Source organism: Sulfuricurvum sp., assembly GCF_028710345.1.
GTDB lineage: Bacteria > Campylobacterota > Campylobacteria > Campylobacterales > Sulfurimonadaceae > Sulfuricurvum.
The window spans coordinates 115343-173013 of record NZ_JAQTUH010000005.1 but is presented as its reverse complement, the minus strand read 5'-3'; the positions used below and the strand labels follow the sequence as shown (position 1 = coordinate 173013).

At 39.9% G+C, this 57671-nt stretch carries 61 protein-coding genes and 1 other RNA gene (2 of these 62 running past the window's edge); 16 read left to right on the top strand and 46 right to left on the bottom strand.

Annotation, left to right across the window (positions count from 1 at the left end):
* From PHC76_RS08420 to PHC76_RS08385, 8 genes are all read right to left on the bottom strand, one after another.
* Positions 1–1498: the 5' portion of a hypothetical protein gene (locus PHC76_RS08420; RefSeq protein ID WP_299971783.1), read on the bottom strand. Its footprint begins 884 nt before the window's first position; 1498 of the gene's 2382 nt are visible here — the first part of the coding sequence; its start codon is at positions 1496–1498; the stop codon falls past the left edge of the window.
* A gap of 298 nt (positions 1499–1796) precedes the next feature.
* Positions 1797–2210 (bottom strand): hypothetical protein, encoded by a 414-nt coding sequence (locus PHC76_RS08415; RefSeq protein WP_299971781.1) that lies wholly within the window; start codon positions 2208–2210, stop codon positions 1797–1799.
* A 3-nt stretch (positions 2211–2213) separates the two neighbouring features.
* On the bottom strand, positions 2214–5768 hold the full coding sequence (gene dnaE / locus PHC76_RS08410; protein ID WP_300209940.1) for a DNA polymerase III subunit alpha: 3555 nt from the start codon (positions 5766–5768) through the stop codon (positions 2214–2216).
* A gap of 88 nt (positions 5769–5856) precedes the next feature.
* Positions 5857–7161, bottom strand: coding sequence for a TolC family protein (locus PHC76_RS08405; RefSeq protein ID WP_299974206.1), 1305 nt, complete (start codon positions 7159–7161; stop codon positions 5857–5859).
* Positions 7151–8494 carry an HlyD family type I secretion periplasmic adaptor subunit gene (locus PHC76_RS08400; RefSeq protein WP_299974209.1) on the bottom strand — a complete coding sequence of 448 codons (1344 nt, stop codon included), beginning with the start codon at positions 8492–8494 and terminating at the stop codon, positions 7151–7153. The genes PHC76_RS08405 and PHC76_RS08400 overlap by 11 nt, the downstream gene beginning before the upstream one ends.
* Positions 8491–10206, bottom strand: coding sequence for a type I secretion system permease/ATPase (locus PHC76_RS08395; protein ID WP_299974211.1), 1716 nt, complete (start codon positions 10204–10206; stop codon positions 8491–8493). The genes PHC76_RS08400 and PHC76_RS08395 overlap by 4 nt, the downstream gene beginning before the upstream one ends.
* Before the next feature lie 66 nt (positions 10207–10272).
* Complete coding sequence (locus tag PHC76_RS08390; RefSeq protein WP_299974214.1) at positions 10273–10722, bottom strand: hypothetical protein; 450 nt, start codon at positions 10720–10722, stop codon at positions 10273–10275.
* A 12-nt stretch (positions 10723–10734) separates the two neighbouring features.
* A complete protein-coding gene (locus PHC76_RS08385; RefSeq protein ID WP_299974217.1) occupies positions 10735–11187 on the bottom strand; it encodes a YaiI/YqxD family protein in 453 nt (150 codons plus the stop codon).
* A gap of 123 nt (positions 11188–11310) precedes the next feature.
* Between PHC76_RS08385 and PHC76_RS08380 the strand changes: the two genes are divergently transcribed.
* Positions 11311–11703, top strand: coding sequence for a class II SORL domain-containing protein (locus PHC76_RS08380; protein ID WP_299974220.1), 393 nt, complete (start codon positions 11311–11313; stop codon positions 11701–11703).
* A 70-nt stretch (positions 11704–11773) separates the two neighbouring features.
* On the opposite strand, the gene PHC76_RS08375 is transcribed toward PHC76_RS08380, so the two are convergent.
* Complete coding sequence (locus PHC76_RS08375; protein ID WP_299974223.1) at positions 11774–13042, bottom strand: citrate synthase; 1269 nt, start codon at positions 13040–13042, stop codon at positions 11774–11776.
* Between the two features lie 144 nt (positions 13043–13186).
* Here PHC76_RS08375 and PHC76_RS08370 point away from each other — a divergent pair, with 144 nt between their 5' ends.
* A complete protein-coding gene (locus PHC76_RS08370; RefSeq protein ID WP_299974226.1) occupies positions 13187–13432 on the top strand; it encodes a type II toxin-antitoxin system Phd/YefM family antitoxin in 246 nt (81 codons plus the stop codon).
* Between the two features lie 171 nt (positions 13433–13603).
* Positions 13604–14764, top strand: a complete 1161-nt coding sequence (locus tag PHC76_RS08365) for a hypothetical protein (RefSeq protein ID WP_299974229.1) — start codon at positions 13604–13606, stop codon at positions 14762–14764.
* A gap of 107 nt (positions 14765–14871) precedes the next feature.
* On the opposite strand, the gene rnpB is transcribed toward PHC76_RS08365, so the two are convergent.
* The 12 genes from rnpB to mltG all read right to left on the bottom strand — a co-directional run bounded on the left by rnpB (position 14872) and on the right by mltG (position 26229).
* An RNA gene (rnpB, locus tag PHC76_RS08360) (RNase P RNA component class A) lies at positions 14872–15209 on the bottom strand.
* Between the two features lie 83 nt (positions 15210–15292).
* The gene (locus tag PHC76_RS08355) at positions 15293–15856 is read right to left on the bottom strand and encodes a 2-oxoacid:acceptor oxidoreductase family protein (RefSeq protein WP_299974233.1); all 564 of its coding nucleotides are present in this window, start codon (positions 15854–15856) and stop codon (positions 15293–15295) included.
* A 9-nt stretch (positions 15857–15865) separates the two neighbouring features.
* On the bottom strand, positions 15866–16720 hold the full coding sequence (locus tag PHC76_RS08350; protein ID WP_299974236.1) for a 2-oxoglutarate ferredoxin oxidoreductase subunit beta: 855 nt from the start codon (positions 16718–16720) through the stop codon (positions 15866–15868).
* The gene (locus tag PHC76_RS08345; RefSeq protein ID WP_299974239.1) at positions 16720–17871 is read right to left on the bottom strand and encodes a 2-oxoglutarate synthase subunit alpha; all 1152 of its coding nucleotides are present in this window, start codon (positions 17869–17871) and stop codon (positions 16720–16722) included. Before PHC76_RS08345 ends, PHC76_RS08350 begins: the two co-directional genes overlap by 1 nt.
* On the bottom strand, positions 17871–18200 hold the full coding sequence (locus PHC76_RS08340) for a 4Fe-4S dicluster domain-containing protein (protein WP_299974242.1): 330 nt from the start codon (positions 18198–18200) through the stop codon (positions 17871–17873). Before PHC76_RS08340 ends, PHC76_RS08345 begins: the two co-directional genes overlap by 1 nt.
* 23 nt (positions 18201–18223) lie before the next feature.
* Entirely contained in the window at positions 18224–18511 is a 288-nt protein-coding gene (locus PHC76_RS08335) for a heavy metal-associated domain-containing protein (protein WP_299974245.1), read from the bottom strand.
* Positions 18508–19383, bottom strand: a complete 876-nt coding sequence (gene sucD, locus PHC76_RS08330; RefSeq protein ID WP_299974248.1) for a succinate--CoA ligase subunit alpha — start codon at positions 19381–19383, stop codon at positions 18508–18510. The genes PHC76_RS08335 and sucD overlap by 4 nt, the downstream gene beginning before the upstream one ends.
* A gap of 3 nt (positions 19384–19386) precedes the next feature.
* A complete protein-coding gene (sucC, locus tag PHC76_RS08325; protein ID WP_299974251.1) occupies positions 19387–20556 on the bottom strand; it encodes an ADP-forming succinate--CoA ligase subunit beta in 1170 nt (389 codons plus the stop codon).
* Positions 20557–20577: 21 nt separating this feature from the next.
* Entirely contained in the window at positions 20578–21969 is a 1392-nt protein-coding gene (fumC, locus tag PHC76_RS08320) for a class II fumarate hydratase (RefSeq protein WP_299974254.1), read from the bottom strand.
* Between the two features lie 2 nt (positions 21970–21971).
* Entirely contained in the window at positions 21972–22928 is a 957-nt protein-coding gene (gene mdh, locus PHC76_RS08315; protein WP_299974257.1) for a malate dehydrogenase, read from the bottom strand.
* Between the two features lie 139 nt (positions 22929–23067).
* Positions 23068–25263: an NADP-dependent isocitrate dehydrogenase gene (locus tag PHC76_RS08310; protein ID WP_300209938.1), complete on the bottom strand. Its 2196-nt coding sequence runs from the start codon at positions 25261–25263 to the stop codon at positions 23068–23070.
* 102 nt (positions 25264–25365) lie between these two features.
* Positions 25366–26229: an endolytic transglycosylase MltG gene (gene mltG / locus PHC76_RS08305; protein ID WP_299975290.1), complete on the bottom strand. Its 864-nt coding sequence runs from the start codon at positions 26227–26229 to the stop codon at positions 25366–25368.
* A gap of 10 nt (positions 26230–26239) precedes the next feature.
* On the opposite strand from mltG, the gene PHC76_RS08300 reads away from it, so the two are divergent.
* A complete protein-coding gene (locus PHC76_RS08300) occupies positions 26240–29404 on the top strand; it encodes an AsmA-like C-terminal domain-containing protein (RefSeq protein ID WP_300209936.1) in 3165 nt (1054 codons plus the stop codon).
* A 9-nt stretch (positions 29405–29413) separates the two neighbouring features.
* Here PHC76_RS08300 and PHC76_RS08295 read toward each other — a convergent pair whose 3' ends face one another.
* From PHC76_RS08295 to secA, 11 genes are all read right to left on the bottom strand, one after another.
* On the bottom strand, positions 29414–30127 hold the full coding sequence (locus PHC76_RS08295) for a hypothetical protein (RefSeq protein WP_299973653.1): 714 nt from the start codon (positions 30125–30127) through the stop codon (positions 29414–29416).
* A gap of 23 nt (positions 30128–30150) precedes the next feature.
* Complete coding sequence (locus PHC76_RS08290; RefSeq protein ID WP_299973655.1) at positions 30151–31353, bottom strand: ArsS family sensor histidine kinase; 1203 nt, start codon at positions 31351–31353, stop codon at positions 30151–30153.
* Between the two features lie 3 nt (positions 31354–31356).
* On the bottom strand, positions 31357–32028 hold the full coding sequence (locus PHC76_RS08285) for a response regulator transcription factor (protein ID WP_299973658.1): 672 nt from the start codon (positions 32026–32028) through the stop codon (positions 31357–31359).
* On the bottom strand, positions 32021–32395 hold the full coding sequence (locus tag PHC76_RS08280) for a periplasmic heavy metal sensor (protein ID WP_299973660.1): 375 nt from the start codon (positions 32393–32395) through the stop codon (positions 32021–32023). Before PHC76_RS08280 ends, PHC76_RS08285 begins: the two co-directional genes overlap by 8 nt.
* Positions 32396–32404: 9 nt before the next feature.
* The gene (locus tag PHC76_RS08275; protein WP_299973663.1) at positions 32405–33508 is read right to left on the bottom strand and encodes a cytochrome b/b6 domain-containing protein; all 1104 of its coding nucleotides are present in this window, start codon (positions 33506–33508) and stop codon (positions 32405–32407) included.
* 82 nt (positions 33509–33590) lie between these two features.
* Positions 33591–34130: a diheme cytochrome c gene (locus PHC76_RS08270; RefSeq protein WP_300209934.1), complete on the bottom strand. Its 540-nt coding sequence runs from the start codon at positions 34128–34130 to the stop codon at positions 33591–33593.
* Between the two features lie 15 nt (positions 34131–34145).
* On the bottom strand, positions 34146–34553 hold the full coding sequence (locus tag PHC76_RS08265; protein ID WP_299973669.1) for a DUF1924 domain-containing protein: 408 nt from the start codon (positions 34551–34553) through the stop codon (positions 34146–34148).
* A gap of 110 nt (positions 34554–34663) precedes the next feature.
* The gene (locus PHC76_RS08260) at positions 34664–35224 is read right to left on the bottom strand and encodes a hypothetical protein (RefSeq protein ID WP_299973672.1); all 561 of its coding nucleotides are present in this window, start codon (positions 35222–35224) and stop codon (positions 34664–34666) included.
* A 14-nt stretch (positions 35225–35238) separates the two neighbouring features.
* A complete protein-coding gene (locus tag PHC76_RS08255; protein WP_299973674.1) occupies positions 35239–35373 on the bottom strand; it encodes a hypothetical protein in 135 nt (44 codons plus the stop codon).
* Positions 35374–35734: 361 nt separating this feature from the next.
* Entirely contained in the window at positions 35735–36931 is a 1197-nt protein-coding gene (locus PHC76_RS08250; protein ID WP_300209933.1) for an ABC transporter permease, read from the bottom strand.
* Positions 36928–39495 carry a preprotein translocase subunit SecA gene (secA, locus tag PHC76_RS08245; protein WP_299973679.1) on the bottom strand — a complete coding sequence of 856 codons (2568 nt, stop codon included), beginning with the start codon at positions 39493–39495 and terminating at the stop codon, positions 36928–36930. The genes PHC76_RS08250 and secA overlap by 4 nt, the downstream gene beginning before the upstream one ends.
* Before the next feature lie 112 nt (positions 39496–39607).
* Here secA and lolA point away from each other — a divergent pair, with 112 nt between their 5' ends.
* From lolA to PHC76_RS08220, 5 genes are all read left to right on the top strand, one after another.
* Positions 39608–40120 (top strand): LolA-like outer membrane lipoprotein chaperone, encoded by a 513-nt coding sequence (lolA, locus tag PHC76_RS08240; protein WP_299973681.1) that lies wholly within the window; start codon positions 39608–39610, stop codon positions 40118–40120.
* Positions 40121–40209: 89 nt separating this feature from the next.
* Positions 40210–40884: an EF-hand domain-containing protein gene (locus PHC76_RS08235; RefSeq protein WP_299973684.1), complete on the top strand. Its 675-nt coding sequence runs from the start codon at positions 40210–40212 to the stop codon at positions 40882–40884.
* A 62-nt stretch (positions 40885–40946) separates the two neighbouring features.
* On the top strand, positions 40947–41615 hold the full coding sequence (locus PHC76_RS08230; protein WP_299973687.1) for a response regulator transcription factor: 669 nt from the start codon (positions 40947–40949) through the stop codon (positions 41613–41615).
* A complete protein-coding gene (locus tag PHC76_RS08225; protein ID WP_299973689.1) occupies positions 41602–42669 on the top strand; it encodes an ArsS family sensor histidine kinase in 1068 nt (355 codons plus the stop codon). The genes PHC76_RS08230 and PHC76_RS08225 overlap by 14 nt, the downstream gene beginning before the upstream one ends.
* 36 nt (positions 42670–42705) lie before the next feature.
* Positions 42706–43479, top strand: a complete 774-nt coding sequence (locus PHC76_RS08220; protein WP_299973692.1) for a hypothetical protein — start codon at positions 42706–42708, stop codon at positions 43477–43479.
* Between the two features lie 13 nt (positions 43480–43492).
* Here the strand turns inward: PHC76_RS08220 and PHC76_RS08215 are convergent, their stop codons facing one another.
* The gene (locus tag PHC76_RS08215; protein ID WP_299973695.1) at positions 43493–44368 is read right to left on the bottom strand and encodes a DMT family transporter; all 876 of its coding nucleotides are present in this window, start codon (positions 44366–44368) and stop codon (positions 43493–43495) included.
* A complete protein-coding gene (locus PHC76_RS08210; RefSeq protein ID WP_299973698.1) occupies positions 44365–44946 on the bottom strand; it encodes a TetR/AcrR family transcriptional regulator in 582 nt (193 codons plus the stop codon). Before PHC76_RS08210 ends, PHC76_RS08215 begins: the two co-directional genes overlap by 4 nt.
* Before the next feature lie 211 nt (positions 44947–45157).
* Between PHC76_RS08210 and PHC76_RS08205 the strand changes: the two genes are divergently transcribed.
* Positions 45158–45688, top strand: coding sequence for a hypothetical protein (locus tag PHC76_RS08205; RefSeq protein WP_299973701.1), 531 nt, complete (start codon positions 45158–45160; stop codon positions 45686–45688).
* A 68-nt stretch (positions 45689–45756) separates the two neighbouring features.
* On the opposite strand, the gene PHC76_RS08200 is transcribed toward PHC76_RS08205, so the two are convergent.
* Complete coding sequence (locus PHC76_RS08200) at positions 45757–47472, bottom strand: hypothetical protein (RefSeq protein ID WP_299973704.1); 1716 nt, start codon at positions 47470–47472, stop codon at positions 45757–45759.
* A gap of 204 nt (positions 47473–47676) precedes the next feature.
* Positions 47677–47886: a DUF6500 family protein gene (locus PHC76_RS08195; protein ID WP_299973707.1), complete on the bottom strand. Its 210-nt coding sequence runs from the start codon at positions 47884–47886 to the stop codon at positions 47677–47679.
* A gap of 75 nt (positions 47887–47961) precedes the next feature.
* Between PHC76_RS08195 and PHC76_RS08190 the strand changes: the two genes are divergently transcribed.
* Together PHC76_RS08190 and PHC76_RS08185 are read left to right on the top strand one after the other, a co-directional pair.
* On the top strand, positions 47962–48444 hold the full coding sequence (locus PHC76_RS08190; protein ID WP_299973710.1) for an N-acetyltransferase: 483 nt from the start codon (positions 47962–47964) through the stop codon (positions 48442–48444).
* An 88-nt stretch (positions 48445–48532) separates the two neighbouring features.
* Entirely contained in the window at positions 48533–48994 is a 462-nt protein-coding gene (locus PHC76_RS08185) for a phosphate-starvation-inducible PsiE family protein (protein ID WP_299973713.1), read from the top strand.
* 75 nt (positions 48995–49069) lie between these two features.
* Here PHC76_RS08185 and PHC76_RS08180 read toward each other — a convergent pair whose 3' ends face one another.
* The 7 genes from PHC76_RS08180 to PHC76_RS08150 all read right to left on the bottom strand — a co-directional run bounded on the left by PHC76_RS08180 (position 49070) and on the right by PHC76_RS08150 (position 53720).
* Positions 49070–50680 (bottom strand): methyl-accepting chemotaxis protein, encoded by a 1611-nt coding sequence (locus PHC76_RS08180; RefSeq protein WP_299973716.1) that lies wholly within the window; start codon positions 50678–50680, stop codon positions 49070–49072.
* 169 nt (positions 50681–50849) lie between these two features.
* Positions 50850–51197, bottom strand: a complete 348-nt coding sequence (locus tag PHC76_RS08175) for a hypothetical protein (RefSeq protein ID WP_299973719.1) — start codon at positions 51195–51197, stop codon at positions 50850–50852.
* Positions 51197–51592 carry a 4Fe-4S dicluster domain-containing protein gene (locus PHC76_RS08170; RefSeq protein ID WP_299973721.1) on the bottom strand — a complete coding sequence of 132 codons (396 nt, stop codon included), beginning with the start codon at positions 51590–51592 and terminating at the stop codon, positions 51197–51199. The genes PHC76_RS08175 and PHC76_RS08170 overlap by 1 nt, the downstream gene beginning before the upstream one ends.
* 3 nt (positions 51593–51595) lie before the next feature.
* Complete coding sequence (locus PHC76_RS08165) at positions 51596–51976, bottom strand: NifB/NifX family molybdenum-iron cluster-binding protein (RefSeq protein ID WP_299973724.1); 381 nt, start codon at positions 51974–51976, stop codon at positions 51596–51598.
* 10 nt (positions 51977–51986) lie between these two features.
* Positions 51987–52361 carry a 4Fe-4S dicluster domain-containing protein gene (locus PHC76_RS08160; RefSeq protein WP_299973727.1) on the bottom strand — a complete coding sequence of 125 codons (375 nt, stop codon included), beginning with the start codon at positions 52359–52361 and terminating at the stop codon, positions 51987–51989.
* Between the two features lie 11 nt (positions 52362–52372).
* Entirely contained in the window at positions 52373–52819 is a 447-nt protein-coding gene (locus PHC76_RS08155) for a TOBE domain-containing protein (RefSeq protein WP_299973730.1), read from the bottom strand.
* A 10-nt stretch (positions 52820–52829) separates the two neighbouring features.
* Complete coding sequence (locus tag PHC76_RS08150; RefSeq protein ID WP_299973733.1) at positions 52830–53720, bottom strand: NifU family protein; 891 nt, start codon at positions 53718–53720, stop codon at positions 52830–52832.
* Positions 53721–53813: 93 nt separating this feature from the next.
* On the opposite strand from PHC76_RS08150, the gene PHC76_RS08145 reads away from it, so the two are divergent.
* From PHC76_RS08145 to PHC76_RS08130, 4 genes are read left to right on the top strand one after another with little or no spacing between them, the layout of a single operon-like run.
* Positions 53814–54044, top strand: coding sequence for a hypothetical protein (locus tag PHC76_RS08145; protein WP_299973736.1), 231 nt, complete (start codon positions 53814–53816; stop codon positions 54042–54044).
* A complete protein-coding gene (locus tag PHC76_RS08140) occupies positions 54041–54640 on the top strand; it encodes a hypothetical protein (RefSeq protein WP_299974479.1) in 600 nt (199 codons plus the stop codon). Before PHC76_RS08145 ends, PHC76_RS08140 begins: the two co-directional genes overlap by 4 nt.
* A gap of 17 nt (positions 54641–54657) precedes the next feature.
* The gene (locus PHC76_RS08135) at positions 54658–55140 is read left to right on the top strand and encodes a hypothetical protein (protein WP_299974476.1); all 483 of its coding nucleotides are present in this window, start codon (positions 54658–54660) and stop codon (positions 55138–55140) included.
* Positions 55140–55367: a hypothetical protein gene (locus PHC76_RS08130; protein ID WP_299974473.1), complete on the top strand. Its 228-nt coding sequence runs from the start codon at positions 55140–55142 to the stop codon at positions 55365–55367. Before PHC76_RS08135 ends, PHC76_RS08130 begins: the two co-directional genes overlap by 1 nt.
* Here the strand turns inward: PHC76_RS08130 and PHC76_RS08125 are convergent.
* The 3 genes in view from PHC76_RS08125 to PHC76_RS08115 are tightly spaced (at most 16 nt apart) and all read right to left on the bottom strand, a layout consistent with a single transcriptional unit that may run on beyond the window.
* Positions 55364–55663, bottom strand: coding sequence for a hypothetical protein (locus PHC76_RS08125; RefSeq protein ID WP_299974470.1), 300 nt, complete (start codon positions 55661–55663; stop codon positions 55364–55366). The genes PHC76_RS08130 and PHC76_RS08125 overlap by 4 nt on opposite strands.
* Positions 55664–55679: 16 nt before the next feature.
* Positions 55680–56831 carry a VWA-like domain-containing protein gene (locus tag PHC76_RS08120; RefSeq protein ID WP_299974467.1) on the bottom strand — a complete coding sequence of 384 codons (1152 nt, stop codon included), beginning with the start codon at positions 56829–56831 and terminating at the stop codon, positions 55680–55682.
* On the bottom strand, positions 56831–57671 hold the 3' portion of the coding sequence (locus tag PHC76_RS08115; RefSeq protein ID WP_299974464.1) for a MoxR family ATPase. 155 nt of this gene lie beyond the right edge of the window; the window shows 841 of its 996 coding nt (coding positions 156–996); its start codon lies off the right edge, out of view — the gene reads right to left on this strand; the stop codon is at positions 56831–56833. The genes PHC76_RS08120 and PHC76_RS08115 overlap by 1 nt, the downstream gene beginning before the upstream one ends.

The following is a 57671-nucleotide window of genomic DNA, read 5'->3' as shown; positions in this document are numbered from 1 at the left end:
TTGTAAGAGGCGTTCTAGCCATTTCGTCTAGTGTCTTGATAATATTTTTATTGACGATGCTCCAAACCTGAGTTACACCACCTATAGTTTCTATTATTTGCTGAGTAGCTTTTCCGGCATCCGAGACTATAGCTGATATATCATATTCTTTTAGCCATTGGTTTATAGCAACTGTGCCATTTTCTAATCTCCAATGCTCATTATTGTCTTTATATTCAGGGAAGATAATCAAACCTTCAGTAGTAGACAATAAATGTTTATTAAAAATTCCAAATTTTGGAAATATTGGATTTCTGTAGTTAGTCGGGAAAACGGTTGTTATTTTATTTTCAGAACTCCAATCTTCAATATTTATAACGTTTGCCCAACGAACTTTATTGCCATATTTTTCTGAGAAGTCAGGTGCTAATATATCAAAAGATATTCGACTATCTTCTTCATTCAATAAATTAACTTCTTTACTGTCTTGTTGATAAGTTAAAATAGGCCGACGCAATCCATGAATCTGATTAGATCGCTCTAGCTTGATATTTGGATACCAAAGTTGTATATGGTTTGCTCCTAATGTATCAATTTGAATATATTGACTATAGATATTTTTCGCTTCATCATCTGATATAGAACGAGAAAACATAGTAGTAGAATTCAACATGTAGTCTGGTTGCCAAGGAGAGGGACGATGATGTTTTAAAATAAACTCTTTACAAAAAGGAGAAAGTTCCTTTATCCATTGTTTTGGTATTGCTATAACTTCTCGATAAATAATTCTTAGATTCCAAAAATCTATCAAATCTTTAGTTTCTTCGAGATCAAAAATAAAAAGTCTAGGTTCAGGCATTTTTTCGAAAAAATTTATATCTATTCGTGTATGTCCAATATCTATAGGTGCAAAATATTGGGACGAGTAAAGTTCCAAGAGCGATTTAGCATCTAACTCTATGCTAGCAGGTTCAAAAATATCTATGTAATTCTTTTCAAGATAAGAAAAGTCTTCATCTTCTGGAAAAGAACCAAAAGTACAAGAAATAAAATTCTTTAAAGATTTTTCTTTTGATATAACATTTACTATGTCTACTTTATGTCTTCTTTCAAATTGATATTTTTTTTCATATAAATGAATATACAAATCATTTACATTTAAGCCATATTCATCAAGACTTCTATATTCATCTTTATGCAACATATTATCTAATGATAATATTCTATCTTTATCAAAATCAATATTGTCTGCAAGTCCTTTTTCTGCCTCGACAATAAAATCTGGCTCAAAAAAATCCAAATAATCATTTATAATCTGTTGTGCATTATATTTTAGATGATCATGTTTAGACCACCATTTTGGGACTTGTTTAAAAAATGGAATAATAGGATTGAATTTCCCACCCCATAAAAAAGTGTTAATTTGAAAGATTTTAAGAATATTTTTTTTGTCATTAGGCTTTACAAGAAAAACAAATCTTATGGGTCTTAATTTTATATCGACTTTAACATTACTCATTCTACTATCCTAATATTTTGACTATTTTATGCTGTATTGCTTAAAATAGTATTTTTTCACCCAATTTCATGAAAATTCTATTTTCCTACCTTCTTAGAAATGCTTGACGTATAACATACACCTCTTCAACTCTCATTAACCACTATTGACATCATCGTTAATAAGGCGTATAATTTTAGTCAACAGATAGCCTCTGTCAACGTTAAAGACCATCGGAGTTCGTTTAGGACGTAAGGCAAAGGATAGCTTCGGCTAGGCACTAGCTAACAACCGTAAAATCGTAGCAGTTTTTGGTCTGCTACACCACTTCAAAAAGCGTTTTTAATCTTAAAATCTTCTCTCTGCTCAGATTTGTTTTTACCATTTTGACACTATTATTCTCATTTCGTTTGATAAAAATCAAAGATATTACAGGTTTGCCCGTTTTTTTATCGGATACAATATTCCGTTCCAATTTTACGAACTTTTCAAGATAATAGGGAATTTTACAGATGAGATAGACATCATCATGGTGCTCATTTTTGATATGTCGGATTTCATCACTGTGTATAACGCATGTATAATCTCGAATATCGATGAAAAAATGTTTCCATGCTTTATCTATGGTTTTTTCGGATAATAAAAAAGAAACTTGATCGCAATACGTTTTATCGGAAAGTGATAATTCTACGAGATTGCAAATCTCGGCTTCAAGTTTCTCAAGCTCTCTCATGGATCAAATCACATCCACATCTTCTAAAACACTTAACTCTTCAATCACCTTGTTATCCACCCGTATCGCCGAATCGATGATGACGTCGGCGAGTTTCGAGACGATGGTGAGTTTAATCTCACGGCGTCCAGGATGACGGCGCACTAAGGTGTAGAGTTTCTCTAACATCTCAAGCTTATCGCTGAGGCGGAGTCGTAGTTGTAACGGCTCTTGAGGTGGGAGATTTTCGACGATTTTGGTTTCTACTTTTTTTGCCTCTTTTTTCGCTTCGGCGAGGGTCATGATTTTGGTGACGCTGATGCGGGTGAACATCTCGGTGTGAGTAACTTTTACTTTGAACGCTATCGGCTCATCTCGATCCATTTCTTTTAATTGCTCTAATTTATCACTAAAGAGCATCATCTCAATATTGCCGTGGAAATCCATTAGACTCACAAGACCAAAAGCTGACCCTTTTTTCGACATTTTTTCAGTAATCGTTTCGACTTTACCGATGAAGATGGCAGTGGAACCGTCCTCGATGTTTTCCACTTCGGATGATAGGGTATAGTTGATCGCGTCGATCTGCTCGCGGAAGTTATCGAGCGGATGACCGGAGACGTAGAAACCAAGGGTGTCTTTTTCAAAATCGAGGAGAGTTTTAAGATCGAACTCCTCCATATTTTTGAGATTTAACTCAACAGCCGTCACCTCTTCATCATCCCCAAAAAGGCTAAATTGGGCATCTTTTTTAAGAGATGAACCTTTTTTTGCTGTTTCTACGAGGGTTTCGACTTGTTCTAACAATGCACGACGGGAATAGCCAAAATGATCCAGCCCCCCTGCTTTGATGATACACTCGATCACTTTTTTGTTCACTTTTTGGGGTTCTATTCGGTTGATAAAGTCTTGAATATCTTTGAACTCACCCTCTGCTCTGGCTTCGAGAATAGACTCGACCGCCGCTTCACCGACCCCTTTAATCGCCCCTAGACCAAAGAGGATTTGATCTTGGTCATCTTTATTGATTGCGGAAAATTCGAGCTGTGAGTGGTTGATGTCGGGAGCACCGAGGAAGATTTTCATCCGTTTGGCTTCATCGATGTATTTGACTACTTTGTCGGTGTTGTCTTTTTCTGACGTCAAAAGTGCCGCCATGAACTCTTGCGGGTAGTAGGTTTTGAGCCATGCGGTTTGGAATGTGACCATCGCGTACGCCGCCGAGTGGGATTTGTTGAACCCGTATCCGGCGAATTTTTCAATCAGATCGAAGAGTTCGGAGGCTTTTTGGTAGTCTAGCCCTTGTTTTTGTGCCCCTTCACTAAACTCACGATTATATTTCTGCATCTCTTCGAGCTTTTTCTTACCCATCGCACGACGAACGATGTCCGCACCGCCGAGACTCATCCCCCCGATAGTTTGAACAATCTGCATAACCTGCTCTTGATAAACAATCATCCCATACGTTGGTTCCAAGGTATCTTTGAGCGCATCAAAGCTCACCTCTTCAAACGGATAAAATATCTTTTTACGTCCGTGTTTACGTTCAATAAAGTCATCCAACATCCCCGATTCCATCGGTCCCGGTCGATAGAGGGCGAGTACCGCAATCAAGTCTTCAAAAGAGGAAGGTTTCAGCCGTTTGTTCAAATCCTGCATCCCCGAACTCTCGATTTGGAACATACCAATCGTGTCACCGCTTTGGATAATCTCGTACACTTTTGGATCATTCTCATCGATGGTGTGCCAGTTGACCACAACGTCGTACCGTTTTTTAATCAGTTTGATTGCGTTGTCGATAACGTCAAGGGTTTTAAGTCCCAAGAAGTCGAATTTAATCAGGTCGATATCTTCGAGGTAGTTGAGGGAGTATTGGGTGACAAAAGTCTCCTCGCCTGAGGGTTTGTAGATCGGAGTTTTCTTCCAAAGCGGTTCGTTGGAGATAACGACTCCCGCCGCGTGCATCCCCGCATTGCGTTTGAGCCCTTCGAGTTTTTTGGCAAATTCCCACACGCGCGCTGCATTTGCATCACTCTCCACCAACTCTTTGATCTTCGGTTCTTTTTGGAATGCACCATCTTCGGTTTTACCCCCTTTGGTTTTTCCATTCAGCGTGATTCCTAACTCATCGGGAATCAGTTTTGCCATCATATCGGCTTGTGATAGAGGCATCTCCAAAACACGGGCTACGTCACGGATAACCCCTTTTGCGAGGAGCGAACCAAAAGTAATGATTTGAGCAACCTGCTCCCGCCCGTATTTACGAACGACGTAATCGATAATCTCACCACGACGTGCTTGCATAAAGTCCATATCGATATCGGGCATCGATACCCGCTCAGGATTGAGAAAACGCTCAAATAGCAAATCGTATTTCATCGGATCAATGTCGGTAATCTCCAAAGAAAAAGCGACGAGACTTCCCGCCGCCGATCCCCGTCCCGGTCCTACGGCAATTCCCATTTTTTTAGCTTCTCTTACGAAATCCCAAACGATGAGCATGTAGCCTGGGAATTTCATCTGATTAATCACTTGCATCTCAAACTCAAGCCGTTCACGATACTCAGTATGACGCTCTTCTGGGACGTGTTCGAGTCGCATTTCCAAACCGATTCGGCAACGGTGGATAAAATACTCCGAATCCTCCGCTATTTCTAGCCCCTCTTCGAGAGCATATTCGGTGGTAAATTTAAAATTCGGTGGTGTCGGGTTTCCGAGTTTGAGCTCTAACTGGCATTTATCCACAATCTCTTGAGTGTTGTAGAGTGCTTCGGGGATATCGGCAAACAGCTGTGCCATCTGCTCAGGTGATTTGATGTAAAACTCATGGACAGAGTGACGCATCCGTTTGGGATCATCGTAGAGTTTATTCATCCCGATACACATAAACGCTTCGTGATACTGAGCATCACCCGCATAGGTGTAGTGGGTGTCGTTGGTGGCAATGAGTTTAATATCTGTCTCTTGGGAGATTTTAATCACTTGTTCATCGATAAAGAGTTGATCACTTATGCCGTGGCGCATGATCTCCATGTAAAAATCATCTCCGAAGATCTCTTTGTACTCCAAAGCTACCCTCACAGCTTCATCATACCCCCCTGCCCCATTTTTTATATTACGTTCATTGATGGTGTTGAGATGCCAATTCACCTCCCCTTGTAAACACGCCGAGGTACAAATAATCCCCTCACAGTTTTCACGTAATAGTTGTTTGTTGATACGGGGGTAATAATAAAAGCCGTTAATATAGGCTTGAGACGAGAGATACATGAGGTTTTTATAACCTGCTTCATTTTTGGCAAACAAACAGACGTGAAAACGTTGACGAATCGTTTTGTCACCCAAATCCTCACCGTTATGGATATAGGCTTCCATTCCGATGATCGGCTTAATCCCCTCTTTGCGCATTTGCTGATAAAAATCTATCGCTCCGAACATATTGCCATGATCGCTCATCGCTACCGAAGTCATCCCCAGCTCTTTGACCCGTGCGGCTAATGCTGAAATCTTATTTGCCCCATCGAGAAGAGAGTATTCAGTATGAAGGTGTAAATGGGTAAATGGGGGGATTGTGCTCATAAAAAAATGCCTTGAAAAAATGTAAAAAGATTATAATCTACAGAGGGTAAAGAGGAGCTTTTAGGAATGAATTGTGAAAGATGAAATCTTAGTTTATAAGATTTTCATACTCTCCGATAGTCTCTACATTCAGTTCACCGGTAATGTCTAATAATGTCAAATGGTTATTAATAAGTTCATATCCGGCATCGATCAGGTCGCGTTTGATTGTATAGAGTTTTGCTCGTGCTTCAAGAACATCGACGATACTTTTTAAACCAGCTGAATAGGCTTTTTCATTTGATTCCAAAAAAAGTGCTGCTGATATTTCTGATTCTTTGATTGTTTTGAAATTTTCAAGTGTATATTGGCGCTCTTCCCATGTCTCTTCAAAACGAGCTTGAGTATCTTTTAGATAATAATCTCGTTCTTTTTTTGCAGAGTCGAGTTGCAACATCCCCTCTTTGACTTTTGATTGGGTATAGCCACCTGTGTAAATAGGGAGATTTAATCGTAATACTGCTTGATTATCGTAAGTGTGGGCAATCGTGTCGTTAGTATTGGTCTCTTTGCGGGTCAAACTAAAATCGACTTTTGGATAGTGGTCATATTCACGAATAGCTACTTCATCTTCTGCAACTTGAACATTATAGTGTGCTGCTTGTAGTGATGGAGAGTGCTGAATTTTCAGTTCCCATCCTGTTCGATCCAATTCAAGTTTTGCCGTATTTATTTTTGCAAAATCAAATGGTTTTAACTCTTCAACTTTTTCACCGATTAAATTTTCCAAACGAAGTTTGGCTACATGGGCACGTTTTTGTTCAATCAACCATGCTGATGTTGATTTATCTTTTTCAATTTTCGTATCCAATAGATCAATTCGGTTGGTCAAGCCAAAATTTAACATTTCGACTTGCTGTTTGTATTTTTGTTCGTAATACTCTTTTTGTGACAATGTGAGCTCGACTGTTTTATTCTCACGTAACAGTAAAAAATAGGCTTTTGTTAAATCAAGCCCAAGTTTTTGAGCCTCTGCATTGTATTGTTGTTCCATCGATTTTTGTCTTGTTTTTGCTTGATCGATACCGCGCCAAACTTCAGGGTGATAGATAGCTTGAGAAGCTGACAGAGAATAATCGGTGTAATTCTCTTTTACAGCACCTTTTGCCAAATATTCAGCATTGTATTCGTATCTCCCCCAAGAAAGAGTTCCTTGTACTTGCGGATAATAACGGGCTTTTATTTGATCAACTGATTGAGCATTTGCCAAAACTTTATAATTGTACGATTGAAGTTTTGGTTCATTTTTGAGTGCAAGTTCATAAGCGTGACTCAAACTTAATGGTTCTGATGCAGAAAGAATTGTTTGTGTTAACAATAAACTACATAAGAATGGGAGAGATTTATTGTTCATTAAATGCTCTTCGTGCAATATTTGTAATCGGTTCGATCAAATAATCGGCAAATGTACGGCTTTTGACAATAATCATTACATCAGCAGGCATCCCTGCTTGTATTAGAAGATGATTTTTTTGAAGCTCTTTTTTACCATTTTCCGTAACTTTTACTTTAACCGGATAAAAAAGCATTTGACTCTTTTCATCTTGAACTGCATCAGGGGCTACAAAAACAACTTCTCCTTCTACAATATCGAGTGATTTAATATGGGCAAAGCTCGGGAATCGAATCTCCGCTTTTAAATGATCATATACATTGATTGCATCACTCGCTACTATTTTACCTTCAATAATAAGCGGTTCATTATTAGGGACAATTTCCATAACTGGGCGTCCTTGCGGTATAACTCCCCCTATGGTATGTACTGCTAAATTGGTAACAATCCCATCAAGTGGCGCACGCAATGTGGTACGTGCTAAGGTATCTTTTAATGCAGATATTCGTGCCCGTAAATCCCCTAATTTGGTTTGTGTATCACGTAACTCTGCTACGACATCTTTATAAAATGTTTGATGCTGATTGAGTATTTGGGCATTGTTTTCGGCAATCTGAGCACGAAAACGAGCAATATCAGATTTGGCATTGGAAATATCTCCATCGATACTCAATTTTTGACGTTGAATATCGCGAAGCTTCATTTTATCAATGAGTTGTTGTTTATAAAGGACTTCCCATTCAGCAATCTCATCGTTATACGAACGAGAAAGATCACTTTTGCTGGCAATAACTGCTTCTAAGCCGGTTATTTGATTTTTCAGCTGTTCAATACGTTGCAAAAAGATATTTTTCTCTTCAGTGAGTTGATTTTTCCGTGCTGTAAATTCTCTTTTTTGTCCTTCAGCGATCATTGTTTTGGTTGCTTGGTTTTCCATCGATAACAAATCACTTGGAAATACGATAGTAGAACCATTATCCCTCTCAGCAATAAGACGAGCTTCAAGAGCTACTTCTTCATAGTATTGGGATAAAGAGATATCGAGCTGTGCACGCGATTGGGTAGTATCGAGTTCTATAAGAGGTTGATTCGCCTTTACACTGTCTCCATCACTCACCAAAATATTTTTAATAATTCCACCTTCAAGATGTTGTATCTCTTGATTTTTGGATGCAACAATGACTTTACCCGGTGCAGGAATCGAACTACTAAGGGGTGCGAATGATGCCCAAATGCCGAAAATACCGACAAAAAAACCTAATACAATCCATCCTAATCGTCGGTAAGTACGATCATCGGTTTGTGGTGACGGTAGTTGCTCCGGAGTTACGAGTTGTGTTTGTGGTGTATTCATGCTTCGTTTCCTTGTGTACTTACCGCTGGTTTCGGTGCTAATGCTGCCATCACTTCATCACGTGTACCAAAAAGTTGAAGTTGTCCTTCTCGAAGCAGTGCTATTTTATCGGCTATCCCTAAAATAGATGGTCTATGGGTGATGAGCAGAACGGTAATGTTACGTTTTTTCATTTCACTCACCGCTTGAACCAAGGCTCGTTCTCCAGCATCATCGAGATTGGAATTCGGTTCATCCAAGACTACGATTTTAGGATAACCATAGAGGGCTCGTGCTAATCCGATACGTTGACGTTGCCCACCTGAGAGTGCTACACCACCTGGTCCTATTGGGGTATCGTATCCTTTTGGGAGTTGTAAAATCATCTCATGTACCCCTGCAACCATGGCCGCTTCAACCACCATTTCAGGTTTTGGATCTTCATAACGGGCAATATTTTCGGTAATCGTACCATCAAAAAGTTCGATATCCTGAGGTAGATAGCCGATAAATGAACCGAGTATTCCTCTATCATAATGACCGATTTCGGCTCCATCGATCCGAACTTTGCCCGAATATAGAGGCCATACGCCTAAAACTGCTCGTGCAAGAGAGGATTTGCCCGCAGCACTCGGTCCGATAATTCCTACTATCTCTCCTGCTTTAATGGAGAGGGATATCCCTTTGAGTGAAGGGACTTTTGACTCAGGGGGGAGAACGACAATCGATTCGAGATCGATAAATCCTTTTGGATCCGGCAAGGGTGTAGGTTTAGCAGCTTCTGGAAATTCATCCAAGAGTTTATTGAGCCGTGCATACGCACTGCGTGCTCCGCTAAATTGTTTCCATGTACTTGTCATCAAATCAATCGGCGCCAAAGCACGTCCCATCAAAATCGAGCCGGCAATCATCATCCCCGGAGACATTTCACCAACAATCGCCAAATAGCCACCGAGCCCCAAGACCAATGATTGCATTAGCATACGGGTTGTTTTTGAAAGATTGGACCATAACCCTGCTTCATCACTTGCGCGCGATTGTTCATTCAAAAATGCAATATAGCGCTTATACCAACGGTTACGGACGTTTGCATGCATCCCCATTGCCTCAATAATTTCTGAGTTGCGTAAACTGGTTTGTATAAAGCTTTGCGATTGTTGAAAATAGCGATTTGATTCTTCAAGACTCTTTTTAGTCCGTTTTTCATTGATAATTGTCAAAGCAAATGCAATAATAGCCGCAAAAATTGCAAACCATCCGAGCCAATAATGGAACATAAACATAATAGCGATGTAGATAGGTATCCATGGGGCATCAAAAAAAGCAAACAGTGGTGTTCCGGTTAGAAATTGACGTATTTGTGTCAAATCACTGAGTGGCTGAGAGGTTGATTTACCGGGGGTTTTATTGGCCAATGCAAACATCGTGTTAAAAAGACGCGTAGACATTTTAGAATCGATTGTATTACCCACACGGATGAGAATGCGTGAGCGGACAAATTCCAATGTCCCCATAACCCCAAACATGACAACAACGATGAGTGTTAACATCAATAATGTCTCTTGTGAACGGCTCGCCAAAACACGATCATAGAGTTGAAGCATATAAAGAGATGGAACCAACATGAGGAGGTTGATGAATAGACTCACTAAACCTGCAAAATAAAAAGCGTGTTTGGAAGTTTTAATAACCTCTAAAAGTTCAGAGGATTGGGGATTTTTGAGTTTAGTCATACGCTATTAATACCTTGGTTGTATAATTAAAATAGTTTATATAAAAATAGATTCTACCATAAAAAGTTAACGAATTAACTGCGAAGAGATCCCCCAAGAGATGAGTGGCATTGAATTAAAAATAGATTTTAAAACTGTTTTGAGAAGTAATTCATTTAATGTAGAAATGACATGAGCTTCATCTGTTTTAAAAACAATTTCAAATGTATTATTGGTCGGCTTAAACGTTAAATCGACGCTATATACTAAATGCCCTTTTTTTTCAGTAATACTGAGGGTAGAGGAATCTGTTTTTGTTTCCACATTTGCATTGCTTTGTTGCAGTTGCACTAACTCTGCACCAGTACCATATTGGTCAAGACACTCTTCGATAGTTGGAAGGAGTTTGAGTAAAAAAGCGCGTGTTAGCCATAAATCGAATCGATTTTCATAATCGGCATAATTGACAACCAATCGAATACGATCTTCAGATTCTGAGTAAAATGGTGTAAATGTTTTTGCGAGAATAGTATTCATGGTTAAAACTTTCTAATTTTTGATTTGTTTTGAGAGTATTTTATTCAGCCCATCGGCGAATTCTCTCACACTCTTAGCCCCTATCGCCGAAGGTCCTCCGGTAATTTCTCCGCTGTTGCGGAGTTCTTCCATCAGATTACGCATCGCAAGAAGATGTTTGATGTTGTTCTCATCGTAAATCGTCCCACGAGGATCTAACCCTACACCACCTTTGGTCACGATACGATCAGCCAGAGGAATATCAGCCGTTATTACCAAATCACCTGCTTCACATACTTCTGCGATACGGTGATCTGCCTCATCGGGTCCTTGGGCAACTATTTTCATCGAAACATAGTGCGCATCAGGGATACTAATCCGCTTGTTGGCAATAAAAATGGTAGTTATTTGACGTTTGAGAACGGCACGAAGGAGAATCTCTTTAAGAACATTTGGAAAGGCATCAGCATCGACCAGTATTTTCATGACGTAATGATACCATTCTTTGGAAAAAATTAATTAAGAGATAAAGTATCCTATTTAGGTTTTGTTAAAAGTTTTGGAGAGTACAATATCTCCATTCATAATCAAAATTAAGAAGGAATAACCATGCCAACAATCAATCGTTATGTCGATATCGACACAGTAGAACGCGAATCACGAAAAGATTACATCGACCGACACTCACCGTTTATCCACTGTGATACTACTGCAAAAGCAGGTGAAGTTTTAGCTGTAACTGTAAAAATGGGTAACGAATATTCTCATCCGGATGATTTCGATCACTACATCGCAAATATGTCATTGTACAACGGTGAAACGCTCATCGCTCGTGCTGATTTCATCGCAGGTATGCTCGGCGGTCAAGGGATGAAAGGTCATGCTACCGTAACATTCAATATCGTTGCTAGCGGTAAAAAAATGAAACTTGTAGCCCAAAGCTACTGTACAAAACATGGTGTTTGGGAATCAACACCTGTCGAAGTTGACGTAGCAGAATAAATTCAATAATGCCCTTTTAAAGGGCGTTAGTAAATATGTTTAGCTCCCCTTACACACTAAAATAACACTCCTATATCCCTTTTTTTACTTCACCGATGTAGCGTTGTCGTGGACGTGCTATCTTCATCTCAGGGTCTTTTTTTAGCTCTATCCATTGGGTAATCCATCCCACAGAACGTCCGATGACAAAGATAATCGTAAACATCGTTTTGGGAATTTTTAAAGCAGTCAAAATCAATCCTGAGTAAAAATCGATATTTGGGTAGAGTTTTCTTTTGATAAAATACTCATCATTTAAGGCAATTTGTTCAATCTTTTCGGCGATTTTGAGAAGTTCGTTATTGACACCCAATTCATCTTTGAGCTGATCAAGGAGCGCTTTAAGAATTTTAGCGCGCGGATCGAAATTCTTATAAACTCGATGCCCGAATCCCATCAGTTTAAACTCATCATTTGGATCTTTCGCACGCTCGATAAAAGCATCCACATTATCGATATGCCCGATAAATTCGAGTTGGGCTATTACTGATTCATTGGCACCCCCATGCGCCCTCCCCCACAGTGCATTTATACCTGCTGAAAGTGCCGCATAAGGGTGTGCTCCCGTCGATGCTACGGCACGCACCGTCGAGGTAGAGGCATTTTGCTCATGATCCGCATGGAGCGTTAAAATAGTATCGAGAGCTTTAATCTCCACATCCCGTATCTCCAAATTTTCACCCGGATAAGCGCGTAACATGTAGAGAAAATTTTCTGTAAACGGTCTTTCAATATCGGGGTAAACATAAGGGATTCCAAACATTCGACGATGAGTAAAAGCCGCCAACGTCGGAATCTTGGCGATAATACGACGCGCCATAATCTGAGCCTCTTCATCGTTATCAACACTTAAATGCTCGAAATAAAAGGTAGAGAGAGCCGAAACCGCCGAAGACATCATTGCCATTGGATGGGCTTTATCCGGAAAAGCATCAAAAAGACGCTTTAACCCCTCATGGATAAACGATCGTTTACGCAACTCAATATCAAACTCTGCCCGCTCTTTTTCATTCGGAAGTTTTCCTGTTAATAACAAATACGCAACATCCAAATAACTCTTTTTCGTAGCAAGATCACTGATATCATAGCCTCGATACCGTAATTCACCCTTTTCACCATCGATATAGGTAATCGCTGAACTGCAACTCGCAGTTGATGTAAAACCGGGATCATAGGTAAAAAATCCCGTATCTTTGTAAAGTGTACGGACATCAATAACATCAGCACCTAAAGTTGAAGGTAAGATTGAAAACTCATAACTTTTGCCAGTACGATTGTCGGTGAGAGTAACGGTATCCATAGGAAAATCTCCTAAAAAAGTATCCTATTACTATATCCAAATATCAACTAAAAAACTCACTATTATTTTGTTCTAATTCTGATATACAACTTGACGTCTTTTTAAATTAGTGTTATGATGATTCTAAATAGAAAGGTCAATACTATGCAAACGATAGAAGCAGAGAAATTTAAAAATAATTTTTTCAATATTTTGCATTTGGTTCAAAAAGAGGGAAAAAGCTTTATCATTTCACATGGAAAAAACCATAAAAAAGTAGCAATGATAATCCCTTGCAACCCCTATATTGAGAATCAAGAAGAGCGTAAATTTGGTTTGTACAAAAACAAAGGTAGCTTCCGTTTCAATAATGATTTTTGTATGTGCGAAGAGGAACTTTTAGCCATATGAGATTGTCATTCGACTGATTATTTGGGAGTGTATACAGCAGGGATACACGTTTTAGGATGACACTAAATTCAAGTAATATGAGGATGTAGGACTCAAAATAAGCAAACATAAAAGTGAAGATTGATTAGCTCGTATTCTTCTAATAAAACATAAAGTCAAAAAGGATGTCTCATGAGTAACGCAAACGTAGATGATGAAATATTTACATTACGACAACTCAAATGGAAAACAAACTTATCTAGGAATATAGAAAAATTTTCTGAGATAATTAATGATGAAAAAGTCTTCAATAAATATTTTGGTGAACAATATGTTGATAAATTGACACAAAAATCAAAAGAGCTATTACGAAACATCATAAAACTTGGGTTAATATATACAGTATTGATGCTATCTTTATTTGCTTCACAAAATATTAGTAACTCTGAATTCGAAGTCTTTGGTTTTGGTTTTAAAAACTTAGGAAATTACAAAGAGTTTTTATTATTTTTAGCCGCAGTGATATCTCCTATTTCAGCCATTTTAGTTGCATATCAAAAATATATAAATGCACTAATAAAAGAGTGTATTAAAAAACTTATTCCTGATGACAATATTCGGAAATTTTATACACATATATACATCGACGAATATTCTGACGGACTAATTAACATAGACCCTATTCCATCAAACTCTTTGCATGGGTTTAGTGTGTTTATGATGGTTTCATTTGTATTAGTGCTGATATTTTTATTTTTGACACTATTAGCTGGTTCATTTTTGATTCAAATTAACGTTATATATGATGTTGCCACAAAGCCTTCTTCGTCACATTATATAAATCTTTTTGTAATAATATTCTCTATCACATCAATATTGTTTTCATGGATCGTCAGCATAATTCAACTTCCTATGCCCGAGATTGATCGTAGTAATTATTATAAGCTTTCCAAAATCAAAGATGAAGACCCTGAAAAATATCAAGATATAATGATAAAACTGGGAAAAGAGTCTTCAAAAAAAGAAGAACGTTCATCGTTGATTTCACATACTATCATTTATACAATAACTTTTTCTGCTATTGCAATACGTTGGTATCCTGATAGCTTGATTAATCTTTCATATTTTTTAGAATATGCAATGCCGGGCGCTTTTATAGTGATCTTCTCAGCATATATCATTCTCAAATATATTCGCAAGCAGGGACTAAGTTGGTTATTTCGTAAATATCCAAATAGTACAGATGAACGTTTGCAAATTTATAGCAGGATGGAAAAAATATTTCTACTAATTAAGATAGTTATTCCTATTTTTATGAGTACTGCTTATGCATTTTATGCGTTATCTCACTAATTAGTAATCATACATAAAAGTACTTCATGAAAATTATTCAATACTCAAGTTTTAATTATGATGAACGATATAATTTTTGGGGTAGCAAGCGCTAAAAGCAGAAAAAGAATGTAGGTACAACGTAAGCCGGGTTCTGGATGAAGTGATAATTAATCTACTGCCTAGATTACTCTAGACCTCTAGCGAAACAATAGCAATGTAGGACGCTAACCATCTGTTTCTTGCTGCACGGTTGGGTTTACATAGCTCTCTTGGTTACCCAAGAGACTGGTGGGCTCTTACCCCGCCGTTTCACCCTCACCAAAACTTTCATTTTGGCGGTCTACTCTCTGTTGCACTGTCCCTCATGTTACCATGGCCATCCGTTAGATGGAACCGTGTCCTACAGCAGCCCGGACTTTACCTCTTGGGATTACTAGTTCCAAGCTATCACCTGTTGTACCTGACGAAATTATAAAAGAAAATGGATTAGAAAGGGCTTGATAAGAGTAATGAGGAGATTCTCCCGAAATGGGAGAAAGGGTGGAATTACATTCCGAGTTTTGCTTTTGCTTCTTTTGCGTATTGGATACCCAATGCCCAAGCTTTGTTGTTTACTTCGTGTACTTTTTTCGGAACTTTTGAAAGCATTACTTCGCGAAGTGTTTCAGGATCAAGAACGCCTGTGAATTCGTTAGTGATACCCAAAGCAACGACGGATTGAGTAATAACGTTTCCAACTTCCTCTTTCGCAATCGTAATGATAGGGATCTCAACGATAATCCATTTTTGACGGTCTTCTTCGGTTGGGTGAACCAAGTTTGGCTCAACAACGATGATTCCGCCCGGTTTTACACCGTTTTTGAATTGTTGGTAACTCACGTTGGCAACAGAGAGCATGAAATCAATTTCACCCTCATTGGCATACGGATAGAAAATTTCATTATCATCCAAAGTGATATCAACAACCGTTGCTCCACCGCGAACTTGTGAGGTATAAGTAGCTGTTTTTAGCCCGTGACCGCCAAGTTTGATTTTAGCCGCAGCCATAATCTCACCGGCGAGGAGAACCCCTTGTCCACCGACGCCTGTAAATCGTATCGTATGTCTCATGGTTTCTCCTTAGATTTTTTTCGCAAAGTCGTCTTGCGTAATTTTGCCGCGTTTACCTTGAGCGGAAGCAATAACCATCTCGTACATATCACAGTACTCTGCTTGTTCCACTTCACGCAATACACCCGTAGGGAATTTGTTCATTTGCTCTTCCGGTGGAAGTGTTTCCCATTTTTTCAAAGAAACGGTGATACTGTCGATCCATGCAAGGTTTTCCATTGCATTTGCCATTTTGTTTTTACGACCAAGGTTGATATGGCAGTTAGACATAATGTCGAAGAATGAGAACCCTTTATGAGAGAACCCTTTTACCAATACTTTTTCAAGTTTTTTCGGATCAAGCATCGTCTCACGCGCTACGAATGAAGCACCTGCACCGATAGCGAGTTTACACGCATCGAATGTTGGATCAATGTTACCGTTTTGTGCCGATACACACCACATACCTTGTGGAGTTGTCGGAGAGATTTGAGAGTTAGTCAAACCGTAAATGAAGTTATTGATAAGGATAAAGTTCAAATCGATATTACGACGGCATCCGTGAATCATATGATTCCCACCGATTGCCAAACCATCACCATCTCCGGCAACAACGATAACATGTGCATCAGGACGAGTTAATTTAATACCCGTAGCGTAGGGAATAGTACGCCCATGTGTAGTGTGAACCGTGTTACAGTTGATGTATGAACTAAAACGTCCAGAACATCCGATACCTGATACAACACACACTTTGTCCATATCCCAACCCATTTTATCGATAGCACGGATAACCGATTTAAGGATTACACCATCACCACAGCCCCAACACCAAAGTGTCGGCATTTTGTCTACACGTAAATATTGATCATAATTAAAAGCCATTAGAACATCTCCTTAACTTTTGCAACCATTTCAAGTGGTGCAATTGGGCGACCGTTTGCTTTTAGCAACGTCGTAAAATCATTACGGTGCGTAACACGCTCAACTTCTCTAAGATATTGACCCATATTAAGCTCAGTTACAAAAATTTTGTCAAATTTTTGTCCAATTTCTTGAAGTTTTTTCACCGGACTCGGCCACAAAGTGATTGGACGGAAAAGACCTGCTTTGATACCGTCTGCACGTAGTTTTGCTACCGCTTCTTTCGCACCGCGAGAGATACTACCATACGCAATCAAACACACTTCAGCATCATCAAGCATAAACTCTTCGTAATCGGCTTCATCATCCAAACCGTCATTTTCAAGTGCTACAGTATTAATTTTACCAACAAGGCGCTCAATGTTAAATTGACATTGTGCTGCATCTTCTGTCGGGAAACCTGTTGGTCCATGATGTAGACCAGTAAAGTGGAAGCGGTATCCTTCGAACATTGGGTTGAGGACTGCCGCTTCGTTCATAGGAACATCGTATGGGCGATAATCTTCCGGTTTACCATCGAAACGTTTGCGATTAACGATTTTGGATTTTACCTCTTCGAGATCAGGGAGAACCGCTTTTCCGTGCATGTGGCCAACCGTCTCATCCAAAAGGACAAATACCGGAGTCATGTATTTTTCAGCCAAGTTGAATCCGCGAACGGTTTGGGTATAACACTCTTCGAGTGATCCTGCACACAACGTAATCGAAGCATAGTCACCGTGAGTCGGGTATTGTGCTTGACCGATATCCGCTTGAGATACACGTGTCGGAAGACCAGTTGATGGGCCTCCACGCATAACGTTAACGATAACGAGAGGAACTTCAGCGATAAACGCCAAACCGATTTGCTCTGATTTCAAAGAGATCCCCGGTCCAGAGGTTGCTGTCATCGATTTTGTTCCCGCCATTGATGCACCAAGTGCTACTGATATTCCTGCAATTTCGTCTTCCATTTGGATAAATTTTCCACCGACAGTCGGTAGAAGATCAGACATCTCGTGCATTACTTCCGAAGATGGAGTAATCGGATATCCTCCAAAAAACATACATCCGGCATCAAATGCCGCATGCGCTGCTAATTCATTCCCCGTAGAGATTACTTCTCTTGCCATTATTTAGCTCCTACAACGTCTAAAGACATATAATTATTTGCAATAACAGCTGCTTGACGTGCTTTTGCATCATCGGTTAGCTTTGCAAATTTAAAATCCGCTTTGTCTGCAACATAGATTGCAAAATCAGGGCATGATAACTCACACTCATTACAGCCGATACAGCTTTCAGGGTGATTGATAGAAATCATCGCACCCAATGTGGATGTTTTATCATAACGCATACCCAAAACGCCCGATGGACATACGGATACACAAATATCACACGCTTTACAGTTATCAGTATTGACCCACACAGGAACATTACCAGGATTGATTGTTTTAAACATCTGTACTCCTCACAAAATTAAAATTATTCGGCATCATTTAACGTAGTAAATTTACCTACAGCACAAGAGACGAAGCTCTTGACTTTTAAACCCGCACCGTTTTCCTCAGTAGAAAGAGGATAACCGAGCTTTCTTAATATTTCTTTAAAATGTGCTAATTGCGCCTCGTCAACAGCTTCTACTGTTACTTTGCGTGGCTCGCACGTGAGGTCAACATTGACCCCTGTAAAACCAGCTTCTTGAAGTGCTTTTGTGATAGTGTTTGCACACCCACCACAACGTACATTGGCTACTTCAAAGGTCTGAATCATAACTTTGCCATAACCTCAGAAATCGCTTTACCGATATCCGCCGGAGAGACAACGACTTTTACCCCTGCTGCTTCCAACGCTGCCATTTTCTCAGCCGCCGTACCTGCACCACCGGAGATAATAGCACCTGCGTGACCCATACGTTTTCCAGCTGGAGCAGTTTGACCTGCAATGAATGCTACAACCGGTTTCGTGATGTGTTCTTTGATGTATGCCGCTGCTTGAATCTCCAAATCTCCACCGATCTCACCGATCATAACGATTGCTTTGGTTTCAGGGTCTGCTTCGAACATCGGTAACAATTGTTTGTAGCTCAAACCGATAATCGGGTCACCGCCGATACCGACTGCTGTCGTGATACCGAATCCCTCTTTAACGACTTGGTTCGCGGATTCATAGGTCAATGTCCCTGATTTAGAGATAAGACCGATGTTCCCTTTTTTGAAAATGAAGCCCGGCATAATTCCAATTTTACACTCATCAGCGGTAATAATACCCGGACAGTTTGGCCCGATAGTCATCATATCTTTTTTAACTGCATACGCTTTTGCAAACATCATATCTTTGACAGGAGCACCTTCGGTAATGATAACCGCGAGACTAATCCCTGCATCGGCTGCTTCCATGACCGCATCGGAAACGAAAGCGGGTGGAACGAAAATCATTGATACGGTTGCACCCGTAGAAGCTACTGCTTCAGCTACGGTATTAAACACGGGTTGACCAAGGTGTTCTTGGCCACCTTTACCCGGTGTTACACCACCAACGATTTTGGTTCCGTATGCTAAACATTGCTCAGCGTGGAATGTACCCTCTTTTCCTGTAAAACCTTGAACGATAACTTTTGTGTCTTTGTTAACCAAAATTGACATAGATTATTCTCCTTTCGCTGCTGCAACGGCTTTGCGTGCACCGTCTGCAAGATCAGTCGCTGCTACAATATTAGCAATACCTGCATTGTTTAAAATTTCTGCCGCTTCGATAGCGTTTGTTCCGTCAAGTCGTACGATAACCGGAACGTTAACATTGGTGATTTTTGTCGCTTCGATAATCCCGTTAGCAACACGGTCACAACGTACAATTCCACCGAAAATGTTTACGAAAATCGCTTTAACATTTGGATCTTTAAGGATGATATCAAACCCTTTAGCTACTGTTTCCGCACTCGCAGAACCACCGACATCCAAGAAGTTAGCCGGACGGCCACCTTCGTAGTTGATGGTATCCATGGTTCCCATAGCAAGACCGGCACCGTTAACCATACAACCGACATTTCCATCAAGCTTGATGTAACTTAAACCGTATTTATCTGCTTCAATCTCAGTCGGTTCTTCTTCACTTAAATCGCGCATTTCACGAACTTGATCTTGACGATAGAGAGCATTGTTATCAAAACCCATTTTTGCATCAAGTGCCAAGAATTTTCCATCACCTGTTTTAACCAATGGATTGATCTCGATCATCTCAGCATCATGATCCATATACACTTTATAGAGTGCAGAAGCAAATTTAATAAATGTATTAATCTCTTCAGTTGGAAGACCCAAGCCGAATGCTAATTTACGACCGTGGAAAGATTGAAATCCTGTCAATGGATCGATTGAAACTTTGATAATTTTCTCAGGAGTATTATGAGCAACCTCTTCAATTGCCATACCACCCTCTGTTGAAGCCATCATGATCGGCATCTCTAACGCACGATCAAGCAAGAGACCAAGATAGTACTCTTTTTTGATGTCAGCACCCTCTTCAATGTATACTTTTTGTACCAATTTACCTTCTGGTCCGGTTTGGTGTGTTACAAGTTGCATACCCAAAATTTGAGCTGCCATTTCACGTACTTCACTGGTTGATTTGGCAAGTTTAACCCCACCACCCAATCCTCGTCCACCGGCATGAATTTGAGCTTTTACAACCCAAATATTTCCACCGAGCTCTTGTGCTGCTTTTACCGCCTCATCGGGTGTAAACACAATATGACCACGTAAAGTTGGTACATTGTATTTTTTGAATAACTCTTTTGCTTGATATTCATGTATATTCATTCCATTCCTCCTGTTGTAAATTTACGCTATAGGTCTTGTCATCTCTTCAGGGATGACGTATTTATCGAACTCTTCGGCAGTGAGGAGACCAAGCTTAATAGCGGTCTCTTTCAATGTTGAGTTCTCTTTGTGTGCTGTTTTGGCAATTTTTGCCGCATTTTCATATCCGATGTACGGGTTAAGAGCCGTAACCAGCATTAATGAGTTATTGAGGTAATGATCAATTTGATCACGTACAGGTTCAATTCCTACTGCACAATTGTCATTAAATGAATTCATAGAATCCGCCAACAAACGAACAGATTGTAAGAAGTTATACGCGATAACCGGTTTAAATACGTTAAGTTCAAAATTACCTTGGCTTGCCGCAAAACCGATACACGCATCGTTACCCATAACTTGACAGGTTACCATCGTTACTGCTTCTGATTGTGTCGGATTAACTTTACCCGGCATAATAGATGAGCCTGGTTCGTTTTCAGGAATAGTGATTTCGCCGATACCGCAACGTGGACCAGATGCAAGCCAACGAACATCGTTTGCAATTTTCATCATATCCGCTGCAAGTGCTTTTAGTGCACCATGTGCAAACACGAGTGCATCATGGCTTGTCAATGCATGAAATTTATTTGGTGCAGTTACGAATTGATGACCTGTAAGTTCAGTCAATTTTGCTGCAACGCGTGCTCCTAATTCTGGATGAGCATTCAATCCAGTTCCAACAGCTGTACCGCCGAGGGCTAATTCACGTACCGATTCAAGAGAGTCTTTCGCCATTTTTTCACATTTGTTAAGCATTTCAACCCAACCGCTAATCTCTTGACCAAGGGTAAGCGGAGTAGCATCTTGTAAATGTGTGCGCCCGATTTTAACAATGCTGTTAAACTCAACGGCTTTTGCATCCAATGTTGCACGTAACGCAGCAATAGCAGGGAGAAGACGTGTTTCAACCGCAATAACCGATGCAACGTGCAATGCTGTTGGATAAGTGTCGTTTGAGCTTTGAGATTTGTTTACATCATCGTTCGGGTGAACCAATTTTTGTGTACGGAAATCACCGCCCAAAATCTCAGTAGCACGTGATGCTAACACTTCGTTGTTGTTCATGTTTGATTGGGTACCTGAACCTGTTTGCCAAACCACAAGTGGATAATGTGCATCGAGTTTCCCTGCCAACATCTCATCCGCCGCTTGAGCAATTGCATCTGCTTTCTCACGAGATAGCATTCCCAAATCACAGTTAACCAACGCAACCGCTTTTTTCAAAAGGGAAAATGCACGGGTGATTTCATACGGCATTTTCTCTTCACCGATTTGGAAATTTTCCAATGAACGCTGTGTTTGCGCTCCCCAGTAGGTATCATTCGGAACCCGAATCTCCCCCATTGTGTCTTTTTCTACGCGAAAACTCATATTTATGCTCCTTGAAAGAAATTATTGGTATTAAGAGTATCAATCAACGATTGAACCGATGCACATGAATCGGCAAACATTTTTTTCTCAGTTTCATCGAGGGTAATTTCGATGATTTTTTCGACTCCGTTTGCTCCCAGCATAACCGGAACACCGCTCACAACATCGCTATAGCCGTATTCGCCATCCAAATAGACAGCACACGGGTGAATTTGTTTGGTATCTTTTAAAATCGCTTCAATCATAATCGCTGTCGATTTCGCAGGAGCGTAATAAGCTGAACCGGTTTGCAAGAGGGCAACAATTTCAGCACCCCCTTTTCGAGTACGTTGAACGATTTCATCAATCTCTGTTTGGTTTAACAAATCAGAGAGTGGCACACCCGCTACTGTCGAATAACGTGGTAGTGGAACCATATCATCACCATGACCACCCATAACGGAAGCACGGATTTGTCCACCGCCATAGCCCAGTTTCTCTTGGATAAATGCCGCCATACGCGCACTGTCCAAAATCCCTGCCATACCGATAACGCGATTGCGATCAAAACCGCTCTCACGTAATGCAACATAGGTCATCGCATCCAACGGATTGGAAACCATAATGATGATAGCGTTGGGAGAGTATTGTGCAATCCCCTCAACCACTTCACGGGTGATATTGGCATTAATCATGAGCAAATCGTCTCGACTCATCCCCGGTAGTCGTGGACTTCCCGCAGTAATAACCACGACATCACAATCGGTTAAATCGGACATTTTTTCGGCAACACTCACAACCGAGTGAGAACGGACAGCCGCAGCCGCTTGAGACATATCGAGCGCTTTTCCCTTGGCAATTTCCATTTTATTGTCACGTAAGATAATCTCATGACAGGTACCTAACATTGCCAGAGAATATGCAATCGTAGAACCAACATTACCAGCACCTACAATTCCGACACGTTTACCTTTTCCCATTTCAACTCCTAGTGTCAAAAGACGATTAAATCGTCTTTTATCTATAGAGTACCTCTCTACAGATAAAAAACGAATTATAGAACTCTGCCTCACAAGAGGCAAAAATCACCAAAAGGATAGAATCCTTTGGTGTTTAAAATTAAATTCCAGCAATGATAGCGTTCAATGTCGCACTTGGACGCATTGCCGCTGTTACTTTCGCAAGATCTGGATGGTAGTAACCACCGATATCTTGGGCTTTACCTTCAACTGAAAGAAGTTCTTCCATGATTTTAGCTTCATTTTCAACCAAAGTCTTAGCAACATTGGCAAATTTTTCAGCAAGTTCAGAATCTACTGTTTGCTCCGCTAACGCTTTTGCCCAATATTGTGCCAAGAAGAAATGACTCGCTTTGTTATCAGGTTCTCCTGCTTTACGTGATGGCTCTTTTGAATTATCCAAATAGGCTGCATTCGCTTCGTCCAAAGCGGCTGTCAATGCGCTCAATTTAACATCATTTTTTGTTTTATTGATATGGCGTAGTGACTCAGCAAGCGCCAAGAACTCACCCAATGAATCCCAACGAAGGTGACCCTCGTTAACGAATTGCTCAACGTGTTTCGGTGCAGAACCGCCCGCACCTGTCTCAAACAATCCACCACCAGCAAGCAACGGAACGATTGAGAGCATTTTAGCCGATGTTCCAAGCTCAAGGATTGGGAACAAGTCAGTCAAATAGTCACGTAAAACGTTACCCGTTGCCGAAATAGTGTTTTGACCCGCACGTACACGTTTGAGTGAAAACGACATCGCTTTTTCTGGTGCTAAAATGTGATACTCAATCCCTGATTTGTTGAATTCAGGAAGGTATGCATTCACTTTTTTGATAATCTCTGCATCGTGTGCACGGTTTTCATCCAACCAAAAAACAACCGGAACATTTTCGATCTCTGCACGCTCAACCGCAAGACGTACCCAGTCTTTAATCGGAACATCTTTAGCTCTCGACATACGCCAGATATCACCTTTCTCTACGTTAAATGTCATCAATACACCGCTATCATCAGCAACTGTTACAACACCATCTTCTGCTAATTCAAACGTTGTTGGATGTGAGCCATACTCTTCAGCTTTTTGAGCCATCAAACCGACATTTGATACCGAACCCATTGTAGTAACGTCAAATTGACCATTTGCTTTACAGTCTTCGATAATTTCAGAGTACATAGTTGCGTAACAACGGTCTGGAATCGTTACTACACATTGTTCTACTTTACCCGCTGGATTCCACATTTTACCGCCATCACGTACCACGACAGGAAGTGATGCATCGATAATCACGTCGTTAGATGCGTGAAGGTTGGTAATCCCTTTATCTGAATCCACCATCGCCATAGCTGGTTGAGTTGGATAAACTGCCATAATAGCCGCTTCAATCTCCGCTTTTTTATCGGCTGGTAATTTTGCTAATTTTTTGTACAAATCACCAAGTCCAAGATTTGGGTTAACACCGATCTCTTTGAGTTCAGAACCGTATTTTTCAAATACATCTTTAAAGAACACCGATACCGCATGACCGAACATGATCGGATCCGATACTTTCATCATGGTTGCTTTGAGGTGAATAGACCAAAGGATGTTTTTCTCTTTTGCTTCCGCAATCGATTCCGCGTAAAATGAACGTAACGCTTTTGCGCTTAAAAAAGTACCATCAAGAACTTCGCTATCGACAGCATTAATCTCTTTAAGTGTTTTACCGTTTAGTGCGATAACTACCTTGCCATCACCTTTTTTAGTAATAGATTGTTCATTACCGTAAAAGTCATTGCTATCCATGTGAGCAACACGAGTTTTTGAATCAGGATCCCAAGCACGTAGTTTGTGTGGGTTTTTCTTAGCGAAGTTTTTAACCGCAACCGCCGCACGACGATCAGAGTTACCCTCACGAAGAACCGGATTAACCGCTGAACCAAGACAGGTTGCGTAACGTGCAAAAATCTCTTTTTCTTCATCAGTTTGTGGCTCTTCCGGATACGAAGGCAAATCATACCCTTGAGATTGAAGCTCTTCAATACACGCTTTCAATTGTGGAATAGAAGCAGAGATATTTGGGAGCTTAATGATGTTACCATCTGGCTCTGTTGCAACAACACCCAATTGTGCAAGATTATCAGGGATACGTTGAGCATCACTCATACGCTCCGGAAATGTAGCGATAACGCGACCTGCAAGTGAAATATCACTTGTAACAACTTCTACGCCTGCGGCTTGTGTGAATGCATTTACGATTGGAAGTAGCGAATAAGTCGCTAGTGCCGGTGCTTCATCAATTACTGACCAAATGATTTTTGCCATCAGGTTCTCCTGTCATTTTTTTTATAGTAAGCATCATAACATCCTAGGTCACGATATTGATTGATTAGCCTACCGAAAAGATAAAAAACTCTTTATAGTGTTTCATTTTGTAGCATTTACTATGTTTTGGTGGTGTGTAGAAAAGTAACTACTGTAAACATGCTCCCCATTCTTCCCACGTACAAAATAGAGATAATCGGTGTGTTTAGGGTGGAGTGCTGCCTTCAATGCTTCTTTGCTTACATTACAGACCGGAAATTCAGGCAAACCACCGTTTTTATAGGTATTGTAGCTACTTTCATCGGTTCGAATTCGACGTGCTGTTACCTTTTGATGAGAGTATTCACCGTAATTTAATGTCCCATCCATCTGCAATTTCATCTTTTTAGCAAGGCGATTTTGGATAACCGAGCTTACCATCGGCATATCCTCTATAGATGCTGCTTCTTTTTGAATTACCGACGCAAGTGTTACAATATGTAACCATTTAGCCTCGTTGTAACTCCCCATATAGTTGATAGAGAGTGCTTTGGAACTCTCTAATGATTGCTGAAGAAGGAAATGGACTACATCCTCTTCATTAATATCTTGAGGGATATTATAGGTTTCTGGGACAAACATCCCCTCTTTGATCGTAGTAGCACGACCATAGGCATCTTGTAATTTATCGACATCCAATCCGAGTTCATTGGCAAGCTGATCTAAAAATACTGTTGTTGTTTCACCCGGAATAAGGGTAACTGATCGGGTGGCGGCTTTAGCTGTTGTGAGACGGTAGAGATACTCTATGCGTGAAAGATTCTCTTTTTCTAAATTGATCCAACCTTGTTGTGGTTGTCCGATAAGACGTAATATTAGAGCATCAAATTTATAAAGGTTAACCCCTTCCTCACGGAGATGTGCTATACTTTTAAAGACTGATCCTTGTGGAATATAAACGATTTTCGGTGATGTGATAGGTGACAATAGGTAGGCAATGAACGATAAACTTATCACAAAAATGATTGCTAAAATCCACTTTAGAGTGCTTCTTTTTTTCGGTTTACTTTTTTTAACACTATTTTTCGGTTTTGTTGCTTTAGTTGAAGGTTTTACCATTTCTCATCTCAAATTAGGGGATATAAAATTAGAAAGAGTATACCTAAAATGGGATAACAGACTTCATATTCAAGCATCACTTATCAATTTAAATGATTTACAGTCTACTAATGAGCCTCTCGATTTACAACCTCTCAAGTATCTCCCCAAGGCAATAAAATACGCAGAACAATGGATTGCCTCTGTCGATATTCAAAACATTGTTTACCACGGAACATCTCTCTCCCTCCATTATTTTCGAAATCAAGAGGGGCAAATCAGTTTTAACAATGGAAATAATAGATTAGACGGTCATTTTCGTTTGAGCCCTGAATCACTTAATTTGACCTTTCTATCCCCCTCTTCTGCACATCATAAAATGGATGGTTATTTTAGAGTAAACATAGCGGAACAAACTTTTTCATTTGAATCCAACTTATCTCTTCCGAACACCCCAATGCTTCATGGATACATTGCCGGAAACACTACTAAACTGACTATAAAATTAGAATCCAATGGGGCTTTTACCCAGATTGCAACCCTGACCGATTTTATCGGTGTTGATCCGGACATTCGACCTTGGATTGTTGATAATACTCAGTTTAAAACTGCATTTTTACGTACATGTGAAGGGGAATTTATCTATGATAAACCCGAAGCCATAGTGACAAGCTTAAATATTCATGCAACGGCATTGGATGTACAGTATACATTTGATCCCAAAATTTCCCCGATTAAAGCACCGAGTGCTGATATCTATTTTCAAAAAGGGAAACTGCACATTGTTCCCAATAACGGTACGTTTTATACCCTCCCTGCGCAAAAGAGTCATTTGTACATTGACTTTACTACTCCTCACACAATGCTTAACGCCTTTATACGCTCTACTCAAGGTCAATTGAATAACGATATCCTCTTTTTATTAAATCATTATGATATTAAAATCCCTCTACGTCAAAATAGCGGAGTCGCTGACGTTGATCTCAACCTTTCTATCAATCTTCACGATATTTCCATTACGGCAAAAGGTCGATTTACCCCATCACCATCGGAAATAGAGATGGAAGGATTTCTTTTTAAAACAACAGGGGGAAGTGTTTTTCTCGATAATTCAAAAGTTGAATTTCATGGATTTGACGTTCATTATAAAAATATCGCCAATGCAAAAGTGAATGGGAATTTTGATGGATCAAAAGGGGATGGAGAGGTTATTGTTCTCCCCTACTTTTGTGCTCCAAGCGGAAATTCAAGCCACCTATCCCTCCTAACATCATCTAACCCTCCCAAAATTACCTATTTAATCCGTCCTATACAAGATACAGTAGAGATATCATCTGCTGAGTGGAGCCTTTATGGTGAAAAACTCCATTCTGATTCGCTACTGATACCGATCGATTATAAAAAAGGAGAGATGCTAATCTCCAAACTCCCTTTGACTATTCCGGATAAATGTTCTGGATATCTTTCGGGAACAATATCTACCGATAGCTATTCTCTCGCACTGCATCTTGATACGTTAAACATCAATAACCTCTCTTTACTCTCAAAAGAGAGTGTAATCCATATCAATCCTCAATCAAACGATATAGTGCTGAGCACACCCTCATCTTCACTTTGGGAGATTGGCGGACAGGCTATTTCATTCTCCCCATCTAGTGTACTTTATAAAGACTCATCTTTTATATTTAATAATATAAATATTCTTCTCAAAGACCAATTTAAAGGGATATTGCAAGGAGAATATTCAACAAAAACAGAACAAGGAACATTACAGCTTTCCAATATAGAGGCTATAAATCCCAATATTAGCCGTTATATCGATACTTCTCACCCCCAAAATTTACTTATCGATGCTTCAAAAGAGGAGTTAAAATTCCACTCGAAAACATTAGGAATCGATGTTAGTAATAATAATCTTGGCTGGAATATAGAGATTGCCGATATCTCGTTTTTAAGTAAAAACTCCCCTCTCCTCTCTTACTATGATATCAATAATGGCAAAATCATATTGGTATATTCCCCCACAACCAAACGGCTTACATTTGACGGTGTGGTAGAGTACCCCTATTCTCTTATGATGGTTAATGGTAAGTCGCTCTCTACTTACCGTTTCGGAGGATCTTTTTTTAACGACAAAACCACTATCCGTCTCAACGACAGAGTTACTATTATGAATGATGATACGCTTCATATCCGTGCGAACAACATGGGAATCAATGGACGTGAACTTTTACGATGGCTTTCAGATCGTAAAAGCGGAAGTAATAAAATCTCAGGTACGAGCTCTAAAGCCATTCATCTTAACGGTAATAATCTTTACCTCTATCTGATGGAAAATCGAAAAATTTTAATCGATACTATCGATGCAACACTCAATAGCAATAATGAACTTGATGCTCGTATAACGCATGGCATCGGTGGAGCCGATATCACCATGAAAGATTCACTCTTTTATGCTGAAGGGGCTAATTTCGGTGACCATTTTATGGAAAATATTTTTGCCTTTAGTGATTTTGACGGGGGAAATTTATCTTTTAAACTCTCCGGAAAAACAGATAAATTTGAGGGAATAATGCGGATAGATGATGTTATCCTAAAAGAGTATAAAGTGCTCAACAATGTCCTATCTTTTATTAATACAATCCCCTCATTAACCACCTTTTCACTACCAAACTACAGCACTAAAGGGCTACGTGTCAAAGATACTTATGCCCATTTTACCTATCAAAATCATATTTTTAATATTGATAACTATGTTCTCAACTCCCCTGAACTCAAAATAGATGGATCAGGAGAAGCCAACATAAAAGATGATACGTTAAATGGCACACTAACCCTGAAATCTGATTTGGGTTCAGCATTAGGTAAAGTCCCAGTGGTTGGGTATATTTTGCTCGGAGATGACGGTTCTATCAGCACCACTCTCAACTTAAAAGGGAAACTCAGTGACCCAATCGTTGAAACAGGTATCGCCAAAGAAATTGTAAGTGCACCGTTTAATATCCTAAAACGGACCATTACCTATCCGTTTTTATGGATGATACCCGATGAGAAGAAGAAATAAACTACTCACTTATACCCCGCTAAAAAGCTGAATACTCCAAAATACTAAAAATCCTGAGAAGAGCCAAAGTGTCGATGAGGGTTTTTCCTCTATCGTATGCGCTTCTACCAACAGCTCATCGGTCACGAGATAAAGCAATGCCGCTACACCAAAAGCTAAGATACCACTAATGAGGCTTGATGATGCCCCTGATAGTAGATAATTTCCTAAGAGAGTACAGGTTAAAACTACTCCTGCTAATGCAACGCTCATAAAAACAACACGCCACCCTTTGATAGTATTAGAGACAAGAGAGAGCCCTAAAAAGAGTAATTCCACCGATAACCCAAGTGCTAAAATTAGACCTGTATTTCCTCCGGCGGCGAATCCTGCACCGATGATAAAACCATCCACCGCTACATCGATAAACGTAGCCGCAATCAATCCATAGTTAAAAGCATTATCTCCCAAATGCTCCGTCTTCTCTTCTAAACGCATACTCCACAGTTTCATGATATACATCATTAATCCACCAAAAGTGAATGAGGCTATAAGGATCCATGCAGGAGCGTGTTCACGACCGATTTCAGGTAAAACTTCCACAGCTAACGCTGCTAAAACAACTCCCGCCGCAAAATGTTGAATCAAACTACGCGTTTGGTGTGACGGGCTCCAATAGACGGCTAACAAACCTCCTAATGAGGCAACAAGGGCGGGGATAAACATAGCCATAAGTGGTGTCATAGTACTCTTTTCAATTTAATTTTTTATTTTACAATAATAGAGAGACAATGTTCTCCACTATTATAATCGTATGTCAGCGCAAAATGGTGTTTCGCAATGATTTTACTAACGATATTGAGTCCTAAACCAAATCCTTGGGTTGTGCGTGACCCCTCCTCACGGGTAAAAGGGGTTAATAAATGGCTAAACTCTTTTTCCAGCGCTTTTCCATGATTAAAAACGCTAATCCTATTCGTGACAACCTCTAATCGAATCGGAAGTTGATCGCTATACTTCAGTGCATTATCAAGGAGATTTTTTAGTGCCAACGAAAGATACTGCAAATCCCCATTAAGGGTAAAATTATCTTTAATATTAACTAATATATTGGATTCATCCGATAGAAAGAGTTTTGAAAGCGCTTCTACTACCAGTGTTTCAGCACTAAAACTTTCTGATTTGATTGTATCGGTCGCTTGGAGTTTTTCTATCTCTAAAAGTTCCTGCGTTAATTGATCCAACTCTTTAAACGAATGTTTCAACGTCTCTCGTGCACTCGAATCGTTGAGCTCTTCTAATGCAAACATTCCTCGTGCAATGGGTGTACGCAACTCATGTCCGACATCACGCAGCAGCTCTTCGCGAGATCGAATCATGTTTTCGATGGTTTGAGCCATCTCATTGTAACTCCGTGCCACTTCCCCTATTTCATCATGCGAGTTTAGGTTACTACGGCTATGATACTCACCGTGTGCAAATCGACGCATACTCCCAGTCAATGAGCGCAAAGGGGCTAACATCCGCAATATAACCATAAAAATGATGGCTAAAACAACAATATCGGCTGCCACCAAAGCATTGAGTATCCACCCCTCTCTCAATCCCTCTTTGAGTGTTGTATCCAATAGATAAATATTGTCATCAAAATAGCGAATATGGAGGATATACCCTATCTCTTTATCTTTTAAAATCTCAAACACACCAAAAGTATGAGATTGGCTCATAATAATCTGACTTGATGGCATAGGTGCTATTGTGACAAGATTTAGTGTCCTAAATTTATCTTTGAGCTCATCTGCGCTCGATGTACTCATCCATCCAAATATTTTACGTCCGTCAAGGAGATATTTTTGCTGAACAATTGATTCGTATTTTTCAGTATTGATGGTATCGATTTTATATCCGATACCAACCATAAGTGTCAAACTGATGAGAAACAAAACAGTGATTTTGGTAAAAATTGACATCATTTATCCCGTAAACTTATAACCGATTCCCCACACCGATTTGATGTAGCGGGATTCTTTGGCATCATCACCGATTTTGAGGCGTATGTTGCTGATATGGGTATCGATGGTACGGTGTTTGGTCTCATCGGAGAGTCCCAATGAGCCTATAATCTGATCGCGTGAAAGATTTTTACCTCGATTTTTTACCAAAAGTAAAAATATATCGAACTCTACTCGTGTTAATTCAATCGGGTATCCCTCTATCATGACCGATTTAGCCGATTCATCTATCGTAAAATCGGATACAACCAGCCCATCTTTGCGTCCATAACGACGCAATACAGCCTCTATCCGAAGAACAAGTTCACGTGGTTCATACGGCTTATCAAGATAATCATCGGCACCCAAATCGTAGCCGTAGATTTTATTACCGATATCGGTTCGTGCGGAGGAGATGATGATTGGGATGTCGAGGTGGTTTTTAATCAACTTGGCAACATCAAATCCATCCATTCCGGGGAGCATAAGATCTAAAACAACGATGTCAAATGATTCTTTTTTTTCCAATAAGCACTCAAGTGCTTTTTTTGGATCATCATATCCGTGTGTTTCAAAACCATACGATTTTAAAAATGAGCTAATCAACTCTTGAAGAGGAAGATCATCTTCGATCAAAAGTACTTTTTTACTCACTGTCCCACTCCTCTAAATGATTAGTAAAACGCCGTTTTTGCTCAGGTGTAAAAATAGCGTGAAGCCGTTCAAACAATCGGATACGGATATTTATCGAAGCTTTCTCCATCTCTAAATTTTTGGTTCGAAAAGCTTCTGCATCAAATGAGGGACTTAAAAAGAGAGCATTAAGCTCTTCTTGAGTTTTCTCTTTTTGTTGATGGTAACGACGATTTGAGTATTGATACTCTTTCATTGCCTCTTCGACGGTATGGTGCTGCTGCTTTGTCAATCCTAAATCGTGTAAATCCATCGGAAAATGGTGGTCGTCATCGCCAAAGGCAGAGAGTGAAATCACCATCACTAAAACAATAATCCATTTCATCATAACCTCTCTTTAGAGTGCTTTTATCGCGTTATCTTCGATTGTACCCTGCTCTACATCACTATGGCAGGCTTTACAATTCGCACGGCTTTTTACTTTATCGCTCTTGAAAATATCCTCTGGTATCTCTCTGTGTGTCCGTTTCCAAAACGGTGTTTGTGTAATAGCTATGATATCAGGTTTATCAAGTGACTTCATCATTTTAACGGACATCTCCTGAGTTGATGTTTCTGCTGAATGTTCCAAAAGATACGCTAAGATTGTTTGATGATCACTCGGCTCTAATGACGCATCATCGCCGAAATGGTTCGGCAAATCTCCCATGAGTTTTTTCCAAGACTCTTTAGGAAGAAGCGCCGGGGGATACAAAGTATGGCATGACCCACACTCTTTGACAAAAACAGGGTTCTCATTGGCGTAATCTATCTTTTTGTTATATCCTACAGTTATTGGGTTATTTTGTACACTCAGGGCATAAATAAGCAGTGCTATTGCTCCGCCAATACCCAATGTCGCTATTATTTTTTGTAACAATGACAAAACGGCATCTTCTCCTTCCATATTTTTATGTCCATCGATAATAGAAGTGAGCGTACCGTCTGCTTTGTGCAAAAATCTATCGACCAACACGCCACCAACATGCGAGGCGATTAAAACTAATAAGAGATTGACGAAAAATTCGTGTACCTCTTTAAATACTTTCATGTTGTGAAAATAATCATCATGTAAAAATGCTAATAGACCGCGATTTTCTTGAATTCCATAGGTGAGCATTCCACTCAGTACCACAAGAACAACCGTTATCAACATAGCAACCATCACAAAACTTGCTGCCGGATTGTGTCCGATGTAATGTCGTGTCGGATGTAAGATGCTTAAAAGATACTCTTTTAATGGACCTACTCGAAGATTAAAATCACCGAAACGGGAATACTGAGGACCCATAATCCCCCAAACGATACGAAATACTACCAATACGCCGACTGCATACCCCATCGCCACGTGTGGCGAGAGCCATCTATTTTCCTCTGAAGCAATCCAACTCCCCACTATCAGCGATACAAACAGCCAGTGAAATAACCGTGTTGGAAGTGTCCAGACATATACCCGTTTCATAATAATCTCCTACGATTTTAGAACGCCAAAGGAAATAATCCCTTCAGCTATGCTTGCCGCTATGGCACTAGATAAGACAGAATTATTCTTCCCAGTGTGCATAATTTGGAATACGAACTTCACGTTCACGATAGCTGCCGTTTGTCGCTTGGGTATGACATGCATTACAGTTCGCGAAACTTTTTACTGCAGGTTGTGTTACCATTTTTTTAGATACTTCACGATGTTCACGAATAAAATAGGGAGTTTCTGAGATACGGAGGGCAATATTGCCTTTTATATCGCTCATTTGATCATTTTTTGAGGCATGTGAAACTAAATAATTTTGGATGGTTTTGTGATCCTGTGGATCAAGTGTAGCATCACTGCCGAAATGGTTATCCAACATCTTCATAGTTTTTTCCCACGAGCGTTTCGGTAAAAATTGTGGTTGATACGCCATGTGACATGCTCCACACTCTTTGGTGTACAACGCAACCGTTGATTTTTCCTGTGGCGTTACCGGCTGTGCAACCATACTAGAGCGATGATGCTCATGCTCTTCACGTTCATCGTCAGCATACAAAAATGCTCCACCTGTTAAAATCATTGCAGCTAGTGAGAGGTTTAATAGCGTTTTCATTGTTTTTCCTTTAGATTAGTTTTTCATGATATAGGTGAGGACATCACCTTTTTCTTGTGCAGTGCCTTCACGGGCATAAACATCCATAAAATTACGTTTCAACCATTTGGTAACATCTTTGGTACTGGTAAGACGCTGTGGATTGGTACGCGGAGAGAGTGGATCGATCACCTTGCCAGTCAAGGCATTTTTTCCTGAATTGGTAAGATTAGTAGTATGACAACTGGTACATGCCATCGGCTTGCCTTGTTTACCCGTATGGGTCGAAGTAAAAATATCTTTACCTCTAGCAGCATCAAATCCGTTAAAAGAGCTATTTTCGACTTTCGCCGTTTTGGAAAGTTCATTCATATACTGAACCACTTCGGGTGATGCCGCCATCAGCGACGTAGAGAAGAGAAATGCAAATGCGAGGTATTTCATAACCTGCCTCCTATATTTGATGTTCAAATATTAGGAGAAAGGTGTCAATTTGTCATGAGGAGTCTCTTGACACTTTCTTGACAGTTTTTATTCATTGTATTCTCCTCTTTTTAATTTCGATCTTCGTTAAGTTCACATTTGACATTTTTAGTATCGATTTCGATAAACTTTTTATTGTCAATATCAATACGCCATGCTTTTTTGATGGGTTTCATATAGCCCCATCCCGATGGCTTTTTACGCCAGTTCCATTTGCCTGAACAGACTATTTTTGTATTCGGATATTCGGATGAAACGCATAGTTCGGTATCAAGATGCTCTTCTTTTGGAGACAGCTCAATACTGTCTTCGATTTTCCAAATAGGGGAATCGGTCAATTTCCCGTTAAAAGGGGAAGTTACTGTCTTCTTTTCACCAGTATTGCTTTGTAGAAACAATACCTTAATTTTTTTAGTTGCCCTAGTAGTTATTTCCGCATCTGATATACTAAATGCACAATTATTAGCCTCAGACAAACCCATCTCTCTGCCAATACATCCTCCACCAAGATATTTATATTCAGTTGGTGATTCCCAGTCTGAAAAAACCATCCCATGATATTTTTCTGCCTCGTTGCCATAGGCAGCAAGAGACATAAATAATAATATGCTTGCCATTACTGTTTTATCCATTGTTTTCTCCTTTTTTAATCGCTGTCTTCGTTAAGCTCGCATTTGACATTTTTGGTATCGATTTCGACAAACTTTTTATTGTCAATATCAATAAATCCATCAAAAAAATCATTTACATGATCTACTGCTGTTTTTTTCCTCGTTTCCAACGTCCTTGTTGCGAATGCATACCTAAGAGATATAGATATAGGGGTCAAGATATAGAATATAGGGGTGATTCCTATAACTAATCTTCACAACTTTGCTGGTTGTTTTCCCACAATCAAAACTTGCTTCGCGGGTATTCATCCCTATGGTTATTTGCTCCATTTAAGCTACTTTTCTTTTAGATTTTTTACTATTTTGTATAACTGGATTCCTAATCATATTGGGAATAACGGGAGATATTTTTCAAAATTACCATCTATTTTTATTTGTTAAATTATAATAGTTATTTTTGGCTTTAGTAGGGATAAAAGTGGGGGGATAGATTCCGTGTCGTGGCACGGAATGACGGAGAGGGTGACAATTCTACTCATTCCGTAAAACGGTTAAAACGTCCACTTCAGAAGCTTTTTTAGCTGGATACCATGCAGAGAGCAATACAATAACGAAAGCACCGCTAATAATAGAGAAAAAATCGCTTACCTTTAAATCAAGCGGAAGTGTTGAAGTGGGATAGACATCGGCAGGAAGAGAGATAATATCAAAAGTTCCTAATATCCATATCCCTATAAAGCCTAAAAGTGCCCCAGTAGCAATCCCTAAAATTCCAATCACGATTCCGAGAATCAAAAAGATTTTTTTAACCTCTTGTTTCGAAGCACCCAAAGAAATAAGGAGGGCGATTTCGCTTCGGCGGTTCATAACGGTCATCAAAAGCGATGAGATGATATTGATTGCGGCAATGAGGATGATAAGCATCAAGACGATAAAGAGGGACATTTTCTCCATTTTGAGTGCGGCGAAGAAATTTCCGTTATCCTCCCACCATCCCCGTATAGAGACACTATCGGGTAAAACGGCGGCAACTTTGTGGATATCCTCTTCGGGATTAGGGGAATAGATATGCATACCGTCATATAGGTTTGGCGGGATATTGAGTATTCGTTGTAACGAGTCGAGGGAAGTATAGGTAAACCCTTTATCATAAGCACTGAGACCTGAATCAAACATACTAACCGCACGAAACCGTTTGATTTTAGGGGTAACTGCTAGTCCACCCGGTTCCATTTGAGTAAAAATATAGGTCAATTTTTCATCCTGCGCAAGCGCATACTCTTCGATAAGCATTTTACCGACCATCACTTCAAACCCTTGAGGAACGTGCTTTTTAAGCCCACGTGCAACAATAGAATTTACTTTCGCTTCCCGAGCAAAATCAACTCCAAAAATATATCCTCCCTCCATCATCGACTCATGACGGCTCAATACAGAGGAATTAATATAGGGGCTAAATGCGAGATTGGGGAATTGTTTTTCGAGTGATTCAACTAATGTCTTATCGACAGAGCCGAAAAATTTGGGTTGGATGGTGAGGGGATAGTTCATGACGGTGAGTTTTTTCTTGAACTCGTTGTCAAAACCGTTCATTAACGCCATTGCGATGATAAGAACCATTACTCCAAGTGCGATTCCGGAGAATGCAAGGAGTGCAGAGAGGAAAATAAAGGGTTGTTCTTTGTCAAAGCGCAAAAAACGTTTAACGAGGTAACTTACGATATTCAAGAAGCAAAAACCCCTTTTTTAGGTCCCGATTTACCACAGCAGTTTTTATATTTTAAACCGCTCCCGCAAGGGCAATCGTCATTACGGGAAACTTTTGTAGTCTCTAACTCAGAAGGGGCACCGCTAAGAGACATTTGAAGCTCTTCTTGGCGTTTTTGAAGTTCCATTTGATGTGCTAATGCTTCTGCCTCTTCGGCAGGATCTTCCATTCTAAATTGGATAATATGGAGCATTTTGGTAGTATCAAACTTGATTGCACCTACAAGCTCGGTAAAGAGGTTATAACTCTCTTTTTTGTACTCAACCAAAGGATCTTTTTGGTTATAGGCACGAAGACGGATTCCGGTTTTCATGCTATCCATTTGATATAAATGTTCACGCCACGCGGTATCAAGAGTTTTGAGATAGATTTCACGCTCAATTGCTGAACGTGTTTGGGCATCAAGAGGAGACATCTTCTCATCATAGTTCTCTTTTAATGCACCGTTAACACGGTTGAGTAGAAGCTCGTAAGAGAACTCATTTGAAAATTCAAAATCAATCTCGATATTAACCTCTTCTATAATACGTTTTTGAAGGAGTCCAACATCCATCTCTTCATGATTCATCCCCTCATAAATACCACATTCACTGATAATATGGGCTGCATACTCGTGACGAATTGCATCAATTTTAGAGGATATATCGTATTCAGGGTCGAGCAACTCACCACGAAATTTATAAACGATTTTACGTTGTTCGTTCGCAACATCATCGTATTCCACGATATGCTTTCGCCCTTCGAAATGCATATTTTCCACTTTTTTCTGCGCTTTTTCAACAGCGCGGGTGACCATTGCCGATTCGATGTATTCACCATCCTCAACACCCAAACGCTCCATAATCGCTTTAATCTTATCCGAACCAAAAATACGCAAGAGGTTATCTTCTAAAGAGAGATAAAACTGACTAATCCCCGGATCACCTTGACGTCCTGAACGCCCGCGAAGCTGATTATCGATACGACGGTTTTCATGCCGTTCCGTTCCGATGATATAGAGTCCACCGAGATCTTTAATCTCATCACTTACTTTGATATCTACCCCACGTCCTGCCATGTTGGTTGCGATAGTAACTGCACCTTTGGCTCCTGCACCTTTAATGATTTCGGACTCTTGGGTATGATTTTTTGCATTCAAAACGGTATGGGGAATTCTTTCCGCCTTGATAAGTTGATGCAATTTTTCCGATTTTTCGATAGAAGCGGTTCCGATGAGAATCGGTTGCCCTTTAGCGGTAAGTTCTTTTACTTTGGCGATAACAGCAGCAAACTTTTCTGCTTCAGTCTTATAAATCAAATCGTTCAAATCTTGACGGATAACCATAACATTTGTCGGGATAGAGACAACATCGAGGTTATAAATTTGGGCAAATTCAGTCGCTTCGGTTTGTGCCGTCCCTGTCATACCTGCGATTTTGTCGTAGAGTCGAAAATAGTTTTGGAAGGTAATATCGGCAAGAGTTTGGGTCTCTTCTTTAATGATAACACCCTCTTTGGCTTCCAACGCTTGGTGCAACCCTTCTGAATAGCGACGCCCCTCGGAGAGACGTCCGGTAAACTCATCGACGATGACCACTTGATTATCACGGAGTACATAATCGACATCCACTTCAAAGATATAGTTTGCTTTGAGCGCTTGATCGAGATGGTGTGAGAGCGAAGAGTTTTCAACACTGTAGATATTCCCTACACCAAAAAGCTCTTCAGCTCGGATAATCCCCTCCTCGGTAATCAAAATGAGACGATCTTTTTCATCCACGGTAAAATGTTCATCTCTAATCAACGCTTTGGCAACAGCATCAGCGCGCGTGTAGTTCTCTAATGTACGGTTGGTTGGTCCTGAAATGATAAGAGGGGTACGTGCTTCATCGATTAAAATCGAGTCCACTTCATCGACGATAACAAACGAATGACCTCGTTGTACCATATTCTCTTTAGAGTAACTCATATTGTCGCGGAGGTAGTCAAATCCAAATTCGTTATTGGTCCCGTAGGTAATATCGCATCCGTACTGAATCCGTTTATTGGCTGGATTGTATTCCCCCTCCAAAATAACACCGGTTGAATATCCTAAAAAGGCATAAAGCGCCGACATTTGCTCACCATCACGTGATGCGAGATAATCATTAACCGTAACGACATGAACTCCTTTGTCACTCATTGCATTGAGGGTAACCGCTAACGTTGCGACGAGAGTTTTCCCCTCCCCTGTTTTCATCTCAGAGATTCGCCCCTCATGCAGTACCATACCACCGATAAGTTGTACATCAAAATGGCGCATCCCTAAAACACGTTTGCTCGCTTCACGGGTAATGGCAAACGAATCGACCAATACATCGTTAAGAGATTTTGCCCCAGAACGGACAGATGCTTTAAGTGATTCAAATGCCTCTTGAAGAGCCTCGTCACTCAGTGAGGAGAAATGGGCTTCACGAGCATTGATAAGTGCTACACGTTTAAGATATTTTTTAATTTCACGATCGTTTTGAGTTCCGAATATTTTTCCGACGAGCGATTGGAGCATTGATAGCCTTCATACTGTTATGTTTAAAAAGTCGCTGATTTTACCATAGGAAAGCTATTGTTTTGGTTAACGATGATTGGATACAATACCTATATTGAAAATAAGGAACCATATGCGACTTCTACTCGTAGCTTTTTTATCTACCATCTCTCTTTTTGCAGCACCCAAAGATATTACCTCTTTTCACGCCACATTTTCTCAAACAATCATTGATGATACTAAAAAGAAAATACTCTATCACGGCGAAATATGGGCAGCAACTCCCCAAAATGCCCTCTGGGTTTACAGTAAACCGATTCAAAAAAGTGTTTATATTAACGGCTCTCGTCTAACATTACTAGAACCGAAACTTGAGCAAGCTACCCTCAAAAATCTTGGAGATGAGATCGATTTTTTACAAATCATCAAAAAAGCCAAACCATTAAATGCCTCACGCTATAGCGCTACAGTTAACGGACAAACTTATTTTATTGATTTTAACGGAGATCTTCTCAGTGCCATTAGCTATAGCGATAATTATGAAAATCAAGTGAGCATCAAATTTATTAATCCAATCCAAAATCAACCTATCGAGTCATCCCGTTTTAAAGCAATTATTCCTGCCGATTATGACGTTATTCGTTAACCATAATGTTACCCATTAGTTACTCTAAAGGGCTTACTATTTTGGGTGAGTAAGATATTTTTCTTGCTACACCCGACAAGGAGCCTACCATGACAGTTAGTTCTAACTACAGTAGTGCATATTCGTCTTACAGTTCTTCCGGGGTATCTTCGTCACAAAAAGCCTCTAAACCGAGTTTTGAAGATTTGGCTCAACAGCTGTTGAGTTCTTTAGATACGGATAAAAACGGTAGTGTTGATGCAACAGAATTCAGTGCCGCTGCGCAAGCACTGACCTCCAATTCAACCTCCTCTACCAATTCATCTACTTCTAATAGTACATCAGCAACCGATACCTTCAATACGTTGGATTCTAACAGTGATGGAAGTTTAAGTACGGATGAGTTTTTGAGTGCACTTAAAAATATGAAACCGCCGCAAGGTCAAGATGGTGCAATGCCACCGCCGCCACCAGGAGGAATGCCTCCACCTCCACCACCGAGTGACTCATCCTCAACATCCTCTGATAGTTCGAGCAGTTCATCTTTGAGTGAGATTTTCTCCTCTTTGGACACGAATCAAGACGGTACTATCAGTATGGATGAGTTATCTGCACTCTTTAGTGATTCTAAAAACACAGATTCAACATCGAACAGTTCAACAACTGCTTCAACCGATACAACAAGCAATCAAATCAATAATGATTGGCTACAAAAAATTCTTTCCTATTACGGTAGTAACAATACCTCTGCATCAACGACATCTTTACTCAGTGTTAGTGCGTAATATTGCATGCCCTTGTTGGGCGTGTTACTTACTTGTTACTTTTGCATCGATATAATCACTTTATGATAAATGTACTGATGATTGAAGATGATATTGAACTCGCACAATTATTAAAAACACGTCTCTATCGAGATAATATCGACGTTACGATTGCACCGACACCGCTGGATGGATTAAGTCTTTTTCAAACGGATTCATTTGATCTGCTAGTACTCGATCTCTCACTCCCCCAAATGGATGGTATCGAGATATGCCGTCTGATACGCCAAGAGAGCCCTATTCCCATCATCATCTCTTCAGCCCGTTCGGATATACGGGATAAAATGATGGGGTTTTCACGCGGAGCAGACGATTATCTACCAAAACCTTACGATCCTCAAGAGCTTGTTTTTAGAATTGATGCGATTTTAAGAAGGCTCCAACCCGCAATGCAAAAATCAGCCGTTGCCTTTGAGGTGAGTGATGAACACCATGAGATAACACGCCATGGTATACCCTTACGTCTTACCCAAGCCGAATACGACATAGTTTCCTACATGATTAAAAAAGAGCGATTTGCCATCTCACGTGAAGAGCTTTTAATGAATATCGGTTCTATCAAATACGAAAGCAGTCTCAAAAGTATCGATGTTATTATGGGACGAATCCGCCAAAAGATTGGCGATGATACTAAAAATCCTCGTTATATTGTCTCAGTACGCGGGGTAGGATATAAATTTGTCAATCAATAAACACTCTATTTTAACCCTTATTTCCCTCTTTTTTGTCCTGATTTTTCTCCTGATTAATGGACTTTTTTGGATTGCACTGGAACATTTTGCGAGAGAGTACGAAATCCAACAACACCACCGGTTTCATTTTGAGCCACAAGAGAGGATGCTACTCGATCATAAACCTTTTCCCATATTTGCTCCACCACCGCCACCACCACTCTCAGTTAGCTTAAAATCATCCGCATTATTCCCTATTTGGATTGTTTTTATCACTATTGATTTACTAATATTAGCCTTTTATGGTTTTCTTTTAAAAAAACTTTCCCCACTACATCGTCTGAAAGAGGCAATCATACATTTTCAAGAGGGGGATACCAAGCTCAATGTTCCTATAAAAAGTAAGGATGAGATATCCCAAATCACCTCAGAATTTAATCAAGTTTTGGAAAAAATAGCAGCTCTGAAAGAAGCTCGAAGCCTCTTTCTCCGCAATATATTGCATGAGCTTAAAACACCGATTATGAAAGGCTCTCTCACTGCTGATTGCCTTAATGAATCGATAGAGCGAGAGAGGCTGATACAAATTTTTTCACGTATGAATTATCACTTGGATGAGTTTTCAAAAATGGAACAATTTAGTAGCGGGGAATGGAAATTAAATCTTCAAGAATACCGATTTGTCGATATTCTCGACCATGCGTGCGATATTTTACTGTGTGATAAAAAGAGCATAACAATCAAAGGTGAAGATTCTATTTTAATAATCAATGCTGATTTTGAACTTTTTGCAATTGCATTAAAAAATCTCATCGATAATGCGTTTAAATATTCTGATGAGACACCAACACTTATTATTTTGTCCCATTCTATCGAAATATGCAGTGTCGGTGAACCTCTAAGTGATGCCAATCATCTTTTTTCAAAACCGTTTAACCGTACATATGAGAGTTCTGTAAACGGATTGGGATTGGGACTTTATATTACCAATTCTATCCTCAACAAGCATGGATTTAAACTCAAATATCAGTATAATTCAGGATTGAACTGTTTTAAAATTATTTTGAATAGTTAAAGTTGTTAGCAATAGCACTCAATATTTGGAGAGATTATGGTCAAATTTGCTTTTTTTGTTTTATTATTAGGCTCAACCGCCCTTTATTCATTCGACTCTGCACTCTCTATGAGTACAGATACTACCCGTTTTGATTATGCTGAAAGAAGCACCAATAATACTCTACTTGATACGGAAACTAATAATTTCGGAGAGATAACCGGTTTTAGTTTTTCACTCGATCCACGTTACAATGGATTTTATGCTAACACCAGTTACGCATACGGTAATACAAACTATATCGGAGGAACACATACAAACTCCACCTACGGTAGCCATACAACAACAACTCAAAACTCTATTTTTGACACCTCTTATGGTTATAAATTCACCCAATTTATTGATGAAAACACCTATATCCCATACCATTTTGGCCTCGGGTACCGTGCATGGCTTAGAGAAATAAAAAGCACTTCAACAGTGTCAGGTTATGATGAGCTATACGAATGGCAATACGCTACTATAGGGATCGGATTTCACACACGATTATCTAGTAATATCGATCTGGGATTCGAAACCAGCTATAAAATGGCATTTGATGCCCAAATGTATGATAATTGGTACGGAAACACCTATCACCTTCAGAATGTATATGGTTACACACTCTCCGTTCCGTTTGAATACAAATTTAATCATTCGTGGAGTGCTTTTGCTATTTATAATTATGAATTTTGGAACATTAGTGCTTCAAATGCTATAAACGGGTATTATGAACCCGATAGTGAAACGAAAAATGAGACGCTCTCTGTTGGATTTAAATACTATTTTTAAAGAAACAGAAAAATTATTTCTTCATATTAAATATTACAACCGCCGCAAACGCCAATGCACACCCGATAAGCGTCGAGATTTCTATACTCTCACCGTAAACAATCATACTTGAAGCTATCGCTCCAATAGGGACGATAAACATAAATGCCCCTGTCCGATGCGCCCCAACCTTGCCCGCAGAAGCAAAAAAGAGAGCTGTACTGAGAGTGCCGGGGAAAATCCCGATAAAGATGATCGTCCACCAAAACGTCATGTCGTATTTGGAAAATGCAAACGGTTCATACGGCAAGGCGAAAATGAGATTGGAACTCATCGCAACGGCAAATACAACCGTCGTATAGAGCATCGGGGTGGTGTGTTTAGAGGCTTTTTGAGATACGATCGTCACCAACGCCCACACCAAGGCCGCCGCAACGAAATAGATATTATCGAGTTTCCAAAACGCCCACCCCTGCGTCGGAACTTGGAGGAGGACTAAAGCCCCAACCATCCCAACGGCTAGCGCGATGATCTCTTTAGTCGATACATTCAGACCCAGCAATGCGATGGAGAGCGCATAGGTGATGATGGGAGAGAGTGACGTAACGAGCGTTCCGCCGTATCCCGCCTGACCGTGCAACAATCCGACAAAGAAAAAATAGTTAAATACCGACGTGAGTAAACCCGCAGTAATCATATAGATCACACCACGTTTATCTGAACGCAAAGGTGATTTCATAAACCAGATCAGCGGAATAATCGACATTAGAGAGATTGCATAACGCCAAAAAGCAGCTATCTCGGCACTGGAGTGATGCGCTGCTACCTTACCAGCCGTCCACGCCACCCCCCATAGGAGCATGGCTACGATCATGCCGATAAAATAGAGAGTAGGCGAATCTTTTTTCATTGATTTGCTCTTTTGTAACTCTCAATATAAGTGATCAACATCTCTACCGAATCAAAATAATCCTGCGAATCCCCCGAAGCCTTTGCCGAAAGGATCGCCCCTTCCAGCAATGCCACCGAAAAAAGGGCGAGTTGACGTGTATCGCACTCCCGCATCTCACCCTCTTTTACCGCCGCATCGTAAATCGATTTAAACACTTTGCGAAACTGGGCATAGATCACTTTGAGGGTACGATCAAAATCCTCATCGATATTGGACATCTCTTGGACGAGATTGGCGAGCGGACACCCCCGTTTAAAATCTCGGATATTCCCATCACGTAGCATCGCAAACAACTGTTCTAGATAACACCCGTCTGATTCTTTTATCGCTTGATAACGGGTTGCGAACCGCTGTGCAATCTTCTCTTTTATCGCGGAGAGTGCCATCTCTTTTTTGTTCGGAAAAAAATGGTACATTGATCCCTTATGTACTCCCGCATTGGCGAGTATATCAGCGAGTGCCGCACCTTGATAGCCGTGCGAATAAACCTCTTCATAGGTAGCATCGATTAATCTCTGTCGTGTATTTTCTTTCATCAGACTTCTTCTATAAGCTTTTTAAGATGGATCCCCGGGTCAAGCCCGAGGATGACAGAACCCGTCATTCCCGACTTGATCGGGCAAAGTGCCCTTTAGGGTGAATCCAGTTTTTATTATCAAAATTATAACACACTACTTGACTATTCGGTCAAATAGTTTTATAATACAACTTGACCAAACAGTCAATATTCATCCAAAAGGATTTCTTATGCCACTCATTCAAACCATAGAACCATCAGAAGCGACAGGTGAGTTAGCGAAACTCTACAAAATCATCGAAACGATGCGCGGGAGTGTCGGCAACAATGCCAAACTTTTCAGTATTAGCCCTGAGTTGTTGCGTCAGCAAATGGATTTCATCAAATTTTACATGAACCACCCTACTCTATCTATGCCGCTTCTCGCCGCTATTCGTATCATGGTTTCCAGTGGCGAAGAGTGCCAGTTTTGTATCGATTACAATACGGGGATGTTGATAAATCTAGCAGGATGGAGCTTCGAGCAAGTCACCGCCATGCGAAACGATCCGAATGCTGCAAATCTCTCTGAACGTGAAATAGCGATGCTCAACCTCGCGATCAAAGCAATACGCAACGCCCACGCTATTAGCGCAAATGATCTCGATACGTTGCGGGAGATGGGATGGAGTGATAGTGATATTCTCGAAGCAGTAAATCATGCGACGCGGATGTTGGCGACCGATATTATTTTTAATACGTTCAAGATTGAGAATAACTAAGTCAACTCGTTCTTACTCTCCCAAGTGAGAGCACACTGTTCTAATGCAATAGAGTAGAAGAGATAAAACTATCTCATTGTTTGTCTTCTTAGCGCAATTACCAAATAATATAAAATAAAGCTTGATAATACTTTATTTAAAAACCAAAAATGAAGATATTTTTTGTATACGATACTACATTCATTTGGCATTTTAATCGATATAAACTCTGTAAAACTATGTATGCTGCCAATGTTGAGATAGCTAATAAAAATTAATACCCCTATCATTGTCGAGATATGTTTTATAGTTGTAAATTTAATAGCTTTCACTAATAAAGTACCAATATAATATGAAAATATCATTGTAGTAAAAAAGATTAACGTCAATGATGCATTAAGATATACAATTGTATAAAAAAACAAATTTATAAGAATTAACCATGACAAAGCAAGAAACCAGCTCTGTCCAAAGTTCGATATATTTTCACTTAGTAAAAAAATGATTTTTTCTTGCCATAAGGGAGAATACCAATTGCTTTTTTTGAATATCTCCTTTTTATGAGACTCCATTTCTTTCGAATAAAAACTATTTGCTTCTATGTAATTACCTTGCTTATCATTTACAAATTTTAATTGTCTAAACATATCTTTTGTTGATTCAATTTCAAAAATATCACCCCATTGAACAGAACTTAAATTAGAATCAAGAAATGACGTTTTTGTAATCTTTTTTATTGACTTTGAAATATTGAAATCATAAAAGTAAGCATTTTTAAAGTCTACACGTTCACACTCAAATTTCTCTAAAATATCAATATTATGAAATTGTATATATTTAGCTTTTTGAGATAACTGCTCAATCTTTAATAATTTAGTTAAGATTGTTTCAAATAAAATTTTTGAACCATCTACCATATCTATATTTAATAATAATAAATTATCTGTCTGAATATTTTTCAACACAAACTTATCAAAAATCGAATGTTCTAAAATAATATTATTTGAAACTATTTTATCAATTATAGAATCTTTAATGGTTATTTTAGAAATCTTTATCTCAGTGATTAGTAAATCATTAATTGATAAAAAGTCAATCTCTTTTTCTTTTTCATCATAACTTTTAATAATTAAATTTTCAGCTTTAGAATTGCCTATCATTATTCTTTTGAAATTACTGCATAATTCAATTGACTGATTAATAGTGCATTCATCTATAGATATTTTTTCATCAATAGAATTTGGTCTAAATAATATAAGATTATATTTGAAATCACAGTGTCTAAAAGAAATCGGTCTATTTTGACTTTGATCTTTTAAAAAAATTTGCAATTGATTATTAATAATATCTAAATCTGAAAAATTGACAATACAGTTGTCATAAAATGTACAAAGTTGAAATGAATTATTTATAATAATTTTATTATTTTCTTTTATGAATATTTCTAAACTTTTTCTATGTGGAGGAAATTGAATTTTGAGAAAGTTTAAGTAAAACCCAGTTTTTTTACTATTTCCCATTACACGAACTGCTTCAGCATTCGTTCCTCCACCTCTTTTTCTGATACACATAAAAAATTTTTTCTTGATTTCTTTAAATAAAGTTTCCCAAAACAAGTTTATCTTTTCTTCATTCCAAAGCATAACCTCATCAGCATTGGACTTAACCTTATTCTTTTCAAAAGGTTTAGTTTCAGATAAGATCCAACCATTTACAATTGACTTATCACAATGCAAAATACATTTGCATTCATTTTCAAATTTTACAAGTTGACAAGCTTCGATTTCACATATAGTATGACTCAATCAATACCTTTTATTATAATCAATTTGATATTTTTCGTTGTCTTATAATACTCTTTTACCCTTAATCCTATGCTAAAATCTTCTCATGTTTTTTAGACACGCCATCCACAACGACAGAACCTTCCTAGTCTCTCTCATCAACCATTCCTATCGCGATGATAGAGAGTAGGAGCAAAGAAAGAGAAATACGTGTTATGTATGATGCTATTCAAGCATCTTTTTAATTTTTACAGCTTTTTCAAAATGGTCTAATTTATTAGTTAAAATCCACCACTGTGCAACTTCCATTAATAACTCTGGATCATCATTTTTATTGGCAAAAAAAGCATAAAAGGACAATCCTACATTTGAACCTTTTGTCTCAATTTTTTTATTGCAAACTTCAATAATTTTACTTTTAAATGATTCTCTCATTTATTTCCTTATTATGTCTATTAACTTATATTACTATTTTCGCTCTTAAAACCCTCGATATGCTACAATCCTATCATGATTTTTAGACACGCAACCCACAACGACACCACCGCTCGCGGTGATAGTTCCCGCGAAGGATGGACAACCGAGGCTGATTTACTAAGTGGAAAACGTATCGATGAGGCGGAATTGATCCAACTGCTGAATGACCTCGATTCTCTAATTCTGATCGCTCACTCTGAGGATAGGGTCTTCGCCACCATCCATGCGCATTATGAAAATGAGAGCGTCCATTTCGGACTGTTTGCCGTTGAACCTTCACTACAAGATGGGGGGATCGGTAAAGAGCTGTTAGCGTACGCCGAATCTGAAGCGATCCGCAAATGGGGCGTTAATACCGCCATCATGGAGGTGATCACCCACCGTAGTGAGTTGATTGAGTATTATGAGCGGAGAGGGTATGTGAGAACGGGTGAGATGAGTCCTTTTCCTGAGTCTGATTTATGGGATAAACAAGTCGCTTTTTTAGAACTAATACGATTAGAGAAATCTTTATAAAGCTCATAGATGAACTACGAATCCGTACTATACTGTTTTTAAAGTGAGATGCGACTATAATCGTAAAAATATTTATAAAAGAGTCCGCATGGCTGATACGACTGAATCCCCATCAAAATTAATTCCCGTTTGGGAACATAAAATCGAAGCGTTTATGCAAATAGGTATTCAGGCTCTCCGTCTATTTTTTATCGCTATTATGATCGTCTATCTTTTCTCTTGTCTTATCGGTCTTTCTGCCAAGCTCATCGAATTAACGCTACAACACGGTACTCTCGATTTTGCGAATATGAAAAATATTTTAACCGATGCGTTGTTTACACTGATCGTACTCGCAATCGTCCGTACACTCTTTATCCGTAACGGCTATTTGTATGCTCTGACCCTGCTCGAAATCGGGTTTGTTGTTATCATCCGTAAACTCATTTTGCTCGAAGTCGATCCGAATGAGACGTGGCTTCTACTCATTTTAGGGGGTATCTCCGCACTCTTCTTCGGACTTATCATCTTTGCCCACTCTTCTAAATTTCGCAGTAGCAAGGTGATATAAAGAGGGCTAAACTGTCTCTTTTAAATCGGGTTTGATGCACACCGTGTTCATCATCAATTCCAAAAGATCCACTGTTTAATGAAATTGATTTAGTTTACTGCTCAAACCTTCAGTTAATTGATACAAATGTTCTGCTGCGGAAGCAATCTCTTCCACACTACGGGCATTTTGGGTCGTTAAATCATTGATATTGTTCACAAGTTTAACAATGCGTCCGGTATCATCAGCTGTTTTTATCGAATTTACCGCGCTCATAGATACAGCGTTGACACTTGAACTCATAATAGTGCTCGTATCTATTATCATCGTTTCTACGTTACTGGAGACTCCGACAAGTCGTAAAATATTTTCAGCATTTTTCCCCATTTGATCAGCTGAATCCATGATAGCTTGGACGATGATATTGATGGTTGCATTGATATCAAACAAAGATTTTTGAGTACGTTCCGCCAGTTTTCGTACTTCATCGGCAACGACGGCAAATCCACGTCCATGCTCACCCGCACGGGCGGCTTCGATAGCTGCATTGAGAGCTAAGAGATTAGTTTGATCGGCAATATCGGAGATTACAGTCAGAATTTGTTTTACCTGTTCGGCATCTTTACTCATCTCTTCGAGTTTAACCGCTAAAGCTGATTCGGCTTCACTTGCAGATTGTACCTCTTGACGGAGATGAAGAATCTCATTTTTCGAACGCTCTAATTTATCTCCGGCATTAATAATCTCTTTTTTGGTTATTTCGGACATTTGTGCCGTCTCTTCGACAAATGATTTAATGGTGTTCATATCATCAATCGTTTGGCTCACTATCTTCGCACTCTCTTCGGCATTTTTGCCAATATGTAAACTGGTGCTGCTCAATTCATGAGAGACTGAGGCATTTTCATTGGATGAGAGTTTAGCATCTCCAATCGTCACTTCCAATGTTTCAACCAAAGAATTAAAACTGTTGACAATCTCTTTTATCTCATTATTTTGATTATAGTGTATTCGGAACTTTAACTCTTTATCTTGGACGAACTGTTTTATTCCATCATGAATTGTATTTACACCACTCATAATACTTTTTACAATCGAGGTACTCATACCAATCGTTATGACTATAATGAGTAGACCAAGAATAATCATTATGGTGTCAGCAGAATTTTTATGCTCTTTTGCATGCTCAGCTTCCGTTTTAGCCAAATCAGCGTTATAGGTTAAATGAGCTTCGATAGCATCATTGAGTTTAGAGACAGTCTCTTTATGTTTTTCGAGTAACAGTGCTCTGGCTTCTGCTTCATGACCATTTTTACTCAAATCCATAATCTCTTTTAATAAAGTAGCATACGCTTTTGCCGTATCACGATCTGCTTGCAACATCGCTTTATCTTTATCATTTGATAAAAGCGCTTCATATTTTTTAAAATCAGCTTCCAAATCAGCTTCTGCTTTTAAGAGCCGCTCTTCATTATTTTGTTTTTGATCAGCTCTATCTTCTACGTGATATTTGTATGCCACTACCCGCATCGTTGCGATTTGATCAACTGCTTCGTTTAAGGTTAAAAGTGAGGGGATTGAGTTGACGTTCCCATAATTGGTCTCTTCATAGACCGTATCGAGTTTCACTATCGCCATTATCATAATAGCTAAAAGTCCTATTAATGCAACCGACACCAACACGAGTAACTGTTTAAAAATCGTCATAGTATCACCTTTTTTTGAGATAGTGCATGACCGTAATATAACTCAAATAAGACTGATATATGACGATTCAGCTTGTTAAATAGTAGTAATATATTTCTTAATTATAAATTAATTAAAATTAACATGTGAGTGATAAAAGTTCACAATAGAATGAAGTATTAATTATAGTTCAGTTATTTTGGGTAAGTTTAGCGATGAGTAAAGAGTTTCGGACAGATGATTTAAAAGCTTTCATACGATCTTGGGTAATGATTGCCATTGAGCGTTCACGCTCTTTTTTGATTTGTGCAAACAGTTGAGCAGTGGGTTTGATACGTGCATCATGAATCAGTGTATGGATACTCTCATCAAATAATTCACTCTGATATGAGGGAAGCGCATCATACAGTGCCATAAACAGCCCTCGTCCATCCTCATCCATTTTGCAGGAATCATCACTGATTTTAAGAGCAACCGTTACGGCACAATCACGTGCAAACGTATCGAGCTTTTCAGCGATAGAGGCAAAAGAGTTCATCACCCTACTTCTTCGAGATCATTTGGTTCTTCTTGGACAACATGCCCTACTCCACGCATCTCATTAGGGATATCTTTACGATATTTTTTCTCTCGAAATGCAGGAGATTTAGGGACACCGTTTTTCTCACCCAGTTTATACATTTCACCATTAAGGAAATGCGCATCAAACTCTTTAGTAAAGGGCATATCCCATGTAATACATCCGATACTCGGACAAATCGCCGCACATTGAGGGTCATCATACACACCGACACACTCGATACACTTCTCTGGTTGAACGTAATAACGCTTATTCCCCATCGGGCTTTCAGTATCATCTATGATCGCATTAACCGGACATTGTTGTAAACACGCATCACAAGTGATGCAAGTATCATCAATAATTACAGACATTGTTTAAATCTCCTTGTCTTTTGTGGTGTGTACTATTCTTTGTAACCACGGTGGCGGATTGCCTAATAACAACTCTTGGAGTTTTACAATCGTCTCATCGATTCGATCATTTTCTCCAGAGCGCATCGGATATATTTTGGATGCCAATACCATTTTCGAAGCGGTAGGACCAATTTGAGAGCAATAAAGTATATCTGCCTCTTTTATGGAACTAATTTTATATGCGAGCTTTTCGTGTTCGTCTTCAATATCGTCTTGTGAACTGTCCAATGTTTTGATATATTCAGCACATTGCTCGGTAATTCGATAGAGTTCAAAACTCTTTGACCATCCAAAATGTTGATTTACCGTGACACCGTCGGTTGAAGCAAACGCAATAAGCACACAATATCCTTTAAACCGCTACTGCTTCGCGTGCTTCACGCGCTGCAATGGTGATATCATCACGGAAAGTTTGTGGAGCAGTTTCCGGTGAAAGAAGACCACGTTTTTTCGACTCACTTATAACATAATCAGAACTATTTACATAGTAATCATTGTATTCAGCCGTGTAAGGCATATCCCAAACGATACAACCCTCAGTAGGACAAGCCGCAGCACAAGCTGGAGTCGACGCATGACCGACACACTCAATACATTTTTCAGGTTTTACATAAGTAAATTCCCAATCAGTACGTGGTGAATCACCCTCACTCGCGATTGCACTTACAGGACACTCATCAACACATGCATCACAATTGATACAAGAATCAGTAATCATTACAGCCATAATTAGCTCCTTTAGTTTGTTTTATACAATTGCTCTGTGCATTTTTCATACGAGGTAGAATCCAATACCGGCATGAGCTTGATATCGACTGCTTTTAAGAGCAATGTCACATTGCACCCCTCACAAAGTTCCATTCGCTCGAAGGCATCAGTTGTTATCAAAGAGTTAAGTTTCCCGCAGGGGGTATTGACACTCACTTCACTCAGCACCAACCCCTTACGAAAATGTTGGAGTTCACCACCTATATGGTTTTCTATGGAGACACTCCCCTCTTTAGCTCCCTTGCAGATTGCTATTGCCGCCTCTTGAACACGACACTCCACCTCATCGCCGATATGGAGCCATTTGGGTGCTTCGGTTTTGAGAAGTTTTAATTCCGTATTATTAGCACGTACTGTAATGCAACTAAAAAACTGATCACTTTTAATATCTTCAACTTTTGCGCTAAACGTATTCATTTAAAACCCCTTACCAGAGATAAATAACAATCTTTTTATCAATAACCTTTTCAAACTGCTCTAAAATCATCCCCGCTGTCGAAGTAGGCCCGAGATGACATCCCGAACATGCACCCAAATAACGTAACCAGATTTCAGGTGTATCACCGCCGATATAATGTATCAACTCAATCCCACCACCATCACTTGCGAGAGTAGGAGCGAGATTCTCAGCGATTACCATTTCGACTTTGGCACGTTGCGAGGATTCATCCATCATTCGAAATGCGACATTTATGTCGGTCGCTTGTGACATATTACTCACATAGGTGAGGAGTGCGTGAGCTTGTGCTTCCCCTGCATGAGCGGCACGGATCATCCATTGCATCGAGTTTAAAGCATCTACATCACGAAGTAAAGTCCCCAATTTAAGTTGTGCGGTTGGCATGTTAGCTTCGGCAGCAATCGTGTAGTAGCGGATAGCCTCAGCGGTATCAGCACTCACACCGATTCCGTTTTCATACATTCCCCCCATGTAAAATGCAGCTGTCTCATGTCCATACGCTGCGGCACGTTCAAACAGTGTAAATGCCACAGAGATATTACGCTCTACACCAAACCCTTTAACATACATGGTTCCCAGATTAACCATCGCGTCCGTATTGGTCGCACTCAGTGGTTCCCAAATCGATTTTGCTGTTTTATAATCTTTTCTATCGAATGCTATTATTGCGCTCTCCATTAATGATAGTGCTTCCATACTTTTCTCCTTATGTCGTTTTAAATTTTTACGCAGATCGTCCATTGCTTCATCGTAGGTTTCCCCAAACCCTTTTAAATCAGGGATATCACAACTATAAATTTCATAGCCATCCCCCTCCTCATTACTAAAATAGTGATAATGGGTTCGTAATTCTTCCATTGTTCGCTCTTTTTAAAATATTGATTGCAATTGCCGTTCTAATAGAGAGAATAAAAAATGCATTTGGTGTAAAAATCATTAGGGAAAATAATAATGGAACAGACTATTACACCTGAAATGCATGAGATACGGCGTCTAATCGTAGAGACAGTCGCCAAACGTAATGCACTTAAAGTACAAATGGAAGAGTGGTATAAAGAGCATCCCAATGCCCGTTTCGAGTATTCAAACGACCTCATTGCAACCGATGCGACGTTGAGCGAACTTGACAGTCACTACAAGCGGCTGTGGGATTATTACAATTCGAGATCACGTGCATCATGAGTGTTTTTTCCTCTAATGCTCGTCTATTGACGGATATCGGTGAGATTGAACAATATCGACGGATACTCGATAGCAATACTCTCACTAGCGGTGTTCCACATTGGACAAGTATGGGGAAAACAACGATTACCCTTTTTCAGGTATTGATTGATCAAGACTTGACCCATTTGGTGATGGTATTGCGACACTATCCACAATACATCGAAGCGGTATGTGAGCATTTTCGTTACGCCTACAGTTACAGTGAAAACAGTGCCGATATCGACGCTGCATCGGAGCTTCTGAGACTCGGAGAGCCCTATTTCACTAAACAATTTGTCCGTAACGTTATACGAAAATTACCCCGTTTAGAATCCGATGATAGAGATGCAATGACCTCTTTTATCGATAAACTCATCATGTATCAACATGAGTGGCATCCTATTATTACGATTCATTATCGAAATATGATTACATCGATTACCCATACATCACCACTTCATCCGCTTCAACGGATTGTGGTGGAAAAGAAAATCGCATCGATACATAATCTCGTGACGTACGATTATACAGCCAGTGATCGAGACTCCCATCTCGATATACCCTATATGAATTAAACACAAGGAAAAGAATTATGAATGAAAATCTACGAATCCAAGCTCTAAAACATGCCAAACTAGCCTTTGAACGTGCCTGTTCGATGAGAGACGATGAGAGAATCGAAGTTTACTGGCATGATGGCGTTATAAAAACAAGTGACGTATTAGGTGAAGATGAAAAAATCATCTACTCTCCAAGCCGTATACTCTGTTATCAAGTATGGGGTCATGATTACCTCGAAGAGGAGATTCGCGCATGGATAGATCATGCACGTCTTGAAATAACACCCAAACCGCTCGAAGAGAGTATTATCGAGACGTTGATGAAAATTGCTACGGCTAAAGGGATAAGCCCCGAAGAGGTAAGTTCGTATGAAGTGTTTGCCAACCTCAGTATGGATCAGTTAGAACAAATCGAACACGCCATTATCGAGTACTGGTGGGATAACAAAGAGGTTGAAAATGCCAAAACATTGGCATCTGCACAAATCACCGAAGCCTTGGGAAATATCGACTAATGAAACTTACGTTTTGTACCCTCAATGGTACCGTACAATTCGAGATAACCCCTGAGCACTTCAAAAACTTGCGTGATCCATCCATCACGCACCATGAAATTATTGCGTTAGCAAACCATTACGGCGTTGAGTCAAAATTGTTATTACACTACGTTAATGATTTAAAACTGGATGCTAAAGTGAGTGAAGAGATTGACGGTTCTTGTGATTACAGTGACCATCTTTAAAAAAATAGCCAAATAAGTAATCCCACACCGATGAGCAGGTTTAACCAGCTTCCCCCATCTTTAAACATCATAACTAAAAAATCAAAATAGTATTTTTCAAACCACAATGGAGATAATACAAGGGCATTTTTTGCATACGCTGTAATCTCTGTCCCATAGATAAAGGCAATAATTTCAGGAACAATAAAAAAAAAGAGTATTCCGAGAAACCCCCAAATCGACTTTTCGGGTTTCATCGATTTGAGTGCTTCTTTGGTTTTTGGGTTTTGGGCGATTTGGCGAAGTTTTTGTTTCATGAGTGCAATTATAGCCTTAGCTATTAAAAATCACCAAGCCTCTCCCAAAGGGGATTTTCGCTTTTCGCGACAATGCCCAAAGCACTTCATAGTTTGGTGGTATACGGGGGTATGATCCCTCACCGTCGGTAAAATAGAGGAGCATCGTCGTCATCGGAAGATTTGCTTCGACATAATCGAACGTCGGACGATAATCGGTTCCACCTCCCCCCTTGAGAGGAAAATCCATAGGGTCCCCGCTGATAAAGGTATGGTGTGCGTGGACCTTTGCATCGGCGATAATCAGCTCGATTTTGACAGATGGGAAATTTTGCATGATCGATTTAAACTCCTCCATAAATGCTCCCAAAAGCGCATCATCGATGGAACCGCTCGTATCGACTGCGACGCAGAGGCTTAGGGTGTCACTGGTGAGCGATGGCAGAGCGATTCCTCTATGAATATGCTTTTTATTCGGAGGCATAAAGGCGTAGTTGTTACGCATGTGACGATTGACTGCATTATAGAGTTCAAACCGCCAATCCACATCGGCGGCTTTCACCTTTTTTCCCAGTCTCTCTAGTCCTAACGGCATTGCCCCCTTACGCTGTGCTACTTCCTGTGCGATGGATGCGGCGTATTGCCATTGCAACTCATCCCCCGTATCCATCTCATCCGCGATACCATCGATATTGGCAAAGCCTGATGCATCATCACTCTCTTGCTCCATCATAGTGTTTTGCGGGACATTCTCCCCACTCTCACCATAAGCATCCCCCTCATCGAGGTTAAGATTATTTTTCAGTGCATCGTAAATCTCTTCGGCGTACATCCCCTCATACTCTTTATTATAGTTCGCCCCTTGAGGGATAGTCAAACCACTTTTGAAGAGGAGATTGTTGATGGCGTAATCGGTCGCCAATTGCCACAACCGTCCTCTACGGTTCAATTTTCGCTGTTGATGAGCTAGGACGTGGTGCATCACGGCGTTGGTGAGGATAAACATCACCTCCTCCACACTTCGACGCTCTAAAAATTCGACGTTATAGATAAACCGTTTCCCGTTACTAGCGTATCCCGAAATATCCTCACTTTGCTCAAAATTAAGTCTCGATGCAAGCATCCCGAAATAGGGATATTTGACAGTTAATAGAGATTTTGCTTTGAGGAGTAGTTGTTCGCTCTTCATTATCGTAAGAGTGTGTTGAACTGGCGCATCCACAACGGCCAGCTCTCGACGTGGTCAAGTTCGATTTTCCGTGCGCGAAGGTCTTGGATAATCATCACCGCAAACTCACCGGGGAGTTTGAGGGTGTAGGTGATGAGATTATTCAGTTTTTTACTGCTCGTATAATCATTTACCCGCATTGTGAGTGCCGTGCTGAGGATATGAAGAGCCGATGGATCACTCGGTACATCCACACACGTCCCATCCATGATCGCGTCCAAATCAGGGAGCTGTGAAGCAACCATGCGAAACCCCAGATACGAAGCCGCCAACTCCTCACCGATAGCACCGCTCACCATCGCCATCACCAAATCCTCTTCGGGATTGGAGGCCATGATGTCATCCACATACTGCCATGTGCGCGGTGTCGCAAACGACCTACTCTCGGCATTAAAGACAAACAGCGCATCGGGACGGTGGGAGATATAAGCGATGATAGTCGGATCAATCCCTGAGCCTATCGCCCAGTTACGCCAGTCTTCGACATTTGCCTCCATTTCCAGATGGACAAACCGATTTGCCAACGGTGCCGCCATCCGAAACACCACCCCGCGATCGCTCTCACGGTTCCCCGCCGCCACAATCGCCCATCCATCAGGGAGACGATATTCACCGATTTTACGGTCTAATATTAACTGATATGCAGAAGCTTGTACCATCGGTGCAGCGGTATTTAGCTCATCGAGAAAGAGTATCCCCCTCTCCTGCGAACCATCAGGTAAAAACGCCGGAGGTGCCCAAATAGCACTGTCATTTTTTGAATTAAAAAATGGTATCCCACGCAAATCGGTCGGATCGAGA

What these genes read in the sequence shown, in the direction of transcription:
- PHC76_RS08415 (WP_299971781.1), bottom strand. Translation starts at nt 2,210, where the DNA reads ATGAGAGAGCTTGAGAAACTTGAAGCCGAGATTTGCAATCTCGTAGAA.
- dnaE (WP_300209940.1), bottom strand. Translation starts at nt 5,768, where the DNA reads ATGAGCACAATCCCCCCATTTACCCATTTACACCTTCATACTGAATAC.
- PHC76_RS08405 (WP_299974206.1), bottom strand. Translation starts at nt 7,161, where the DNA reads ATGAACAATAAATCTCTCCCATTCTTATGTAGTTTATTGTTAACACAA.
- PHC76_RS08400 (WP_299974209.1), bottom strand. Translation starts at nt 8,494, where the DNA reads ATGAATACACCACAAACACAACTCGTAACTCCGGAGCAACTACCGTCA.
- PHC76_RS08395 (WP_299974211.1), bottom strand. Translation starts at nt 10,206, where the DNA reads ATGACTAAACTCAAAAATCCCCAATCCTCTGAACTTTTAGAGGTTATT.
- PHC76_RS08390 (WP_299974214.1), bottom strand. Translation starts at nt 10,722, where the DNA reads ATGAATACTATTCTCGCAAAAACATTTACACCATTTTACTCAGAATCT.
- PHC76_RS08385 (WP_299974217.1), bottom strand. Translation starts at nt 11,187, where the DNA reads ATGAAAATACTGGTCGATGCTGATGCCTTTCCAAATGTTCTTAAAGAG.
- PHC76_RS08380 (WP_299974220.1), top strand. Translation starts at nt 11,311, where the DNA reads ATGCCAACAATCAATCGTTATGTCGATATCGACACAGTAGAACGCGAA.
- PHC76_RS08375 (WP_299974223.1), bottom strand. Translation starts at nt 13,042, where the DNA reads ATGGATACCGTTACTCTCACCGACAATCGTACTGGCAAAAGTTATGAG.
- PHC76_RS08370 (WP_299974226.1), top strand. Translation starts at nt 13,187, where the DNA reads ATGCAAACGATAGAAGCAGAGAAATTTAAAAATAATTTTTTCAATATT.
- PHC76_RS08365 (WP_299974229.1), top strand. Translation starts at nt 13,604, where the DNA reads ATGAGTAACGCAAACGTAGATGATGAAATATTTACATTACGACAACTC.
- PHC76_RS08355 (WP_299974233.1), bottom strand. Translation starts at nt 15,856, where the DNA reads ATGAGACATACGATACGATTTACAGGCGTCGGTGGACAAGGGGTTCTC.
- PHC76_RS08350 (WP_299974236.1), bottom strand. Translation starts at nt 16,720, where the DNA reads ATGGCTTTTAATTATGATCAATATTTACGTGTAGACAAAATGCCGACA.
- PHC76_RS08345 (WP_299974239.1), bottom strand. Translation starts at nt 17,871, where the DNA reads ATGGCAAGAGAAGTAATCTCTACGGGGAATGAATTAGCAGCGCATGCG.
- PHC76_RS08340 (WP_299974242.1), bottom strand. Translation starts at nt 18,200, where the DNA reads ATGTTTAAAACAATCAATCCTGGTAATGTTCCTGTGTGGGTCAATACT.
- PHC76_RS08335 (WP_299974245.1), bottom strand. Translation starts at nt 18,511, where the DNA reads ATGATTCAGACCTTTGAAGTAGCCAATGTACGTTGTGGTGGGTGTGCA.
- sucD (WP_299974248.1), bottom strand. Translation starts at nt 19,383, where the DNA reads ATGTCAATTTTGGTTAACAAAGACACAAAAGTTATCGTTCAAGGTTTT.
- sucC (WP_299974251.1), bottom strand. Translation starts at nt 20,556, where the DNA reads ATGAATATACATGAATATCAAGCAAAAGAGTTATTCAAAAAATACAAT.
- fumC (WP_299974254.1), bottom strand. Translation starts at nt 21,969, where the DNA reads ATGAGTTTTCGCGTAGAAAAAGACACAATGGGGGAGATTCGGGTTCCG.
- mdh (WP_299974257.1), bottom strand. Translation starts at nt 22,928, where the DNA reads ATGGGAAAAGGTAAACGTGTCGGAATTGTAGGTGCTGGTAATGTTGGT.
- PHC76_RS08310 (WP_300209938.1), bottom strand. Translation starts at nt 25,263, where the DNA reads ATGGCAAAAATCATTTGGTCAGTAATTGATGAAGCACCGGCACTAGCG.
- PHC76_RS08300 (WP_300209936.1), top strand. Translation starts at nt 26,240, where the DNA reads ATGAACGATAAACTTATCACAAAAATGATTGCTAAAATCCACTTTAGA.
- PHC76_RS08295 (WP_299973653.1), bottom strand. Translation starts at nt 30,127, where the DNA reads ATGACACCACTTATGGCTATGTTTATCCCCGCCCTTGTTGCCTCATTA.
- PHC76_RS08290 (WP_299973655.1), bottom strand. Translation starts at nt 31,353, where the DNA reads ATGTCAATTTTTACCAAAATCACTGTTTTGTTTCTCATCAGTTTGACA.
- PHC76_RS08280 (WP_299973660.1), bottom strand. Translation starts at nt 32,395, where the DNA reads ATGATGAAATGGATTATTGTTTTAGTGATGGTGATTTCACTCTCTGCC.
- PHC76_RS08275 (WP_299973663.1), bottom strand. Translation starts at nt 33,508, where the DNA reads ATGAAACGGGTATATGTCTGGACACTTCCAACACGGTTATTTCACTGG.
- PHC76_RS08270 (WP_300209934.1), bottom strand. Translation starts at nt 34,130, where the DNA reads ATGAAAACGCTATTAAACCTCTCACTAGCTGCAATGATTTTAACAGGT.
- PHC76_RS08265 (WP_299973669.1), bottom strand. Translation starts at nt 34,553, where the DNA reads ATGAAATACCTCGCATTTGCATTTCTCTTCTCTACGTCGCTGATGGCG.
- PHC76_RS08260 (WP_299973672.1), bottom strand. Translation starts at nt 35,224, where the DNA reads ATGGATAAAACAGTAATGGCAAGCATATTATTATTTATGTCTCTTGCT.
- secA (WP_299973679.1), bottom strand. Translation starts at nt 39,495, where the DNA reads ATGCTCCAATCGCTCGTCGGAAAAATATTCGGAACTCAAAACGATCGT.
- lolA (WP_299973681.1), top strand. Translation starts at nt 39,608, where the DNA reads ATGCGACTTCTACTCGTAGCTTTTTTATCTACCATCTCTCTTTTTGCA.
- PHC76_RS08235 (WP_299973684.1), top strand. Translation starts at nt 40,210, where the DNA reads ATGACAGTTAGTTCTAACTACAGTAGTGCATATTCGTCTTACAGTTCT.
- PHC76_RS08230 (WP_299973687.1), top strand. Translation starts at nt 40,947, where the DNA reads ATGATAAATGTACTGATGATTGAAGATGATATTGAACTCGCACAATTA.
- PHC76_RS08220 (WP_299973692.1), top strand. Translation starts at nt 42,706, where the DNA reads ATGGTCAAATTTGCTTTTTTTGTTTTATTATTAGGCTCAACCGCCCTT.
- PHC76_RS08215 (WP_299973695.1), bottom strand. Translation starts at nt 44,368, where the DNA reads ATGAAAAAAGATTCGCCTACTCTCTATTTTATCGGCATGATCGTAGCC.
- PHC76_RS08210 (WP_299973698.1), bottom strand. Translation starts at nt 44,946, where the DNA reads ATGAAAGAAAATACACGACAGAGATTAATCGATGCTACCTATGAAGAG.
- PHC76_RS08205 (WP_299973701.1), top strand. Translation starts at nt 45,158, where the DNA reads ATGCCACTCATTCAAACCATAGAACCATCAGAAGCGACAGGTGAGTTA.
- PHC76_RS08195 (WP_299973707.1), bottom strand. Translation starts at nt 47,886, where the DNA reads ATGAGAGAATCATTTAAAAGTAAAATTATTGAAGTTTGCAATAAAAAA.
- PHC76_RS08190 (WP_299973710.1), top strand. Translation starts at nt 47,962, where the DNA reads ATGATTTTTAGACACGCAACCCACAACGACACCACCGCTCGCGGTGAT.
- PHC76_RS08185 (WP_299973713.1), top strand. Translation starts at nt 48,533, where the DNA reads ATGGCTGATACGACTGAATCCCCATCAAAATTAATTCCCGTTTGGGAA.
- PHC76_RS08180 (WP_299973716.1), bottom strand. Translation starts at nt 50,680, where the DNA reads ATGACGATTTTTAAACAGTTACTCGTGTTGGTGTCGGTTGCATTAATA.
- PHC76_RS08175 (WP_299973719.1), bottom strand. Translation starts at nt 51,197, where the DNA reads ATGAACTCTTTTGCCTCTATCGCTGAAAAGCTCGATACGTTTGCACGT.
- PHC76_RS08170 (WP_299973721.1), bottom strand. Translation starts at nt 51,592, where the DNA reads ATGTCTGTAATTATTGATGATACTTGCATCACTTGTGATGCGTGTTTA.
- PHC76_RS08160 (WP_299973727.1), bottom strand. Translation starts at nt 52,361, where the DNA reads ATGGCTGTAATGATTACTGATTCTTGTATCAATTGTGATGCATGTGTT.
- PHC76_RS08155 (WP_299973730.1), bottom strand. Translation starts at nt 52,819, where the DNA reads ATGAATACGTTTAGCGCAAAAGTTGAAGATATTAAAAGTGATCAGTTT.
- PHC76_RS08150 (WP_299973733.1), bottom strand. Translation starts at nt 53,720, where the DNA reads ATGGAAGAATTACGAACCCATTATCACTATTTTAGTAATGAGGAGGGG.
- PHC76_RS08145 (WP_299973736.1), top strand. Translation starts at nt 53,814, where the DNA reads ATGGAACAGACTATTACACCTGAAATGCATGAGATACGGCGTCTAATC.
- PHC76_RS08140 (WP_299974479.1), top strand. Translation starts at nt 54,041, where the DNA reads ATGAGTGTTTTTTCCTCTAATGCTCGTCTATTGACGGATATCGGTGAG.
- PHC76_RS08135 (WP_299974476.1), top strand. Translation starts at nt 54,658, where the DNA reads ATGAATGAAAATCTACGAATCCAAGCTCTAAAACATGCCAAACTAGCC.
- PHC76_RS08130 (WP_299974473.1), top strand. Translation starts at nt 55,140, where the DNA reads ATGAAACTTACGTTTTGTACCCTCAATGGTACCGTACAATTCGAGATA.
- PHC76_RS08125 (WP_299974470.1), bottom strand. Translation starts at nt 55,663, where the DNA reads ATGAAACAAAAACTTCGCCAAATCGCCCAAAACCCAAAAACCAAAGAA.
- PHC76_RS08120 (WP_299974467.1), bottom strand. Translation starts at nt 56,831, where the DNA reads ATGAAGAGCGAACAACTACTCCTCAAAGCAAAATCTCTATTAACTGTC.